The 55446-nt window shown below is 70.6% G+C and carries 55 protein-coding genes and 2 pseudogenes (1 of these 57 only partly in view); 23 read left to right on the forward strand and 34 right to left on the reverse strand.

Features of this window, described 5'->3' with window-relative positions:
- Both AB0N16_RS29530 and AB0N16_RS29535 read left to right on the forward strand, forming a co-directional pair.
- A pseudogene (locus AB0N16_RS29530) lies at positions 1-270 on the forward strand (ATP-dependent helicase); the annotation flags it as partial.
- Positions 271-449: 179 nt separating this feature from the next.
- On the forward strand, positions 450-1346 hold the full coding sequence (locus AB0N16_RS29535; protein ID WP_365801864.1) for an alpha/beta hydrolase: 897 nt from the start codon (positions 450-452) through the stop codon (positions 1344-1346).
- 11 nt (positions 1347-1357) lie between these two features.
- Here the strand turns inward: AB0N16_RS29535 and AB0N16_RS29540 are convergent, their stop codons facing one another.
- Positions 1358-2251 (reverse strand): NYN domain-containing protein, encoded by an 894-nt coding sequence (locus tag AB0N16_RS29540; RefSeq protein WP_365801866.1) that lies wholly within the window; start codon positions 2249-2251, stop codon positions 1358-1360.
- A gap of 170 nt (positions 2252-2421) precedes the next feature.
- On the opposite strand from AB0N16_RS29540, the gene AB0N16_RS29545 reads away from it, so the two are divergent.
- Entirely contained in the window at positions 2422-2574 is a 153-nt protein-coding gene (locus AB0N16_RS29545; RefSeq protein WP_351704745.1) for a hypothetical protein, read from the forward strand.
- 149 nt (positions 2575-2723) lie between these two features.
- On the opposite strand, the gene AB0N16_RS29550 is transcribed toward AB0N16_RS29545, so the two are convergent.
- From AB0N16_RS29550 to AB0N16_RS29560, 3 genes are all read right to left on the reverse strand, one after another.
- Complete coding sequence (locus tag AB0N16_RS29550) at positions 2724-3329, reverse strand: MarC family protein (protein ID WP_365801869.1); 606 nt, start codon at positions 3327-3329, stop codon at positions 2724-2726.
- Between the two features lie 166 nt (positions 3330-3495).
- Positions 3496-4353: a PHP domain-containing protein gene (locus tag AB0N16_RS29555; RefSeq protein WP_365801871.1), complete on the reverse strand. Its 858-nt coding sequence runs from the start codon at positions 4351-4353 to the stop codon at positions 3496-3498.
- Positions 4354-4485: 132 nt separating this feature from the next.
- Positions 4486-5127, reverse strand: coding sequence for a DUF6758 family protein (locus tag AB0N16_RS29560; protein ID WP_365801873.1), 642 nt, complete (start codon positions 5125-5127; stop codon positions 4486-4488).
- 172 nt (positions 5128-5299) lie between these two features.
- Between AB0N16_RS29560 and AB0N16_RS29565 the strand changes: the two genes are divergently transcribed.
- Positions 5300-6535, forward strand: coding sequence for an MFS transporter (locus AB0N16_RS29565; protein WP_365801875.1), 1236 nt, complete (start codon positions 5300-5302; stop codon positions 6533-6535).
- A 43-nt stretch (positions 6536-6578) separates the two neighbouring features.
- Here AB0N16_RS29565 and AB0N16_RS29570 read toward each other — a convergent pair whose 3' ends face one another.
- The gene (locus tag AB0N16_RS29570; protein ID WP_365801877.1) at positions 6579-7175 is read right to left on the reverse strand and encodes a suppressor of fused domain protein; all 597 of its coding nucleotides are present in this window, start codon (positions 7173-7175) and stop codon (positions 6579-6581) included.
- 487 nt (positions 7176-7662) lie between these two features.
- Here AB0N16_RS29570 and AB0N16_RS29575 point away from each other — a divergent pair, with 487 nt between their 5' ends.
- A complete protein-coding gene (locus tag AB0N16_RS29575; protein WP_365801879.1) occupies positions 7663-8793 on the forward strand; it encodes a magnesium and cobalt transport protein CorA in 1131 nt (376 codons plus the stop codon).
- A 10-nt stretch (positions 8794-8803) separates the two neighbouring features.
- Positions 8804-9316 (forward strand): hypothetical protein, encoded by a 513-nt coding sequence (locus AB0N16_RS29580; protein ID WP_365801881.1) that lies wholly within the window; start codon positions 8804-8806, stop codon positions 9314-9316.
- Positions 9317-9448: 132 nt separating this feature from the next.
- Here AB0N16_RS29580 and AB0N16_RS29585 read toward each other — a convergent pair whose 3' ends face one another.
- Entirely contained in the window at positions 9449-10180 is a 732-nt protein-coding gene (locus AB0N16_RS29585) for a hypothetical protein (protein ID WP_365801883.1), read from the reverse strand.
- Positions 10181-10379: 199 nt separating this feature from the next.
- Here AB0N16_RS29585 and AB0N16_RS29590 point away from each other — a divergent pair, with 199 nt between their 5' ends.
- Genes AB0N16_RS29590 through AB0N16_RS29600 form a run of 3 tightly spaced genes read left to right on the forward strand, consistent with a single transcriptional unit; the run spans position 10380 to position 13465 of the window.
- Entirely contained in the window at positions 10380-11711 is a 1332-nt protein-coding gene (locus tag AB0N16_RS29590) for a CBS domain-containing protein (protein ID WP_365801885.1), read from the forward strand.
- On the forward strand, positions 11701-12288 hold the full coding sequence (locus tag AB0N16_RS29595; RefSeq protein WP_365801887.1) for a DUF1003 domain-containing protein: 588 nt from the start codon (positions 11701-11703) through the stop codon (positions 12286-12288). The genes AB0N16_RS29590 and AB0N16_RS29595 overlap by 11 nt, the downstream gene beginning before the upstream one ends.
- A gap of 43 nt (positions 12289-12331) precedes the next feature.
- On the forward strand, positions 12332-13465 hold the full coding sequence (locus AB0N16_RS29600) for an Mrp/NBP35 family ATP-binding protein (RefSeq protein ID WP_365801889.1): 1134 nt from the start codon (positions 12332-12334) through the stop codon (positions 13463-13465).
- Positions 13466-13496: 31 nt separating this feature from the next.
- Here the strand turns inward: AB0N16_RS29600 and AB0N16_RS29605 are convergent, their stop codons facing one another.
- Positions 13497-13973, reverse strand: a complete 477-nt coding sequence (locus AB0N16_RS29605; protein WP_365801891.1) for a hypothetical protein — start codon at positions 13971-13973, stop codon at positions 13497-13499.
- Positions 13974-14078: 105 nt separating this feature from the next.
- Between AB0N16_RS29605 and AB0N16_RS29610 the strand changes: the two genes are divergently transcribed.
- Positions 14079-16673 (forward strand): DUF6185 family protein, encoded by a 2595-nt coding sequence (locus AB0N16_RS29610; RefSeq protein ID WP_365801893.1) that lies wholly within the window; start codon positions 14079-14081, stop codon positions 16671-16673.
- A 67-nt stretch (positions 16674-16740) separates the two neighbouring features.
- Here AB0N16_RS29610 and AB0N16_RS29615 read toward each other — a convergent pair whose 3' ends face one another.
- The 5 genes from AB0N16_RS29615 to sigE form a co-directional block, all read right to left on the reverse strand.
- Positions 16741-17412: a hypothetical protein gene (locus AB0N16_RS29615; protein WP_365801895.1), complete on the reverse strand. Its 672-nt coding sequence runs from the start codon at positions 17410-17412 to the stop codon at positions 16741-16743.
- A gap of 226 nt (positions 17413-17638) precedes the next feature.
- Positions 17639-18082 carry a sec-independent translocase gene (locus tag AB0N16_RS29620; RefSeq protein ID WP_365801897.1) on the reverse strand — a complete coding sequence of 148 codons (444 nt, stop codon included), beginning with the start codon at positions 18080-18082 and terminating at the stop codon, positions 17639-17641.
- A gap of 200 nt (positions 18083-18282) precedes the next feature.
- Complete coding sequence (locus tag AB0N16_RS29625) at positions 18283-18594, reverse strand: hypothetical protein (RefSeq protein ID WP_365801899.1); 312 nt, start codon at positions 18592-18594, stop codon at positions 18283-18285.
- Positions 18595-18741: 147 nt separating this feature from the next.
- On the reverse strand, positions 18742-19701 hold the full coding sequence (locus AB0N16_RS29630; protein ID WP_365801901.1) for a zf-HC2 domain-containing protein: 960 nt from the start codon (positions 19699-19701) through the stop codon (positions 18742-18744).
- Positions 19698-20486 carry an RNA polymerase sigma factor SigE gene (sigE, locus tag AB0N16_RS29635; protein ID WP_365801903.1) on the reverse strand — a complete coding sequence of 263 codons (789 nt, stop codon included), beginning with the start codon at positions 20484-20486 and terminating at the stop codon, positions 19698-19700. Before sigE ends, AB0N16_RS29630 begins: the two co-directional genes overlap by 4 nt.
- A 163-nt stretch (positions 20487-20649) precedes the next feature.
- Between sigE and AB0N16_RS29640 the strand changes: the two genes are divergently transcribed.
- Positions 20650-21348 carry an O-methyltransferase gene (locus AB0N16_RS29640; RefSeq protein ID WP_351745689.1) on the forward strand — a complete coding sequence of 233 codons (699 nt, stop codon included), beginning with the start codon at positions 20650-20652 and terminating at the stop codon, positions 21346-21348.
- A 128-nt stretch (positions 21349-21476) separates the two neighbouring features.
- Here AB0N16_RS29640 and AB0N16_RS29645 read toward each other — a convergent pair whose 3' ends face one another.
- Positions 21477-21644: a DUF3117 domain-containing protein gene (locus AB0N16_RS29645; protein ID WP_004950282.1), complete on the reverse strand. Its 168-nt coding sequence runs from the start codon at positions 21642-21644 to the stop codon at positions 21477-21479.
- A gap of 379 nt (positions 21645-22023) precedes the next feature.
- On the opposite strand from AB0N16_RS29645, the gene AB0N16_RS29650 reads away from it, so the two are divergent.
- Positions 22024-22827: an enoyl-CoA hydratase-related protein gene (locus AB0N16_RS29650; protein WP_365801905.1), complete on the forward strand. Its 804-nt coding sequence runs from the start codon at positions 22024-22026 to the stop codon at positions 22825-22827.
- A gap of 93 nt (positions 22828-22920) precedes the next feature.
- Here AB0N16_RS29650 and AB0N16_RS29655 read toward each other — a convergent pair whose 3' ends face one another.
- Complete coding sequence (locus AB0N16_RS29655) at positions 22921-23508, reverse strand: DNA-3-methyladenine glycosylase I (protein ID WP_365802006.1); 588 nt, start codon at positions 23506-23508, stop codon at positions 22921-22923.
- 14 nt (positions 23509-23522) lie between these two features.
- Entirely contained in the window at positions 23523-23882 is a 360-nt protein-coding gene (locus AB0N16_RS29660) for a DivIVA domain-containing protein (RefSeq protein ID WP_365801907.1), read from the reverse strand.
- Positions 23883-24047: 165 nt separating this feature from the next.
- Between AB0N16_RS29660 and folP the strand changes: the two genes are divergently transcribed.
- Positions 24048-24908, forward strand: coding sequence for a dihydropteroate synthase (gene folP, locus AB0N16_RS29665; RefSeq protein WP_365801909.1), 861 nt, complete (start codon positions 24048-24050; stop codon positions 24906-24908).
- A gap of 167 nt (positions 24909-25075) precedes the next feature.
- Here folP and AB0N16_RS29670 read toward each other — a convergent pair whose 3' ends face one another.
- Positions 25076-25834, reverse strand: a complete 759-nt coding sequence (locus AB0N16_RS29670; protein ID WP_365801911.1) for a TIGR00730 family Rossman fold protein — start codon at positions 25832-25834, stop codon at positions 25076-25078.
- 104 nt (positions 25835-25938) lie between these two features.
- The gene (gene dapE, locus AB0N16_RS29675) at positions 25939-27018 is read right to left on the reverse strand and encodes a succinyl-diaminopimelate desuccinylase (RefSeq protein ID WP_365801912.1); all 1080 of its coding nucleotides are present in this window, start codon (positions 27016-27018) and stop codon (positions 25939-25941) included.
- Between the two features lie 93 nt (positions 27019-27111).
- Between dapE and AB0N16_RS29680 the strand changes: the two genes are divergently transcribed.
- Positions 27112-28113 (forward strand): heavy metal transporter, encoded by a 1002-nt coding sequence (locus AB0N16_RS29680; RefSeq protein ID WP_365801914.1) that lies wholly within the window; start codon positions 27112-27114, stop codon positions 28111-28113.
- 281 nt (positions 28114-28394) lie between these two features.
- Positions 28395-28829, forward strand: a complete 435-nt coding sequence (locus tag AB0N16_RS29685) for an ATP-binding protein (RefSeq protein WP_351745616.1) — start codon at positions 28395-28397, stop codon at positions 28827-28829.
- Between the two features lie 254 nt (positions 28830-29083).
- On the opposite strand, the gene AB0N16_RS29690 is transcribed toward AB0N16_RS29685, so the two are convergent.
- Together AB0N16_RS29690 and fdxA are read right to left on the reverse strand one after the other, a co-directional pair.
- Entirely contained in the window at positions 29084-30193 is a 1110-nt protein-coding gene (locus tag AB0N16_RS29690) for a bifunctional succinyldiaminopimelate transaminase/glutamate-prephenate aminotransferase (protein ID WP_365802008.1), read from the reverse strand.
- A 189-nt stretch (positions 30194-30382) separates the two neighbouring features.
- Positions 30383-30703 (reverse strand): ferredoxin, encoded by a 321-nt coding sequence (gene fdxA / locus AB0N16_RS29695; protein WP_086766880.1) that lies wholly within the window; start codon positions 30701-30703, stop codon positions 30383-30385.
- A 140-nt stretch (positions 30704-30843) separates the two neighbouring features.
- Between fdxA and AB0N16_RS29700 the strand changes: the two genes are divergently transcribed.
- Together AB0N16_RS29700 and AB0N16_RS29705 are read left to right on the forward strand one after the other, a co-directional pair.
- A complete protein-coding gene (locus AB0N16_RS29700) occupies positions 30844-31848 on the forward strand; it encodes a GNAT family N-acetyltransferase (RefSeq protein ID WP_365801917.1) in 1005 nt (334 codons plus the stop codon).
- 43 nt (positions 31849-31891) lie between these two features.
- Positions 31892-32779 (forward strand): transglutaminase-like domain-containing protein, encoded by an 888-nt coding sequence (locus AB0N16_RS29705; RefSeq protein ID WP_365801919.1) that lies wholly within the window; start codon positions 31892-31894, stop codon positions 32777-32779.
- A gap of 40 nt (positions 32780-32819) precedes the next feature.
- Here the strand turns inward: AB0N16_RS29705 and AB0N16_RS29710 are convergent, their stop codons facing one another.
- The 9 genes from AB0N16_RS29710 to AB0N16_RS29750 form a co-directional block, all read right to left on the reverse strand.
- On the reverse strand, positions 32820-33434 hold the full coding sequence (locus AB0N16_RS29710; RefSeq protein WP_365801921.1) for a response regulator transcription factor: 615 nt from the start codon (positions 33432-33434) through the stop codon (positions 32820-32822).
- Entirely contained in the window at positions 33431-34630 is a 1200-nt protein-coding gene (locus tag AB0N16_RS29715; protein WP_365802010.1) for a histidine kinase, read from the reverse strand. Before AB0N16_RS29715 ends, AB0N16_RS29710 begins: the two co-directional genes overlap by 4 nt.
- Positions 34631-34635: 5 nt before the next feature.
- Positions 34636-35376, reverse strand: coding sequence for an ABC transporter permease (locus AB0N16_RS29720; RefSeq protein ID WP_365801923.1), 741 nt, complete (start codon positions 35374-35376; stop codon positions 34636-34638).
- Complete coding sequence (locus tag AB0N16_RS29725) at positions 35373-36341, reverse strand: ABC transporter ATP-binding protein (protein WP_365801925.1); 969 nt, start codon at positions 36339-36341, stop codon at positions 35373-35375. Before AB0N16_RS29725 ends, AB0N16_RS29720 begins: the two co-directional genes overlap by 4 nt.
- A 144-nt stretch (positions 36342-36485) precedes the next feature.
- Positions 36486-38795, reverse strand: coding sequence for a hypothetical protein (locus AB0N16_RS29730; RefSeq protein WP_365801927.1), 2310 nt, complete (start codon positions 38793-38795; stop codon positions 36486-36488).
- Positions 38796-38950: 155 nt separating this feature from the next.
- A complete protein-coding gene (locus AB0N16_RS29735) occupies positions 38951-39367 on the reverse strand; it encodes a DUF6113 family protein (RefSeq protein WP_365801929.1) in 417 nt (138 codons plus the stop codon).
- Positions 39364-40245 carry an N-acetyl-1-D-myo-inositol-2-amino-2-deoxy-alpha-D-glucopyranoside deacetylase gene (gene mshB / locus AB0N16_RS29740; protein ID WP_365801931.1) on the reverse strand — a complete coding sequence of 294 codons (882 nt, stop codon included), beginning with the start codon at positions 40243-40245 and terminating at the stop codon, positions 39364-39366. Before mshB ends, AB0N16_RS29735 begins: the two co-directional genes overlap by 4 nt.
- Before the next feature lie 187 nt (positions 40246-40432).
- Positions 40433-40780: a hypothetical protein gene (locus AB0N16_RS29745; protein WP_365801933.1), complete on the reverse strand. Its 348-nt coding sequence runs from the start codon at positions 40778-40780 to the stop codon at positions 40433-40435.
- 67 nt (positions 40781-40847) lie between these two features.
- Positions 40848-41744: a helix-turn-helix domain-containing protein gene (locus AB0N16_RS29750; protein ID WP_365801935.1), complete on the reverse strand. Its 897-nt coding sequence runs from the start codon at positions 41742-41744 to the stop codon at positions 40848-40850.
- A gap of 327 nt (positions 41745-42071) precedes the next feature.
- Between AB0N16_RS29750 and AB0N16_RS29755 the strand changes: the two are divergent.
- Positions 42072-42317, forward strand: a pseudogene (locus AB0N16_RS29755) (Scr1 family TA system antitoxin-like transcriptional regulator); the annotation flags it as partial.
- Between the two features lie 364 nt (positions 42318-42681).
- Here the strand turns inward: AB0N16_RS29755 and AB0N16_RS29760 are convergent.
- Positions 42682-42876 carry a hypothetical protein gene (locus AB0N16_RS29760; protein ID WP_351745642.1) on the reverse strand — a complete coding sequence of 65 codons (195 nt, stop codon included), beginning with the start codon at positions 42874-42876 and terminating at the stop codon, positions 42682-42684.
- Between the two features lie 189 nt (positions 42877-43065).
- Here AB0N16_RS29760 and AB0N16_RS29765 point away from each other — a divergent pair, with 189 nt between their 5' ends.
- On the forward strand, positions 43066-45192 hold the full coding sequence (locus tag AB0N16_RS29765; protein WP_365801937.1) for a prolyl oligopeptidase family serine peptidase: 2127 nt from the start codon (positions 43066-43068) through the stop codon (positions 45190-45192).
- A 189-nt stretch (positions 45193-45381) separates the two neighbouring features.
- On the opposite strand, the gene AB0N16_RS29770 is transcribed toward AB0N16_RS29765, so the two are convergent.
- From AB0N16_RS29770 to AB0N16_RS29790, 5 genes are read right to left on the reverse strand one after another with little or no spacing between them, the layout of a single operon-like run.
- Positions 45382-46443 carry a dipeptide ABC transporter ATP-binding protein gene (locus tag AB0N16_RS29770; protein ID WP_365801940.1) on the reverse strand — a complete coding sequence of 354 codons (1062 nt, stop codon included), beginning with the start codon at positions 46441-46443 and terminating at the stop codon, positions 45382-45384.
- A 4-nt stretch (positions 46444-46447) separates the two neighbouring features.
- On the reverse strand, positions 46448-47422 hold the full coding sequence (locus AB0N16_RS29775; protein ID WP_365802012.1) for an ABC transporter ATP-binding protein: 975 nt from the start codon (positions 47420-47422) through the stop codon (positions 46448-46450).
- Between the two features lie 8 nt (positions 47423-47430).
- Positions 47431-48438 carry an ABC transporter permease gene (locus tag AB0N16_RS29780; RefSeq protein ID WP_365801942.1) on the reverse strand — a complete coding sequence of 336 codons (1008 nt, stop codon included), beginning with the start codon at positions 48436-48438 and terminating at the stop codon, positions 47431-47433.
- Complete coding sequence (locus AB0N16_RS29785; protein WP_365801944.1) at positions 48431-49354, reverse strand: ABC transporter permease; 924 nt, start codon at positions 49352-49354, stop codon at positions 48431-48433. Before AB0N16_RS29785 ends, AB0N16_RS29780 begins: the two co-directional genes overlap by 8 nt.
- A gap of 6 nt (positions 49355-49360) precedes the next feature.
- Positions 49361-50986 carry an ABC transporter substrate-binding protein gene (locus AB0N16_RS29790; RefSeq protein WP_365801946.1) on the reverse strand — a complete coding sequence of 542 codons (1626 nt, stop codon included), beginning with the start codon at positions 50984-50986 and terminating at the stop codon, positions 49361-49363.
- A gap of 454 nt (positions 50987-51440) precedes the next feature.
- Here AB0N16_RS29790 and AB0N16_RS29795 point away from each other — a divergent pair, with 454 nt between their 5' ends.
- The 4 genes in view from AB0N16_RS29795 to AB0N16_RS29810 are tightly spaced (at most 3 nt apart) and all read left to right on the forward strand, a layout consistent with a single transcriptional unit that may run on beyond the window.
- Positions 51441-53312 (forward strand): peptide ABC transporter substrate-binding protein, encoded by a 1872-nt coding sequence (locus AB0N16_RS29795; RefSeq protein WP_365801948.1) that lies wholly within the window; start codon positions 51441-51443, stop codon positions 53310-53312.
- A gap of 3 nt (positions 53313-53315) precedes the next feature.
- Positions 53316-54392, forward strand: a complete 1077-nt coding sequence (locus AB0N16_RS29800; RefSeq protein ID WP_365801950.1) for an ABC transporter permease — start codon at positions 53316-53318, stop codon at positions 54390-54392.
- Entirely contained in the window at positions 54389-55330 is a 942-nt protein-coding gene (locus tag AB0N16_RS29805; RefSeq protein ID WP_365801952.1) for an ABC transporter permease, read from the forward strand. Before AB0N16_RS29800 ends, AB0N16_RS29805 begins: the two co-directional genes overlap by 4 nt.
- Positions 55327-55446: the 5' end (the start) of an ABC transporter ATP-binding protein gene (locus AB0N16_RS29810; protein WP_365801954.1), read on the forward strand. 879 nt of this gene lie beyond the right edge of the window; the window shows 120 of its 999 coding nt (coding positions 1-120); the start codon lies at positions 55327-55329; its stop codon lies off the right edge, out of view. The genes AB0N16_RS29805 and AB0N16_RS29810 overlap by 4 nt, the downstream gene beginning before the upstream one ends.

Genomic DNA, 55446 nt, shown 5'->3' on the forward strand with positions numbered 1-55446 from the left:
CGCCGCACCCGCAAGACCGCGGCCGCCGCCGAAACGGCCGTCGACACGGCCGAGGCCACCGAGGCCAAGCCCCGCCGGACCCGCAAGACGGCTGCTGCCGTCGGCGCGGAGATCCCGGCGCAGGCCAGCGGCGAGCCGGAGGTCAAGCCGGGGCGTCGTACCACCCGGAAGGCGACCGAGTCCGCCGGGACGGTCGACGCCACCGACGTGGAGGCGAAGCCGAAGGTCCGTCGGACCCGGAAGGCGGCCGCCGCGGCTCCCGAGGCCTGAGCGCGTCGCACGTGACCGAACGGCCCGGCCCACCCTGTGTGGGCCGGGCCGTCGGCGTTCCCCGCCCACACACCAGCCCGCCCACACACCCGCCCGCCCACACACCCGCCCGGCAGCCGGCCGGCGGTATTCATCCGCCGGCTTACGGCCTGTCGCCGTCCGCCGGATAGCCTCTCCCCATGAGCAGGCCTCGTACCTTCGTCCCGCCCGTCGGTGCCCGCGCGTACGCGCTCGCCACCGCGCGTGGTGAGTTCGCCGTCATCGACGCGCCCGTGGCCGCCGGGGCCGAGCCCAAGGGGATCGCGCTACTGCTGCCCGGGTTCACCGGCAGCAAGGAGGACTTCAACCCGCTGCACGAGGCGCTGGGCGCGCGCGGGTACCGGACCGTCGCCGTGGACGGGCGTGGGCAGTTCGAGTCGGACGGCCCGGAGGACGACGAGTCGGCGTACGCCCAGGAGGAGTTGGCGCGGGACGTGCTCGCGCAGGCGGCGGCGGTCGGCGACGGACGGCCCGTGCATCTGCTGGGGCACTCCCTCGGCGGTCAGATCGCGCGCGCGGCCGTGCTCCTCGACCACAAGCCGTTCCGCTCGCTGACGTTGATGTCCTCGGGCCCGGCGCAGATCTCCGTCCCCCAGCAGCAGCGGGTGAAGCTGTTGCGGGACGCGCTCGCGGTGCTGCCGATGGCCGGGGTGTGGGAGGCCATGCAGGCCATGGAGGCGCCGGAGGAGCTGGACGAGGGCGGCCCGCAGGACTTGGCCGGCCAGAACGGCCAGGAGGACCAGGAGGATCTGCGGCGCCGCTGGCTGGGCACCAAGCCGGCCCAGCTCCTCGCCGCCGGACGCCAGTTGTGCACCGAGCCGGACCGCGTCGACGAACTCGCCGCCCTACCGCTGCCGTTCCATGTGCTGTCGGGTGCGCGGGACGACACCTGGCCGTTGCCGCTGCTGGACGACATGGCGCTACGACTGCGGGCCCACCGCACGGTCGTCGAGGGTGCGGAGCACTCCCCCAACACCGAACGCCCGGCCCCCACCGCCGAGGCGATCGCCACCTTCTGGGACAGCGCGAACAGTTAGTCGCAAGCGGCTCAGTACTGGGTCTGGAGGTGCTCCCAGAAGCCCTCCCGGAGGGCTCGGCGCAGGTCGGCCTGGCCGCGCAGGGAGTACTGGAGCAGGCCCTCGGCCTCGACGAGGAGATCCTGGTCGACCGGGCCGGGCAGGTAGGGATGGCCGGGCAGCAACTCGACGAGCGACTCTCTGCCCCGTGAGGACAGCCACTTCGCGGCGATCTGCGCGCCGACGAAGCGGACGTCCTCGCGGGTGGGTCTGGTGGCGCCGGCCTCGTAGGCGTGGGCGGTGCGCCGGGCGACGTACGGCTTGAAGAACTCGAGGTCGAGGGTGCGCTGGCTGTCTACCTCCCAGAGCAGCGGCTCGGCCTGGTTGCGGCCTTCGGGCGCCTCGATGCCCCAGAGGTGGACGCGGGCGCCGTAGCCCTGGGCGGCCTCGACCGCGGAGACCAGGTCCTCGTCCCCGCCGAGCAGGGCCGCGTCACTGATGGCGCGATGCCGGGCGAGTGACTCCAGGTCCGTGCGGATCAGGGAGTCGACGCCCTTCTGCTGGTTGTTGGCGTTGAGGTTGCCGAGCCGGACCTTGACGTCGGGCAGTTCGGCGATGGTCTGCTGCTCGGCGGTGTGGATGCGGCGACGCGCGCCGTCGTACCAGTAGACGCGCAGCAGCCGGCTGTCCGCGAAGATCTGGCGTGCCTTGTCGATGAGCGCCTCGATCAACCCCTCGGCGTCGAGGTCGAAGGCCCGGCGGTCCTCCGTCCCGGCGACGAGCCGACCCGTGGCCGCGTAGAGGTAGCCCGCGTCGACGAAGATCGCATGCGTCGAAGGGGTCTTCGCCACTTCGGCGAGCATGCGGGTGAGCAGCTCGTTCGTACGGTCGATGCGGGCCTGGAGGGCGGCGAGGTCGTCTTTCATCGCCTCCATTGTCCCGGCGGTCACGCTGCGAACACAACCGGTCCCGGTCAGTCTCCTGAAGGTCTCTTACCGGTCGGTAATTAGGCGTTCGAAAAATTTCTTTAGCCAAGGGAATGTTTGTAACACGCAAGCCGTTGACTGAGAGGAACACGAGACGAAGGGAGAGGCAGATGCGCTTCGAAATCAGGCGACTGGACGAAGTCGACGGCACCACCGTGGACTGCACCGTCGTGGACGCCGCCTCCGTCAACAGGATCGTCCAGCAGGCCGCCGCCATCGGGCAGCGGCTGTGGATCCGACCGGCCGAGAACCAGGCCTCGTAACGAGACCCGAGCCACGAGACACGACGAGATACGACGAGATACGACGACGCACACTGACGCACGCAGCACCGCAAAGTCTTCGGAACCCCCGTACGGCACGACGCCGTGCGGGGGTTCCGCGTCTGTCCGCGCCCCCCGGCTACGCGCCCTTACGCGCCCTTGATCACCTGGGTGACGCCGTTGATGATCTGCTGCACGGCGATCGCCGAGAGCATCATGCCCGCGAGCCGCGTCACCAGGACCACGCCACCGTCCTTGATGACCCGGATGATCAGCAGCGAGTACCGCATCACCAGCCAGAGCACGACATGGATGGCGAGGATCGCGGTCCACACCGACACCTGCGCGGAGACGTCGTCCGCCTTCTGCACGGCGAGGATGACCGACACGATCGCGCCGGGTCCCGCCAGCAGCGGCATGCCCAGGGGCACCAGCGCCACGTTGACGTCCTTGGTCTGCTTCGGCTCGTCGTTCTTGCCGGTGAGCAGGTCGAGGGCGATCAGCAGGAGCAGCAGCCCGCCCGCGATCATCAGGGCGGGCACGGAGACGTGCAGATAGTCGAGGATCTGGTGGCCCAGGAGCCCGAAGACGGTGATCACCCCACCCGCCACGCACACGGCCTGGAAGGCCATCCGCTTCTGCACCTTGCCGGGCCGGCCGGAGGTGAGGGCGAGGAAGATCGGGGTGATCCCAGGGGGATCCATGATGACGAACAGGGTCAGGAAGAGAGAGCCGAAGACGGCGACGTCGAACATGCGTGAGCCTTGTGCGTTGGTCTGCGCTGCGGGCGGTCGTGCCGCAGGAAAATGGGGGTCACCGCGCGCGGGCCCGGACGAGCCCGGGAGAGGGTGGGCACGGCCTGCTGTGCGGGGAAACTCGGGAACGGGAACCGGAGAAGGGGAACGGAGACTGGGGCGGCCCTCAGAGTCCGCCAGTCCCCGGGACGGGGAACGCGCCGGTCGCACGGCGCGTGATCTCCCCGTACACCTCGGGGTCGGTCGTGTACTCGCCCAGCGCCACCGTCTTGCGGCTGCCGTGGTAGTCCGAGGAGCCGGTGACCAGCAGCCCCAGCTCCGCGGCCAGTCCGCGCAGCCGGGCCCGGGAGTCGGCGTCGTGGTCCATGTGGTCGACCTCGATGCCGTCGAGGCCGGCCGCGGCCAGCTCGGCGATCGCCGACTCGGGCACCGTACGCCCGCGTTTGGCGGCCGCCGGATGCGCGAACACGCATACCCCGCCAGCCTGCTTGACCAGCCGGATCGCCGCGAAGGGGTCGGTCTCGTGCTTCTCCACGAAGGCCCGGCCGCCGTCGGCCAGCCACTCCTGGGTGAAGGCGTCGCTCACGGTCGGTACGACACCGAGCTCGACCAGCGCGGAGGCGACGTGCGGCCGCCCCACGGAACCGTCGCCGGCGATCCGCCGCACCTGCTCCCAGGTGACCGGCACGCCCAGCGCGTTCAGCTTGGCGACCATGCCCTGGGCCCGCGGCACCCGGTCGTCCCGGACCAGCTCCCGCTCGGCGAGCAGGTCGGGCTCCTCGGGATCGAAGAGATAGGCCAGCATGTGCATGGAGACGCCGTCGACACGACAGGACAGCTCGGCCCCGGTGACCAGGGTGAGCCCCGCGGGCAGCGCGGCGACGGCCTCGGCGTGCCCCCGGGTGGTGTCGTGGTCGGTCAGCGCGACGACGTCCAGCCCGGCAGCGGCGGCGTTCCGGACCAGTTCGGCCGGGCTGTCCGTACCGTCGGACGCGGTGGAGTGGCAGTGCAGATCGATTCGCACGACGCGGACTCCAGGCGGGACGGGACGGAAGGGACGCGTCAAGGATAGCGGCCGGAAGCGGATGCCCTGTCACACCCGAAAGCCGGGGGCGCCCCGTACAGGCAGGTCACAGGCAGCCCCTGCTGCCACGCATTAGGGCTCCAGCAGGCGCGGCGACAGCGCCCCGCAGGGCACCAGGTCCACCTCCGCGCCTGCGTCCCGCAGATCCGTGAGCACCAGCTCGTCGTACATCAGCAAGCCGGTCTGCTCGGGCCACACCACCGCCCAGAGCCACATCCCCCGGGCCTCGCCCGCGAAGACGGCTCTGTCGTCCGGCACTCCCGGTACATGCCACAGCGGCGCCGGCCGGCCTGCCGCGAGTACCTTCGCCTGCGGCGGCTTCTCCACGTCCATCGAGGGCCCGGGATCCGGTCCGTCGATCCCCGCGTACCGGGCGCCGAGGCCGACCCCCAACTCCTCGGCGACCAGGATCATCTCCCCTACGCCGCCGAGCGGCGCGGGTCCGGAGCAGGCGACGGCGGTCGCGCGCCCACCGCTGCGGTCGTCACCGGCGCAGGCCACGCCCGTGAACAGCCAGCCGACCGGCAGCGGCCAGGGCATCCACACCGGCACCTGGGTGCGGTGCACCACGGCATCGAGGGCCTCGACGCTGGGCGGGATCACGGGCTGTACCGGATGCACGGTCCCGTGCACCTCGCACTGCCAGGTGTCGGCGAAGAGGCCGGGAGCCCTGACCCGGCCACCGCACTTCGGGCAACTGGGTTCGCCCCTCATAGGGCCCCACGGTCCTACCCGGAATCCCCCACGTCAAGGACGATCACCCGTCCGGGCGGAACCGGTCACCGGATGGAGTTAGATGTAACTTGCATTAATTAGCCGCCCTAACTTACTCTGTGTATATACCAACCAAATTGGCGTGAGCAGACGAGAGCGGCGGAGGAAGCGCATGGCAGAGTCAGCAGAACCGTTCGACGCGGGGGCGGGCAGCCTCCTGCGACAGCCGAAGGCCGTGTGGGCGACGGCCGGCGCGTCCGTCGTCGCCTTCATGGGCATCGGACTCGTCGACCCGATCCTGCCCTCCATAGCCAAGGGCCTGGACGCCACGACCAGCCAGGTATCCCTGCTCTTCACCTCGTACTTCCTGATCACCGCCGTGGCGATGCTGCTCACCGGCTTCGTCTCCAGCCGGATCGGCGGCCGCAAGACCCTGCTGCTCGGCCTCGCGTTCGTGGTCGTCTTCGCGGGCCTCGCCGGCACCTCCGACACCGTCGGCCAGCTCGTCGGCTTCCGGGCCGGCTGGGGCCTCGGCAACGCCCTGTTCGTCTCGACGGCGCTCGCCGTCATCGTGGGCGCGGCGGCCGGCGGGAGCGCGGCGGCGATCCTGCTCTACGAGTCCGCGCTCGGCCTCGGCATGGCGTGCGGCCCGCTGCTGGGCGCGGTGCTCGGCAACATCAGCTGGCGCTACCCCTTCTTCGGCACGGCCACCCTGATGGCGGTCGGTTTCCTGTGCATCGCCGCGTTCCTGAAGGAACAGCCGAAGCCCGCCCGCAGGACCTCGATTCTCGACCCGATCCGGGCACTCGGCCACGGCGGCCTGGCCTCCGCCGCCGTCTCCGCGTTCTTCTACAACTACACGTTCTTCACCGTGCTGGCCTTCACCCCCTTCGTGCTGGACATGACCCCGTACCGTTCGGGCGCCGTGTTCTTCGCCTGGGGTGTGCTGCTCGCGCTCTTCTCGGTGGTGGTGGCCCCGCGCACGCAGCGGCGCTTCGGCTCGCTGAAGGTGCTGGGCGGCTCACTCGTGCTGCTCGCCGTGGACGTCGTCGTCCTCGGCTACGGCAGCCACACCGCCGCGATCGTCTGCACGATCCTGTCCGGCGCGTTCATCGGTGTGAACAACACCGTCTACACCGAACTGGCCCTCGGCGTGTCGGAGGCGCCACGCCCGGTGGCGAGCGCGGGCTACAACTTCGTCCGCTGGTTCGCCGCCGCGGCCGCTCCCTATTTCGCGCCGAAGATCGAGGAGTGGACCGACATCCACATCCCGTTCGTGGTGGCGGCGGTCACCGCCGTGCTGGGCGCGGTGGTGGTTCTCGTACGGCGGAACGCGCTCACGCACGAGGCGGCGGAGCTGGAGCCGGGGCACGCCACCGAGGACAGCGTCTCCGTCTTTGCCAACTGACGATTTCCGCAGGGCGCTTGGTGAGGTTGCTCACCCTCGTGCATCAGTCCAGCGGGACGGACCCGCGGTGCGGATCCCGGAGGTCCGTCCCGCCCGCGAGCCAGCGCTCCTGGAGGGCCTGGGCGCCGTGCACGCGTTTCCAGGCGGCCTCGTTCGGGGTCATCGGCAGCAGCGGCAGGAACCGTACGGGATCGAGGGGCTCGTCCAGCGTCAGATCCTCGACGAGACCGCCCGGTTCGCCGACCAGGACCGAGGTGAAGGGAGCGCCGGGCCACAGCGGCTCGCCGACGTCCAGCGATGCACCCGGCGTCACGATCACGCCCTCCACCTGCGGAGACGCGGCGAGGACGGCGAGCGCGCGGAGCACCTTGTCGGTCTCCGCGAGCCCGGCGCGGACCGACAGGACCAATTCGGCGCGGGGCCCCTTGACGGGGTCCGCGAGCATCGCGGCGGGGTCGGTCATCGGCTGCGCGGACATGCCGAGCGTGGCATAGCGCAGGACGTTCTCGCCCTGGAGATCCTCCTGGAAACGGAGCACCTCGATGCGGTCCGTACCGAGGAAGGTGACCGCCGCGCGTGCGTCCGGTTCGCCCAGTGCGGTGGTCAACCGGGCCTCGACCAGAGGAAGAACATCAGCCATGTCGTGAGCATAGAACTCGTCAGTACCGGGCAAAGCAGCGCCTTGACACTGAGGGCTACTGCTACTCTGACCGCGGTGGTTCGGGGCAGCACGCAGAGCGTCGCGGTCAGACCCCGACGCCATGAGCACTCCCTTACGAGGGACCGGCTGGAGGAGGTGGGGCTGTCATGGATCGAAGTCACCCGTGCAGTACCACTCGCTCTTCCGCCCGCTGATTTCGTCTCCTGGTCGGCTGCCGCCTTCACGTTCGCGTTGTCGTTCGGAAGAGCACTTCGTTTTCGCTTGCCCGATCCCTCTGGCCGGTCCGTTCCGGATCTGTCTGGATCCGTTCGTCTGATCCGAATCAGTAGCGAAGTCGCCACCGCAACGGTGCGGTGCTCCCCGCTTTGTGGACGTGCTAAACATCCGCAGTCAGGACGTCCCCATTCCGGGTAGTTCCACCCGTTCGCCGGCGGTCACCCGCTGCTTGTCGCGAAGGAGCCTGCCCATGTCGATGATCCGCGACCTCCGTGCCGTGGTCCGCCCGACCCGTCCTTCCCAGCGCAAGAGCCTGCGCGCGGAGACCGGCGCGTACGACACCACCCGCGACCCCGGTACGCCGTCGGCCGTCGTCGACTGCGCCGTCTACCGCAACGGCGCCCGCGTGGAGACGCCGAAGCCGCTGACCCCGCAGGAGGCGATGCGCCAGGTGCGCCGGGACGGCGGGTTCGTGTGGATCGGCCTGCACGAGCCGACCGAGGCCGAATTCGCCGGTATCGCGGGTGAGTTCGGGCTACACCCGCTGGCGGTGGAGGACGCCGTGCAGGCCCACCAGCGCCCCAAGCTCGAACGCTACGACGACTCCCTCTTCACCGTCTTCAAGACCATCCACTACGTCGAGCACGACCAGCTCACCGCCAACAGCGAGGTCGTGGAGACCGGCGAGGTGATGTGCTTCACCGGCCGGGACTTCTTCATCACCGTCCGGCACGGCGGGCAGGGCTCGCTGCGGGCGCTGCGGCACCGGCTCCAGGACGACCCAGAACTGCTCGCCAAGGGCCCCTCGGCCGTCCTGCACGCCATCGCCGACCATGTCGTCGACGGCTATGTCGCGGTCGCCGACGCCGTGCAGGACGACATCGACGAGGTGGAGACCGAGGTCTTCTCACCCGGCCGCAAGGGCGGCGTCTCGCGCGGTGTGGACTCGGCGCGCATCTACCAACTGAAGCGCGAGGTGCTGGAGTTCAAGCGCGCGGTGTCACCGCTGCTGCGTCCGATGCAGCTGCTCAGCGAGCGCCCGATGCGGCTGGTCGACCCCGACATCCAGAAGTACTTCCGGGACGTCGCCGACCACCTCGCCCGCGTCCACGAGCAGGTCGTCGGCTTCGACGAACTCCTCAACTCCATCCTGCAGGCCAACCTCGCGCAGGCGTCCGTCGCGCAGAACGAGGACATGCGCAAGATCACGGCGTGGGCCGCGATCATCGCCGTACCGACGATGGTGTGCGGTGTGTACGGCATGAACTTCAAGTACATGCCGGAGCTGCACTGGAAGTACGGCTACCCGGTGATCATGGGCATCACGGTCTGCATCTGTCTCGGCATCCACCGCACCCTGAAGCGCAACGGCTGGCTCTAGGCTGGACGCCATGACACGTCAGCTGCTCGACCGGGCCCTCGTCGAGGAGGCCACGAAGAAGTCCGGCCTCATCTGGGTCCGGGGTGCCGGGGCGCCGGCCGCGCGTGCGGTGTGGCACGCCTGGGCCGACGGGGGCGTGTGCCTGGTCGGCGACGGAACCGAGCAGCCGCTGACCGGGCTGGCCGACGGCGGGTCGGCCGAGGTGACCGTCCGCAGCAAGGACAAGGGCGGCCGGCTGGTCACCTGGACGGCGACCGTGACGGAGCTGTCCGCCGGCTCCCCCGAGTGGGACGCGGCGGTGGCGGAGCTGAAGGGCAAGCGCCTCAACGCACCCGACGGCGAGGCCATGACGGACCGCTGGGCGAGGGAGTGCAGGGTGCTGCGCCTGTGCCCGACGGGAGCGACGGCACCCCTGCCGACGGGCAGCCTGGCAGAGCCGCCCGTACCGTCACCGGCCACCACCCGCCATCCGATCCCGGCGGCCCTGCCCAAACTCCTCGCGAGGCGCAGAAAGCCCAAGTAGCCGAGGGCCGAGCCAGGTTCGGCACGGCCGGACGGCACCGTCGCGGCCGAGCACCGCCGCCGCGGACCCCCGCACCGGCAGGTTCGTTCCCCGACAACTCGGCGTCTTCTCGGATCCGCCGCAACGGCGCCGCTACGACGTGGGCAGTTGCCTGCCGTAGTCCACGGTTTCGGACTTCTCCGGCTCGGTGACGCTGAAGGACTTGCCCCAGTCCGTGAAGGTGAGGGTGCCGGCGCCGCCCGCGCGCTCCAGGCGGAGCGGATACGGCTTCCCCTTCAGCGAGACGTCCAGCGTGCCGCCGGAGCCGCCGTCGCCGGCGATACGGATGGTGGGGGTTCCCGACTGTTCGTGGTGACCGTCGGCCGAGAGCGAACCATGCAGGGTCAGCAGGCCCGAGAGAAGGAGGTCCTTGTCCGTGAAGCCGCTGAACTTCTTGTACGAGGGGTCGCCCTGCGGGACCTTCACGTACTTGCCGTCGAGCTTGCCGGCCGCGCTGGTGTCGCTCCCGTCGGCATGGGTCCAGAAGTCCGCGTCGGCCTGCAGATACAGCGTGTCGCCCACCCGGAGCAGGTGGAAGGTCGACCCCTTCGACGTGACCGACCCGGTCCCGCCGTCCGCGTTCAGGCGCATGTCCAGCTGGTACGTACGCCCCCTCGTCACCACGGTCCCCGCCATCCGGACCGTAGCCACCGACGTCGCCGCCGCCCGGGTCTTCGACTGGATGACGTCCGGGGCCAGCTTTCCCACCCCGTTGGTGCCCGCGTCCGGATCCTCACTGCACGCGGTGAGGAGGGCCAGCGCGCACATCGCGGTCACCACTGCGGCGCGGCGAGTACGGGTACGGCCCGGAGCAATCGCGGTCAAGGACAGGGCCACCTCTCTGACGGGTCCGGCACGGCGTACCGCAGCGTACCGGTGCCTCGGCCGCCCGGCGGAGCCAGTCCGTCCGGACCGCCCACCAGGGCGTATCCGATCGGTACGGGCTAGCCTGAAGCCCACCGAGCAGGCGAACAGGACAGGAAAGTCACCAAGCGGTACTTCGGTAGAAAAAGGAAGCGGACCCATGGCAGCCGGCGCTCCCCGGATCTTCGTCTCGCACCTCGCCGGTATCGCCGTCTTCGATCCCAACGGCGACCAGGTGGGACGCGTCAGGGACCTCGTCGTCATGCTGCGCGTCGGCCGCAAGCCCCCGCGACTGCTCGGCCTGGTCGTCGAACTGTCCACCCGGCGCCGCATCTTCCTGCCCATGACGCGGGTGACGAGCATCGAGTCCGGCCAGGTCATCAGCACCGGCGTGCTGAACGTCCGCCGCTTCGAGCAGCGGCCCACCGAGCGCCTGGTCTTCGGCGAACTCCTCGACCGCCGCGTCCAGCTGGTCGAGACCGGCGAGGAGGTCACCGTCCTGGACCTGGGCGCACACCAGCGGCAGGCCCGCCGGGAGTGGGAGGTCGACCGCGTCTTCGTCCGCAAGGGCCGCACCGGCACCTTCCGGCGGACCAGAGGCGAGTCCCTCACCGTCGAGTGGTCGCAGGTCACCGGCTTCTCCCTGGAGGAGCACGGCCAGGGCGCCGAGAGCCTGCTCGCCACCTTCGAGCAGCTGCACCCCGCCGACCTCGCCAACGTGCTGCACCACCTCTCCGCCAAGCGCCGGGCCGAGGTGGCCGCCGCTCTGGACGACGACCGCCTGGCCGACGTACTCGAGGAGCTTCCCGAGGACGACCAGATCGAGATCCTCGGCAAGCTGAAGGAGGAGCGGGCGGCGGACGTCCTGGAGGCCATGGACCCGGACGACGCGGCCGACCTGCTCGCCGAACTCCCCGAGGGGGACAAGGAGCGGCTGCTGAGCCTGATGCAGCCGGCGGACGCGGCCGAGATGCGGCGGCTGATGTCGTACGAGGAGCACACGGCCGGCGGTCTGATGACGACCGAGCCGATCGTGGTGCGGCCCGACTCCACCGTCGCCGACGCCCTGGCCCGGGTCCGCAACCCCGACCTCTCCCCGGCCCTCGCCGCCCAGGTCTACGTCTGCCGCCCGCCCGACGAGACCCCGACCGGCAAGTACCTGGGCACCGTCCACTTCCAGCGCCTGCTGCGCGACCCCCCGTACACCCTGGTCAGCGCGCTCCTCGACGACGACCTGCAACCGCTCGACCCCGAGGCCACACTGCCGATCATCGCCGGGTTCTTCGCCACGTACGACATGGTCGCGGCGCCCGTGGTGGACGAGACCGGGTCGCTGCTGGGCGCGGTGACCGTGGATGACGTCCTGGACCACATGCTGCCGGAGGACTGGCGGGAGACCGAGTTCCACCTGGACGAGGACGCACAGGAACAGGAAAGGGAGCAGGAGAAGGAAAAGGAGCAGGGGAAGGGGGTGGGGGATCGTGGCGCCTGAACGTGAGAGCACCCGGGAGCGCACGCCGTCCGGCGCGACCGCCGCGACCCGGCCGCGCGGACCCCGCCTGGACCAGCCGCGCCCGCCACGGCGCAGGCTCCTGCCCGAGTGGGACCCGGAGGCCTTCGGCCGGCTGTCCGAGCGCATCGCCCGTTTCCTGGGCACCGGACGGTTCATCGTCTGGATGACCGTCGTGGTCATCGTCTGGGTGGTGTGGAACATCGCGGCGCCCGGCGGGCTGCGCTTTGACCAGTACCCGTTCATCTTCCTGACCCTGGCCCTGTCCCTCCAGGCCTCCTACGCGGCCCCGCTGATCCTGCTCGCGCAGAACAGGCAGGACGACCGCGACCGGGTCAACCTCGAACAGGACCGCAAGCAGAACGAGCGGTCCATCGCCGACACCGAGTACCTGACCCGGGAGATCGCCGCGCTGCGCATGGGCCTGGGCGAGGTCGCGACCCGGGACTGGATCCGTTCCGAGCTCCAGGACCTCCTCAAGGAGATGGACGAGCGGCGGGACGGGCATGGCGTATTCCCGGCGGAACGGTCGGCACGGCGTGACGTAGACGACCGGTGAGGGGCGTTATAGCGGCGCCGCGCATCGCCGTACCATCGTGTGTATGGCTAGCGAAGACGCGGTGCGCGAGGCACTGGCGACGGTGAACGACCCCGAGATCAACCGACCCATCACCGAACTGGGGATGGTCAAATCGGTGGAGATCGGCGAGGACGGCGCGGTCGCGGTCACCGTGTACCTGACGGTCTCCGGATGCCCCATGCGCGACACGATCACCCAGCGCGTCACCGAGGCGGTCTCCCGGGTCGACGGGGTCACCCGCGTCGACGTCACCCTGGACGTGATGAGCGACGAGCAGCGCAAGGAGCTGGCGTCCGCGCTGCGCGGCGGCCAGACCGAGCGCGAGGTGCCCTTCGCCAAACCGGGCAACCTCACCCGGGTCTACGCGGTCGCCTCCGGCAAGGGCGGCGTCGGCAAGTCCTCGGTCACGGTCAACCTCGCCGCCGCGATGGCCGCCGACGGCCTCAAGGTCGGTGTCGTCGACGCCGACATCTACGGCCACTCGGTCCCGCGCATGCTCGGCGCGGACGGCCGCCCCACCCAGGTCGAGAACATGATCATGCCGCCGTCGGCGCACGGCGTGAAGGTCATCTCGATCGGCATGTTCACCCCGGGCAACGCCCCGGTGGTCTGGCGCGGCCCGATGCTGCACCGAGCCCTCCAGCAGTTCCTCGCGGACGTCTACTGGGGCGACCTCGACGTCCTCCTCCTCGACCTCCCGCCCGGCACCGGCGACATCGCCATCTCGGTCGCCCAGCTGGTCCCGAACGCCGAGATCCTGGTCGTGACGACGCCTCAGCAGGCGGCGGCGGAGGTCGCCGAGCGGGCCGGCTCCATCGCGGTCCAGACCCACCAGAAGATCGTCGGCGTGGTCGAGAACATGTCCGGCCTGCCCTGCCCGCACTGCGGCGAGATGGTCGACGTCTTCGGCACGGGCGGCGGCCAGGTGGTCGCCGACGGCCTGACCCGCACGACGGGTGCGAACGTCCCGGTCCTCGGCAACATCCCCATCGACGTCCGCCTCCGCGAGGGCGGCGACGAGGGCAAGCCGGTCGTCCTGTCGGACCCTGACAGCCCGGCGGGTGCGGCACTGCGCGGAATCGCCGACAAGCTGGGAGGCAGGCAGCGGGGCCTGTCGGGCATGTCCCTGGGCATCACACCCCGCAACAAGTTCTAGCCGCCTGTGCCACGTAGGGGGCGCCGGGCTCTCATGGGCGCGGCGGCCCCTTCGGCCGCTGGTCGCTCCCTGGGCACAGGTCCTGCGTGAGGCACAGCATGAGCACCTGGAAGGAGCCTCCCTCGGGCTCCCCGCCTTGACCTTCCCGGGCGTGCGACAGGAAGCGCCACTGCGAGGCCTTGGTGTGCTGGGTGCCGTCTGCCTTCTCCACGTGCGCGTGCAGCGTGCGGGCCGCGGAGTCGTTCGTCTCCACCAGCACCTCATCGGCGGCGATCGGGAAATGATCGTGCAACAGACAGAGGCCGAAACGGTTCAGGTTGCCGTGTTTGGCCAACACCGCCGCCAGATCCCGGACGAACTCCGCGTCCTCGGGACCCAGTGGCTCGGCTTCTTCGAAGTGCGGAAGTGAAGCTCTCGCAGCGGAAACGTTTATGTCGGTCATAATGCCTCCGTCAACCACCTGACGGTCATCGGATTCCATTATCAGCCCCGGACTGTTTTCCTTCAATTCCGCAGACTGGGGCGAAGGGGTGGGCGCACCTCGTCCTCTGCGTGTCCGTGCAGGTCACCCGCGACGCCGTCACTAGGTTCCTCGGCGGGAGGTGGCTGCGCGATGAGGAGTATCCGGTGGTGGCGACTGCTGTCGCTGCTGGTCCTGGCATTCATGTGGTGGGGGTGCGGCTCCGCGGAGGCACAGCGGATCAGTCACGACGACTGCCAGGAGGATCGGCTCAACGGCGGCACGGTGGACGCCGCCATCCGCTTTCGCCAGCACGGCAGAAATTTCGTAGAGGTGTCCTCGGACATGACGGTCGAGGTTCCTGTGCGGGAATGGAGTATGGCAAACCAGCTGACATTCAGCGTAAATTCCGCCGACTACCAGAAAGCAATGCGCTGCCTGCTGCGCGGGCCGGACCACGCACTGCGCACGACTGAATGGCGACCCACCGATCCTGTCGCCACCTCAAGCGGCGACATGGTCAAGGTGGATTACAAGTCCATCACCTGGATCCGGGCAGCTCAGGATTACCGGCTCGGCCCCTGGGAGATCAGAAAGCCCAGGGGGAAAGACAAAAAATGGGAGATTGACCTCCGGCCGACGACGCTGCGCGGAGCCCAATGGAGTGTCGAGGCCGAGCTGGGTGACCTCAACTTCGAGCACTACGGCCAAACGTCGTCTGTCGACAAGGCCAAGGTAATGTGGGCGCCGCAGAAACCCGAGGGCATCTGTCCCGGGAAATGCATCGCAGTAGATCTGCCGTGGCAGCGGTCCTTCCCGCTGCTGTGGGACCAGTCGATCTGGAAACCGGCAGGCATCGCCATCTGGTGGGTGTGCGCCTCCGGCGTGCTCGCCCTGGCCGCCCAGCGCGCCCGACGTCCGTACGGGTCTCCCGCCGTCGTGGGGCCGGGGCCCGTCCGGCGGGTCGGCATGTTCGGAGGAGAGCAGGGCGTCGCACAACCGGTTCTGCAGTGGGCACTGCTCAGCGGTGCGGTCGCCCTGACACTGCTGCTGTTCCTTCGTGAGCCGGCACCCGACAACCCGCGGTCCCACATGCTCGTGTGCATCGCCGTCGGCCTGACCCTGATCCTTGTCGCCCGCCCCTGGCACCGCCCCGCGACCCCGAGAGCCCTGTCGCCCGACGACTCCGCACGCCGCCGGCGCCGCCAGGCGTACACCGTCATCGGGTTCGCCTCGGTCATGGCGACAGCGGGCATCCTGGTGGTCCTCGGCCACGGACTTTTCGACCTGCCCGAAAGCCTGGTTCTCAAGAAGCCAAGAGCGCCGGACGTCGCGGGCGAGGTCGGGTACATCCTCATGGGCCTGACGACGGTGTGGCTGTGGCTTGCCGCCATGGCCGCCTGGACCTGGCGCTTCGCCCGCGAAGGAGGACTGGTCCCCGCCGGCTGGTCCCGCAAGTGGGACGAAAAGCCGGTCCTCTGCGTCACCGTCGTCTCAGCCCTGCTGGCGCTGGTCGCCGGAAGCCTGCTCTGGAGTGTCCTCTGGGCAAGTGAAAACCAATGGAAACGCGTAACCTGGCTCATCGACCAGAGCAGCTCCACGGAGCGCGGAAACTACATCGGAAAAAATCTGGCGAATTTCTCCTCCACGGAACTCACCTGGATCTTCGCCTACAGCTGGTTCCTGGCCGGTATCGCACTCCTCGCCCTGCTGAAACTTCACTTCACCGCCCAGCGGGCTCGGGTGAGCAGCAAAATAGAATACATCCCCTTCGGGCCCGACAGGCCCGACCTCCTGCTGATGGCCGCACTGTTCTCCCTGACCGTGGGCATGAGGGGAGCGAAATTCGCCAGCTACAACGCGCAGTACGGCATCTGGTTCCTACTGAACATCCTCTCGCTCTTCGCCGTCCTTGCCGCAGGGCGACGCTGGTCGGTGCTGAGCAGGACGGGATACCTCTTTCACATGCACAGACCAGGAGCCCACAGCCGAGGCGAACTGATGGAAAAGGTTCACCAGTATCGCAATCTCAACCATCAACTGAAACTGGCGGATCAGGGGCGCGCCAACGGCGTGACATGCGAGCAACTGGAGGAGCAGCTTCGCGGGCTGCGCCGCTGGCTGGTGGAGCGATGCCTCAAGAAGAGTCCGCCGTGCCAGATTTCCATTCTCGACGTCGCTCTGGCCTGGGGGCCGGAAACCCACTGGTGGCCCAATGCGGTGCGGGGCGCACGTCTGGCGTTCTGCTTCGGGATTCCGGCCAGTTTCACCCTGCTTTACGTCGAGTCACACGACCGGTACAACGGGCAGCAACTCCCATTCGAGCCCACGGCGGTTCCGAACCTCGTCGCCGGGCTCATCACCTTTCAGACGGCGTGGGCCGGCGCCGGATTCGTCCTCGGTGCTCTCTGGCGTCTGCTCCCGGGCCGTCAGAGCGCCGTCCGGGCATGGAGCCTTACGTTCGCCTACATCATGCCAGCCGTACTGGCCGCTCTGTTCACCAAATTCATCGACTCGAACCCCACCATGCTGCTCCTGTACTCCCTTGTCATGCTGTTCATCCTCACCCTCACCGGCCTATGGATGGACACATTGACATTGAAGGAGGAACGCCAGTACTGGCCCGGCCGTTTCGCCCTCCTGGTCTCGATCCACCGGCTGCGGGGCCTGTCCGGACAGGTCGCCTACCTCCTCGCCCAGCTCGCGGCGGTCGCGGCGATCCTGAAGGGATTCATCAAGGTCCCCTGAGGGGCCGGGAAAGCGGACCCTGTTGCCGCCCCGCCTCCTCGGAGCGCGGGGCGGTGACCGGCAACCGTCAGGCGTACGACGTGATGTCCTTGATCATCGCGAACCCCAGCCCGTACGCGGACATCCCCCTGCCGTACGCCCCCACATGCACCCCCTGCGACGTGGACCCGGCGAGCACCCACCCGAACTCCGACTCCCGGTAGTGGAACGGCGTGGCCACCCCGTCCACCGGCAGCGACAGCGTGGACCACTCCGGCCCGCTCAACTCGTCGGCCAGCTCCCACGCCGTCTCGGTCTGCTGCTCCAGCCAGTCGTCCCGCAGGCTGTGGTCCATCTGCCCGGGCCAGGTGAAGGACAGCAGCCCGACCCCCGCCAGCCACGCGGCCGACGACACGGAGGTGGCCTCCAGCAGCCCCGTCCCGTCGGCGCTCCTGCGGGACGGGTTCGCCGCGACGGTCACGACCACCGCGAACTTCTCCCTCGGCTCACCGACGGACGCGGCCAGATGCTCGTTGCGCACCGACGGCTCGTCCCCGTGCCCGATCGACCCGTGCTCCACCGCACCGTCGGCCGCCGCACCCACCTGCATCAGCCAGCGCGGCCCTGTGAACGCCTCGTCGAGGCCGTACCAGGGGAAGGGCGCCTCCAGGTAGCCGTCGACCGTGCGACGGGCGGAGAGGACCGGCTGTCCGTTCTCCGCGACCGGCGTATGTTCGCCCACCCGACTTGTCGTCTCCATCTGCCCGGACGCCTCCTAGCTCCAGTCGGTCCGGGGCGGCCCGCCCCCCTTCGGGCGCACTCGTCCGGTCCGCACAACAACTCGGCAGCATATCCACACCGCTGGGACCAGCAGCGAAACCGCCCGGCGCGTGGGTCGCGCGGGCGGCTGGATCAAGCCGTGAGCGGCGCAGACGCGGTATGAAACGCGTCACGTGCGCCGCTCGGGCAAGGGTGTCCGGTACAGCTCAGGTGGCGTCCGCGTCGAACGGCGGACGGTCGTCCTTGCCGGGGTCCTCCGGCTTCTTGCTCATGTCGATCCGGCCGCCCGTCGAACCCGTGGTCCCCGTGGAGGGAGAGGAGTCGGTCTCGCGGCTGTGCACCGCGTCGGTGACCTCGGCCATCTCCTTCTTCAGGTCGAAGCCGTTGCGGATCTCCTTCAGCCCCAGCTCGTCGCTGTCCAGGTGCTTGCGGACGAAGTTCTTGGGGTTGAGGTCCTCGAACTCGAAGTCCTTGAACTCCGGGCCGAGTTCCTGGCGGATGTCCGCCTTGGCGCTCTCCGAGAACTCCCGGATCTTGCGGATGGTCCGCATCACGTCCTGAATGACCTTCGGGAGCTTGTCCGGACCGAAGACGAGCACGGCGAGCACAATGATGGTCACCAGCTCGAGTGGTCCTATGTCATTGAACACCTGAAGCTCCTTGCGATGTCCTCGGTCCTCGGCCCTCCGGTCGCTGTTGCGGTGTTCCGTGGTCCGGGCCGGGTCCACGGTACCCGGCGGACCTGTCCGACCGGTACCGTCCCGAGGTGTCCGGCTCCGTGTGTACGACCGGTTTTCCGGGTTGTTTGCCTAGTCGGGGCACGAGTGGAGTCCCGCCTGTGAGGTTTCTGTCAGTTCCTGTCCGAGGAACCGAGGACGGGGGCCCACGGGCCCGGGCGGCCGTAGGGCGGGGTGCTGCAGGGGTCGGGGACGTGCCGGGGCCGCTGGGGCCCTTGGGGGCGGTCGGCGGCCGGGTCGGGCGGCACCAGCGCGAGGTCAGCCTCGGCATCGGCCTCGGGGGCCTCCCGAACCCGCTGGGCCTTCTCCGGCTCCTCGCCGGGCGTCCCGCTCGGCGCGGCCGGAGTCATCTCCTCGGCCCGCTTCCCCGCGGCGAGCACCGCATCGCCGGGTGCCTCCGGTGACGTCGGTAGCCCCTCGTCCATGGTCTGCTCGCGGGCGAACCACGGCCCGCGCTTCGACGGCGGGCCGGAAAGGTCGAATCCGTGCCCGGGGCAGTCGCCGCGGGCACGGTCTGTTCACAGGATTCAACCAGGTTCGCGGGTCACCGCGCAGGGGCCTTTCGGCAGGTGTCAGCGGGCCGCGCGCGAGGAAGGGGAGGGAGGAGCGGAGGTCGTGTCGGGGACGGGTGCGGCGAGCAGTGCGGCGCCGGTCGTCTCGGGGGTGTTGGTCCACGAGGTGAGGGCGAACGGCGGGTTGGCGGTCAGCGGTCGTATCAGCGGGGAGACGGCGGCGGCGCCGGCCAGCACGGGTGCGGTCAGTTCCCGCAGCGCCCTCTCTCCGGCGGCCGGGGAGGGGACCCCGGGCAGCAGCGGCGCGGAGACCGAGGTGGGAGCCGCGGTCGTGGCACCGCCGAGCAGGGTGCCGGAGGACAGCAGCGGAGAGAGCGAGCGGCGGCGCTGCGCGTCGGCGGCGTTCGCGATGCCCGTGCCCGTCGTACCGGCCGGGGCGATACTGCCGCCGCCGGTGCCGCTGCGGGTGTCGGCGGCCGGGGAGCCGGGCAGTCCCGCGGTGACCCCGCCGAGGGCGACGGCGGCCAGCGAGACCGCGCCGGCGGCGACGAACGCGAACCGCATGCCGCGCGAGGCGGAGCGGTCGCCGTCCGGACGGCCGACGGGGTGGATACGGAAGCCCCGGCCCGCGGCCACGGCCGGGTCGTGCGGGTGGGCCGGGACGTAGCCGAACTCGAAGCGGTCCTCGTGGCTCACGCCGAAGACCCCGCTGTCGGACCGGCGTCCCGAGGGGCTTCCGCCGCCGAACGGCGAGCCGTCCGTGTCACCGCCCCCGGGCAGCCCCTGGAGGCGGGCCAGGAAACTCTCGGAGGGCGGGGGCGGGGCGGCCTCCGCGAAGACGTTCTTCAGCGCGCGCTGGGCATCGGCCTCCGCCTTGCACCTGGCGCAGGTCGCCAGATGGGCCAGGACGCGGTCACGCGACTCATGACCGAGCTCTCCGTCCACCAGGGCGGAGAGTCGGTCTCCCAGATGCTGCTCGGCGAGCTGCCGCTCGGCCGGTTTCGGTCGTGAACCACTCACGCGGACGCGCCCCCTCCTCCCAGTGCGGGAACACGGGGCACAAAGGAGCGGCGCTCCGACTTGCGGGCTTCCGGGGACCGGTGCGCGAGGGCCTTGCGCAGCTGGGAGCGGCCGCGGTGGATACGGGAGCGGACCGTGCCGAGCTTGACGCCGAGGGTCGCGGCGATCTCCTCGTAGGACAGGCCCTCGATGTCGCACAGGACGACGGCGGCGCGGAACTCGGGCGCCAGGGTGTCCAGGGCCTGCTGGACGTCGGCGTCGAAGTGCGCGTCGTTGAAGGCCTGGGACGGCGTGGGCTCGCGGCTGGGCAGGCGCTCGGCCGCGTCGTCGCCGAGGGCGTCGAAGCGGATGCGCTGCTTGCGCCGGACCATGTCGAGGAACAGGTTGGTCGTGATCCGGTGCAGCCAGCCCTCGAAAGTGCCCGGCGAGTAGGTCGACAGAGAGCGGAAGACGCGGACGAAGACCTCCTGGGTGAGGTCCTCGGCGTCGTGCTGGTTGCCGGTGAGGCGGTAGGCCAGGCGATAGACGCGGCCGCTGTGCGTGCTGACGATCTCCTCCCACGTGGGCGGAGTCCATGCCTGCCCGTCCGCGTCGGTGGAGAAGGTCGCGGTCCGGTCCTCGCCCATGGCGAGCGCGTCGGCGTGGCTGGGGTCAGCAGCGGTGTCGTTCACGGATTTCGGCCTGCCCGCCGATCCGAGGAAGCGCCGTAGCGCTCCTCCCCGATCCCCAGGTGCGGCCGCACCTCCCCTGTCGGCTCTGGTGGTGTCCACTGGAGCCCCTACCATAGCCACCTCGCCCGTTAGCACCGGATAAGCGGTTTTACAAGAATTTGATCTCTGCTGATACGGCTCGTCCTGCAGCATCGGCGGTTGCTCGACCGCCGTCTCGGCATCGTGATCCATTCGTGTCCCCCCGCCTCGTCTTCCATCCCTCTAAACGCCTGGTCCCATCTGCGGGTTCCCGGCGCCAACGGATACAGTCACGCCCAGGCAACCACGGGGACAGGAGAGGGTCATTACCGGCAACCGGCAGACGAGCTGGGCGTTCGCCGACGCCTTTGTCGCCGAGGACGAAGCGCTGCGGTGGGCCCGTGACCGGGCCCGCGACGCAGGGCTGCGCTCGGTGTCGCCCGGCACGGGTGCCGCGCTGCGTCTGCTCGCCGCCTCCGTGGACGCCAAGGCGGTCGCCGAGATCGGTACCGGGTGCGGGGTGTCCGGGATGCATCTGCTGCACGGCATGCGCGCGGACGGTGTCCTGACGACCGTCGACCCCGAGCCGGAGCACCAGCAGTTCGCCCGGCAGGCCTTCCGTGCCTGCGGCTTCGCCAGCAACCGGGCCCGCTTCATCCCCGGCCGCGCCCTCGACGTCCTGCCCCGTCTCGCGGACGCCGGCTACGACCTGGTCTTCTGCGACGGCGACCGGCAGGAGTACTCCGACTATCTCGCTGAATCGTTGCGCCTGCTGCGGCCGGGAGGCCTGGTGGTCTTCGAGGGCGTCTTCGCCAACGGCCGTACGGTCGACTCCGGGCCGCAGCCCACCGAGGTGCTGCGGCTGCGCGAGCTGCTGCGCACGGTCCGGGAGAGCCCGGAGCTGGTGCCGTCCCTGCTGCCGGTGGGCGACGGACTGCTCTGCGCCGTCAAGCGCTGACCCCGTCGAGACGGCGGCGGGACGCCGAGACCCCGGGGGGACCGCGGCGGTGAAGGGCCGGGGGCACGGCAGCGCCCCGGCACCGCATATGGTACCGGGGCGGCCGAAAGGGTGTGGTCGCTGCCGCCTCAGACGACGACGTTCTTGAGGGCGTCGGCGAGCGCCGCGGCCTCGTCAGGGGTCAGCTCGACGACGAGCCGACCGCCGCCTTCGAGCGGAACGCGCATGACGATGCCCCGCCCCTCCTTGGTCACCTCGAGCGGGCCATCACCCGTCCGCGGCTTCATGGCCGCCATGCTGGTTCCCCTTCCTGAAAACAGCTCATCGTCTGCCGACGGCCCACGAGGGCACGCGCGATCCTGGCGGGACACGCGGCACCGGCATCGAACACATTGCTTCCAGGCCATTATCCCGCATCTCAGGACCCGATGACCAACATCAGTCGGCATCGCTTGGGCAACGCGCGCGAGCAAAACCACTCAATTCGGCGATGTGACTGCGATACTGCGCCGCCCCGCGTCCTTACGCCGACCGAGTCGGCTGCGGATTTCTTTGACGCAGGTCACACGACGGCTCCGGTCCCCGGACGGTGAACTCCGCCATGCTGTCCTTCGGACATCGACGTACTGAGCGGTACGTCAGCCGCGACGACGGAGACGACGGAGGGGACGCACCATGACCGACACCGTGCTCTACGAGGTGAGCGACGGACTCGCGACGATCACGCTGAACCGCCCCGAGGCGATGAACGCGCTGAACATCGCGACGAAGGTCGCGCTTCGGGAGGTCGCGCGGGAAGCGGCGGCCGACACGGCCGTCCGGGCGATCCTGCTGACCGCCGCGGGAGACCGGGCCTTCTGCGTGGGCCAGGACCTCAAGGAACACATCACGCTGCTCGCCTCCGACCGGGAGACGGGGGCGGGGCACACGATGACGACGGTCCGGGAGCACTACAACCCGATCGTGCGGGCACTGGCGGGAGCGCCGAAGCCGGTGGTGGCCGCGGTGAACGGCGTCGCCGCCGGCGCCGGGCTCGGCTTCGCGCTGGCCGCGGACTATCGCGTGGTCGCCGACACGGCCGCCTTCAACACGTCGTTCGCGGGGGTCGCGCTGACCGCGGACTCCGGGGTGTCCTGGACCCTGCCGCGGGTCGTGGGGCCGGGGCGCGCCGCCGACCTGCTGCTCTTTCCCCGGAGCATCAGCGCGCAGGACGCGTACGAGCTGGGCATCGCGAACAAGGTCGTGCCCTCCGCCGACCTGCGAGCCGAGGGCGAGAAGATCGCACGGAAGCTGGCCGAGGGGCCGACGGTGGCGTACGCGGCGCTGAAGGAGGCCGTGGCCTACGGACTCACGCACTCCCTCGACGAGACGCTGGACAAGGAGGACGAGTTGCAGACCCGGGCCGGGGCCTCCGAGGATCACGGGATCGCCGTCCAGGCGTTCGTGAACAAGGAGAAGCCCAAGTATCTGGGGCGGTGAGAGAGGGGCAGGGGGCACCGTCGCGGACCGCGCGTGCGTGCCGGCTGATCGCGCCCGCGCGGCGGTAGCCCGCATCGACACAGCCCCGCGCCCCTAACCGGCGTTTCGGGCCGCGCATGTTTCCAAGTGGTCGTTCACCAACCCGCACGCCTGCATCAGGGCGTACGCCGTCGTCGGGCCGATGAAGCGCAGGCCCCGCTTCTTCAGGGCCTTGGACAGGGCCGTCGACTCCGGAGTGACCGCCGCGACGTCGGCGATGGTCTTCGGGGCCGGGTACGTACCCGGCCCCGGGGCGAACGACCAGATCAGCTCGTCCAGCTCGCCCGGTTCCCACTCCGCCAGTACCTGCGCGTTGGCGATCGTCGCGTCGATCTTCAAGCGGTTGCGGATGATGCCCGGGTCCGCCAGCAGCCGCTCCCGGTCCTCGTCCGTGAAGGTGGCGACCTTCTCGATGCGGAAGCCGGCGAAGGCGGCCCGGAAGCCGGGGCGGCGGCGGAGGATCGTGATCCAGGAGAGGCCCGACTGGAAGGCCTCCAGGCTGAGGCGTTCGTAGAGGGCGTCGTCGCCGTGGACCGGGCGGCCCCACTCCTCGTCGTGGTACGCCACATAGTCCTCGGTGGACAGGGCCCAGGGGCAGCGCAGCCTGCCGTCCGGCCCGGCCACGGCCGCGCCGGCGGTCAGGTCGGTCAGGTCGGTCACGGCCGGTCCTCCGGCTCGGGCTTGTCCAGCGAGGTGTGCCTGGCGTGCGGTGCGGCCTGGGCGCCGGCCAGCGTGGACTCCAGGTCGGCGATCCGGGCGTCGCGCTCGGCGAGTTCGGCGCCGAGGCGGCTGAGCGCGTCGTCCACGTCCGCCATGCGGTAGCCGCGCGGGGCGAGCGGAAAGCGGAGGCTCTCCACGTCCGCGCGGTTCACCGGCCGGTCCGGGGGCAGCGGGTCCTGGAAGCGCTCGGGCGCCACCTCGGGCAGCGGGCCGCTCTCGCCGCCGCTCACCACGGAGAGCGTGACCGCGGCGACCACGACCGCGAGCGCGACGACCAGGAACAGGAACATAACCATCGCGGTGGCCCCCAGGCTCGATGAAGCTCGGTGCGCACTCATGGTGCGGAGTGCGCCCAGTGTGCTCGGTGTCGAATGTGTCTGTGTCCGATCGTGCCATGCGAGTCTGACAGTTAGGGTCGCAGGCGGTCGTACCCAGGGACTTACTACGAGAGGTCACAGGCGATGCTCAGGCTGGGCAAGCGGGAATTCGCACCGCACGAACCGGTGATCATGGCCATCGTGAACCGGACACCGGACTCCTTCTACGACCAGGGAGCGACCTTCCACGACGAACCCGCCCTCGCGCGCGTGGAGCAGGTGATCGCCGAGGGGGCCGCGATCATCGACGTCGGCGGGGTGAAGGCGGGGCCGGGCGAGGAGGTCACGGCCGAGGAGGAGGCCCGGCGGATCGTCGGGTTCGTCGCGGAGGTGCGCCGGCGGTTCCCGGAGGTCGTGATCAGCGTGGACACCTGGCGGGCCTCGGTCGCGGAGGCCGTCTGCGAGGCCGGGGCGGATCTGCTGAACGACGCGTGGGGCGGGGTCGATCCGGGGCTGGCGGAGGTCGCGGCGCGGTACCGGGTGGGGCTGGTGTGCACGCACGCGGGTGAGGCGGAGCCGCGGACACGGCCGCACCGGGTGACGTACGACGACGTGATGGCCGACATTCTGCGGGTGACCCTGGGGCTGGCCGAGCGGGCCGTGGCGCTGGGGGTGCCCCGGGAGTCGGTGATGATCGATCCCGGGCACGACTTCGCGAAGAACACCCGGCACAGCCTGGAGGCGACGCGGCGGCTGGGCGAGATGGTCGAGACAGGGTGGCCGGTGCTGGTCTCCCTGTCCAACAAGGACTTCGTGGGCGAGACGCTGGACCGGCCGCTGAAGGACCGGGTGATCGGCACGTTGGCGACGACGGCGGTGTCGGCGTGGCTGGGGGCGCAGGTGTACCGCGTCCACGAGGTGGCGGAGACGCGGCAGGTCCTGGACATGGTGGCGTCGATCGCGGGCCACCGGCCTCCGGCCGTCGCCCGGCGGGGGCTGGCGTAGCGGCCGGGGGCGACGGCCCCGGACCCCGAAACCCTCCCCCGCCCGACTCGGTGGGTCGGGAGCCGCACGAACCGACCCGGTCACCCGGAACGATCACGAAAACCCTCGGGCCCCGACTTCTCAGCAGGGCGAGTGGGGTGGGCGCGGTGGGCGGGAAACGACCGGTCCTAGCGGCCCGCCTCCTTCGAGACCAGGGCCACCGCCTCCGCCACGTCGTCCGTGACGTGGAACAGGAGGAGGTCCTTCTCCGAGGCCTTGCCCTGGGCCACCGGGGTGGTGCGGAGCCAGTCGACCAGGCCGCCCCAGTACGCGCTGCCGAACAGCACGATCGGGAAGCGGGTGACCTTCTGCGTCTGGACGAGGGTGAGCGCCTCGAAGAGTTCGTCGAGGGTGCCGAGCCCGCCGGGCAGCACCACGAAGCCCTGCGCGTACTTGACGAACATCATCTTCCGCACGAAGAAGTAGCGGAAGTTCAGGCCGATGTCGACGTAGGCGTTCAGGCCCTGCTCGAAGGGCAGTTCGATACCGAGGCCGACCGAGACGCCGCCCGCCTCCAGGGCGCCCTTGTTGGCCGCCTCCATCGCACCGGGGCCGCCGCCCGTGATGACCGCCCAGCCGGCCTCGACCAGGCCCCGGCCCAGCTGCACCCCCGCGTCGTACTCCGGCGAGTCCACCGGCGTCCGCGCCGAACCGAACACACTGATCGCGGCTGGGAGTTCGGCGAGCGTGCCGAAGCCCTCGATGAACTCCGACTGGATGCGCAGCACCCGCCAGGGATCCGTGTGGACCCAGTCGGAGGGTCCGCCCGCGTCCAGCAGACGCTGGTCCGTCGTGCTCGCGGTCACCTGACCGCGCCGTCGGAGGACCGGTCCCAGGCGCTGCTCGTCCGGCGGCACCTTCTTCCCCTCGGGGTTCCCGGTAGGCATATGTGCGCTCCCTCCGCTTGCAGGTGTATCCGCCCCAGCGTAGATCCACCCGGGTTACGGGCGCGGGACGTCGGCATGTCCGGTGCGAAGCGCCGCCGGGTGGCTCAGCCGGCCAGCCAGGCGCGCAGCCGCTCCTCACCCGCCAGGATCTTCCCGGTTTCGACCCGTTCATCCCGTTTGTGCGCCAAGTGCGGGTTGCCGGGCCCGTAGTTGACCGCCGGAACGCCGAGGGCGGAGAAACGGGAGACGTCGGTCCAGCCGTACTTGGGCATCGGGGTACCGCCGACCGCCTCGATGAAGGCGGCCGCGGCCGGGTGGGAGAGGCCGGGCAGCGCACCGGGGCTGTGGTCGTCGACCACGAACTCCTCGACCCCGCAGTCGGCGAAGACGTCGCGGACGTGCGCGATCGCCTCCTCCTCGGAACGGTCCGGGGCGTATCGGAAGTTGACGGTGACCACGCACTCGTCGGGGATGACGTTGCCGGCCACCCCGCCGGAGATGCCGACCGCGTTGAGGCCCTCGCGGTACTCCAGGCCGTCGATGACCGGGTAGCGCGGCTCGTAGGCGGCGAGCCGGGCGAGGATCGGGGCGGCCGCGTGGATCGCGTTGGAGCCCATCCAGGAGCGCGCGGAGTGGGCCCGCTCGCCGGTGGTCTTCAGCAGGACGCGCAGGGTGCCCTGGCAGCCGCCCTCGACCTCGCCGTTCGACGGTTCGAGGAGGACCGCGAAATCGCCCGTCAGCCACTCCGGGTGCGCCTCGGCGACGTGCCGGAGGCCGTTGAGATGGGCGGCGACCTCCTCGTTGTCGTAGAAGACGAAGGTCAGGTCGCGGTTCGGGGCGGGGACGGTGGCCGCGATGCGCAGCTGGACCGCCACGCCGGACTTCATGTCGCAGGTGCCGCAGCCCCACAGCACGCCGTCCTCGTCCAGCCGGGACGGCACGTTGTCCGCGATCGGGACGGTGTCGATGTGGCCGGCCAGGATCACGCGCTCGGCGCGGCCGAGGTTCGTGCGGGCGATCACGTTGTTGCCGTGCCGGTCGACCGTCAGGTGCGGCAGGGCGCGCAGCGCGGCCTCGATCGCGTCCGCGAGCGGCTTCTCGGTGCCGCTCTCCGAGGGGAAGTCCACGAGTCGCGCGGTCAGCGCGGCGGCGTCCAGCGTGAGGTCAAGCGAGGTGTCGGCCATGGCCCCGACCCTAACGCGGAGCACCGGGCGGGCGGTTTCACAGGCTTTCGCACCCGGGGTTGAGCCGCTCGTACTCTCCAGTATGTTGTACGCGTGCCAGAGCCGTCCCCCACCCGCCCCACGCGTCGCCGCCGTGCCCTGCGTTTCGTGTCGGGTTTGATCATTCTGTGCGCCGTCGCGGCCTATCTGGTCGTCCAGTACGTCACCGGCGGCGGTGGCGCCGAGGGCTGCAAGGTCGTCTCGGGCCGCAGCGACAGCGAGTCGTACGAGTTCACGCCCGAACAGGCGGTGAACGCGGCGACGATCGCCGCCGTCGGCACCGGGCGCGGTATGCCCGAGCGGGCGGTGGCCATCGCCCTGGCGACCGCGCTCCAGGAGTCGGGGCTGCGCAACATCGAGCACGGCGACCGGGATTCGCTGGGCCTGTTCCAGCAGCGGCCCTCGCAGGGCTGGGGCACCGAGAAGCAGATCCTGGACCCGGCGTACGCGGCAGGCATGTTCTACGCCCACCTGGCCAAGGTGCGCGACTACGCGACCCTGCCGCTGACGGTGGCCGCGCAGCGCGTGCAGCGCAGCGGCTACCCGGAGGCGTACGCCAAGCACGAGACGGACGCCACGCTGCTCGCGGCGGCTCTGACCGGGCAGGCGGCGGCCACGCTGACCTGCGACGGGCGCCCGGCGGCCACCACCGAGGCGGCGGCGACGGGTCCGGACGCGGTACGGACCGCGCTGGTACGGGACTTCGGGCGGGACGCGGTCGAGGAGGCCGGCGCGGAGGTGAACGGCTCGTCCGCGAGTTCGCCGACACCGACGCCGAGCGTGACCGCCACGGCGCACGGGCGGACCGTGACCGTGCCGGTGCCGGAGGGCGGGAAGACCGACAAGTCCGGGCGCACCGAGCGCGAGCGCGGCTGGCAGCTGGCGCACTGGGCGGTCGCCAACTCCTCGGCGCTGCACATCCAGCGGGTGTCGTACGCCGGCCGGGAGTGGTCCGCCGGGAGCACGGAAAGCCAGTGGCAGGCGGCCGCCGGTTCGCAGGGGACGGGCGGGGCGGAGAAGTCCGCGGGGTCCGTGCGGATCGTGACCGGGCAGTAGTTCGGCCCGTCACTCCTGCGGGTCGGCCCCGGCGGGTCGCGCGCATGGTGTGCGCAGGTTTTCGTACAGCCACGCGCGCGTGCGCGAAATCCCTTGGGAACACGAGGCCGTAAGGATTCTGCAGGTCTCGGCGAGGTCTCGACCCGGGCACTCTTTGCCCGTTTTTATCCACACCCGATAATGCGATGCGTTATCAACTCTTTACCTTGGGCCTCCGCAACCTTCGCGGGCTTCGAGCGGTAGTCACGGCGATCACGTTCCCTCCCGTCGAATGGAGCATCATGTCCCTCCCTCTGACCCGCCGCATCGCCCGTGCCGCGCTGCTCGTCGCAGCGGGAGCGGCTGCCGGGGTCGGTGCGGCCGGCTCCGCCAGCGCGGCCCCGAGTCTGCCGGCCACCCCGAACCTGGGTGGTATGACCGCCCTGGACGGAGCGAGCGTCGGCAACACCGCCGACGCCGCGGCGCAGAACGTCACCGGGGCCGTCGGCCACACCGGTGGCAAGGCGGTCGAGTCGGCGCTGCCGGCCGCGGGCAAGACCGGCGGCAAGGCCGTCAAGGTGGCGGCGCCGGTGGTGCAGCACGCCGCGGGCGACGCGGCCGGCTCCGCCGGTGGGCTGCTGGGTGAGACGGCGGCCACGGCGACGAAGGGCGGGCTGCCGACGGACGGGCTCGCCAAGGGCGGGCTGCCGGTGAAGGGGCTCCCCATCGGGGGCTGACTCCGTTACGCCGGCGATCGCAGGCCGGTGATTTCAGAAGGGACCCGGGATTTTCCCGGGTCCCTTCTCGTCGTGTTCCAGCCACGGGCCGCTGGGGGTTGTTCGCGTCCGCGCGGCGGAGCCGCACGTGAGCACAGCCCCGCGCCCCCGACCGGGACGTCGGGCGCGGGCCGGTGAGGGCTCGCGCCCGCGCGGCGGAGCCGCACATCGATGCGGCCCGCGCCCCCGAGGGGGCGCGTCGGCCTGCGGGCGTCTCAGGAAAGCCGCTCCACGGCCGCCCGTACGCGCTCGTCCGTCGCCGTCAGGGCCACGCGTACGAAGTTCTCGCCCGCCTCGCCGTAGAAGTCGCCCGGTGCCACCAGGATGCCGCGGTCGGCAAGGTGGGACACCGTCTGCCAGCAGGACTCGTCCCGCGTCGCCCACAGGTAGAGACTCGCCTCGCTGTGTTCGATGCGGAAACCGTGGGCCACCAGCGCTTCGCGGAGGAGGGCGCGGCGGGACGCGTAGCGCTCGCGCTGTTCCTGGACGTGGGTGTCGTCGGAGAGGGCCGCCACGACCGCCGCCTGCGTCGGTGCCGACGTCATCATGCCGCCGTGCTTGCGGATCTCCAGCAGGGGGCCGAGCACCGCCGGGTCGCCGGCCAGGAAGGCCGCGCGGTAGCCCGCCAGGTTGGACCGCTTGGAGAGGGAGTGCACGGCCACGATGCCGTCGTACGAGCCGCCGTTCACGTCCGGGTGCAGGACCGAGACCGGGTCGGCCTCCCAGCCCAGTTCGAGGTAGCACTCGTCGGAGAAGACCAGGACGCCGTGGGCGCGGGCCCAGGCGACGATCTCGGTGAGTTCCTGCTTGCTCAGCACCTTGCCCGTCGGGTTGGACGGGGAGTTCAGCCAGAGGAGCTTCAGGTTCGTCGGGTCCAGGTCGCGCGGGTCGTCGTAGACCACGTAGTCGGCGCGGGCCAGGCGGGCGCCGACCTCGTACGTGGGGTACGCGAGGCGGGGGTAGGCGACCACGTCTTTGGATGTCGCCGTGCCGGGTCCGAGGCCCAGCTGGGTGGGGAGCCAGGCGACGAGTTCCTTGGAGCCGACGATCGGCAGGACATGGCGGTGGGTGACGTCGCGGGCACCCAGGCGGCGCCCGACCCAGCCGGTGATCGCGTCGCGCAGCGCCGGGGTGCCCCAGACCGTGGGGTAGCCGGGCGAGTCGGCCGCGTCGATCAGGGCCTTCTGGATCAGGTCGGGGACCGGGTCCACCGGGGTGCCGACCGAGAGGTCGACGATGCCGTCCGGGTGCGCCGCTGCCGTCTTTTTGTACGGCTCCAGCTTGTCCCAGGGGAAGGTGGGCAGACGCTCGGAGACTGCGGACACGGTCACTGGCTCACTTTCTTCGGTACGACCGGTACGACCGTACAACCGGTACGGCCGTATAGCCGGTACAGCCGGTACGACCGGCAGGACCGGCACGGCAAACGCCTCGGTCCCGCAGGCGCCGATCGGGTGCGATCAGGCCGTACGGGACCGAGGCGGCACGGTGGTGCGGCGGGCCGCCTGTGCGGGTTACCCGGCCTGCGGGGGCAGCGCGGCGACGAAGGGGTGGTCGCGCTCGATCAGGCCCAGCTTGCTGGCGCCGCCGGGAGAGCCGAGCTCGTCGAAGAACTCGACGTTGGCCTTGTAGTAGTCCTTCCACTCCTCCGGAGTGTCGTCCTCGTAGAAGATCGCCTCGACCGGGCAGACCGGCTCACAGGCACCACAGTCAACGCATTCGTCCGGGTGGATGTACAAGGACCGCTGGCCCTCGTAGATGCAGTCGACCGGGCACTCCTCGATGCACGCCTTGTCCTTCACGTCGACACAAGGCTGCGCGATGACGTAGGTCACGCTGTCGTTCCTCCTCGATTGGGCGCTGGCGGGCCTCCGTAGGCTCCGCCGCCTGGCGCGCGGGAGCGCGGCGTCGTCGATGCCCGCCCCTAGTATCTCCGTTCTCGGGCATGATCCGAACAGGAGGGGTGAACTGACCAGTGGAAATCTCGGCCGCAGGACGCTTCGAGGTCCGTGTCACCGCTGCTGACGTGGGTAAACGGGTCTCCGTACGCCGTTTGACCGGAAATGACCTCACCGAGGAGAAGTTCACCGACACGGTGGGTGTTCTCACATCATGGGACGACGACGGCATGTTGACGATCACACGGCGGGACGGGGAGATCGTCCGGATACCGGAGGCCGCGCTGGTGGCGGCCAAGATCGTGCCGGCCGCTCCGGCGCGCCGCCGGGGACCGGCGGCGACCTATCGGGAACTGGCGCGTGTCGCCTCGCGCGGCTGGCGGCCGGTGGAGAGCGAGCGGCTCGGCGAGTGGGAGCTGCGGGCCTCGGGAGGGTTCACCCGGCGGGCCAACAGCGTCCTGCCGCTCGGCGATCCGGGGCTGCCGCTCGACGCGGCCCTGGATGCGGTACGGCGCTGGTACGGCGAGCGCGGGCTGCCCGCGTACGTGCAGACGGCGACCGGCGCCGAGGGCACCCAGGAGCTGCTCAGCGCGGAGCTGGAGCGGCGGGGCTGGGTGCGTGAGGTGAGTGCCGAGCTGTGGACCGGTGCGCTGGCGCCGGTGGCGGACCGGGCGGAGGGGGCCTGTGTGGTGCTCTCCCGGACGGCCGACGAGGCCTGGCTGACGCGCTACCAGCGCAAGGGGGTCAGCGAGGTCGCCCTGCGGGTGCTGGGCGGAGGGCCGTCCGTGTGGTTCGCGACCGTTCCCGGCGAGGGTGCCCCGGCGGCCATCGGGCGGTTGGTGGTGGACGGCCGGTGGGCCGGGTTCGCCGCTGTCGAGGTGGATCCGGCGCTACGGCGCCGGGGGCTGGCCACCGAGGTCATGGCCGCGCTCGCCCGGCGGGCGCTGGAGGAGGGCGCGTCGGCGGCCTGGCTCCAGGTGGAGGCGGAGAACACGGGGGCGCGGGCGATGTACACCGGGCTGGGGTTCGGGGCGCACCACGCCTACCACCACTACAGGGCGCCGGGAGCGGACGGCCGCTGAGGCCGCCGCGGTACGGATCGTTCCGGAAGGGCACCGAACAGCTATGCATCCTCCGTATCCAGATCCCGATCCGGGTCCACGTCCGCAGCTGCGTCCGCCACCGCCGGAACGGGCCGCCGAGGTGAGGGAGCGGTTCGCCGAGGAGGCGCGGTCCGAGCGGCCCGATCTGGCGACGCTGTGTCTGCTGTTGGGCGCGGCGGCCGACGGCTCGCTCGACGAGGCCGGGATCGACGCGGCGCAGATGGAGCTGGACCGGCTGGCCGGGCAGCTGCCGTACCGGCCGGGCGGGCCGCTCGCCTGGGCCACGGCGGCGCACCGGGTGCTGGGCGAACGGTTCGGCTTCCACGGCGCCGCCGCGGACTACCGCCGACTGGGGTCCTCCCTGCTGCACGAGGTGCTGCGCCGGCGGCGCGGGCTGCCGATCCTGCTGTCCGTGGTGTGGCTGGAGGTGACCCGGCGGGCGGGGGCTCCGGTGTACGGGGTCGCGCTGCCGGGGCACTTCGTGGTGGGGTTCGGACCGGCCGAGGAGCAGGTGCTGGCCGATCCGTTCGACGGGGGGCGGGTACTGAGCGGGGCGGACGCGCAGTCGCTGGTGGTGGGGGCGGCGGGAGTGCCGCTGGAGCCGGCGATGCTGGAGCCGGCGGATCCGCTGGACGTCGTACGGCGGATCCTCAACAACGTACGGGCATGGGCGGCGGCCCGGCCGGAGCGGTCGGACGTGGGCCTGTGGGCCGTGGACCTGTCGCTGCGGATGCCCGCGCACCCGGCCCGGCTGCGGTACGACCGGGCGCGGCTGCTGGTGGAGCGGGGTGACTTCGTCGACGGCGCCGAGGAGTTGGAGGAGTACGCCGAGTTGATCGACGTGGTGGACGAGGGAGCGGCGGAGAAGGTCCGGGGCGAGGCCCGGGCGGCACGGGCCCGGCTGAACTGAGCGGCGCCGGAGGTCTCTCCGTAGCGGGCGCCCCGGTCCGCTACAGCCAGCCCTTCTCCCGTGCGATGCGGACCGCTTCCGCCCGGTTCCGTACCGCCAGCTTCTGGATGGCCGTGGAGAGGTAGTTCCGTACCGTCCCCTGCGAAAGGTGCAGTGCCGCCGCCAGTTCCGCGTTCGTGGAGCCGTCGGCCGCCGCGCGGAGGACCTCCCGCTCGCGGTCGGTCAGGGGGTTGGCGCCCTCCGCCAGGGCCGCCGCGGCCAGGGTGGGGTCGATGACGCGCTCGCCGGCCAGGACCTTGCGGACGGCCTCGGCGAGTTGGGCGGCAGGGGCGTCCTTGACCAGGAACGCGTCGGCGCCCGCCTCCATGGCGCTGCGCAGATAGCCGGGCCGCCCGAAGGTGGTGAGGACGACCAGCTTCACGGCGGGCAGCGTCCTGTGCAGCTGGGCCGCAGCCTCGATGCCCGTGCAGCCCGGCATCTCGATGTCGAGCAGGGCCACGTCGATGCCGTGCGCCCGCGCCGCCGCCAGCACCTCGTCGCCGCGCGCTACCTGGGCCACGACCTCGATGTCGTCCTCGAGGCCCAGCAGGGCGGCCAGCGCCTCGCGGACCATCGACTGGTCCTCGGCGAGGAGGACCTTGATCGTGCTGCTCATGCCCCGGATCCTACGGCGCCGCCGACGCCGAGCGGGACCCGGGCGACCAGCCGGAAACCGCGCTTCAGGCGCCCCGCCTCCAGCGTGCCGCCGGCCTTCTCCAGCCGCTCGGTGAGACCGGTGAGGCCGTTGCCGGGGCCCTTGCCGGAACCGCCCGAGCCGTTGTCCTCGACGGCGAGTTCGAGGACCGGGCCGTCCAGGGTCTGGCGGCGCAGCAGTTCCACCGTGCAGGCGCTCGCGCCGCTGTGCCGGACGACGTTGGTGATCGCCTCGCGCAGCGCCCAGGCGAGCGCCGCCTCGCCGTCCTCGGGTACGCCGGCGAGGTCGGGGTCGGCCGGGACCTCGGCGGTGACCGCGGCGGCGGTCAGCGCGACCTGGGCGCCCGCGAGTTCGTCGGCGAGCCGGCGCCGCCGGTAGCCGGTGACCGCCTCGCGGACGTCCACCAGGGCCTGGCGGCTGACCTGTTCGATGTCGGAGACCTGCTGGGCCGCCTTGTCGGGGTGGTCGGGGAGCATCCGGCCGGCCAGTTCGCTCTTCAGCGTGATCAGGGAGAGCGAGTGGCCGAGCAGGTCGTGCAGGTCGCGGGCGAGGCGCAACCGCTCCTCGTTGGCGGCCAGTTGGGCGACGGTGGCACGGGCCTTGCGCAACTCGATGGTGGTGGCGACGAGTTGCCGTACGCCGGTCATGGAGAAGCCGACCAGCAGCACCACCAGGAACAGGCCCCAGGCCTCGTCCATGTCGTGGACGTACCAGCCCGCCAGCATCATGGCGGCGGTGGTCAGCGGGATCGTCCAGTAGGCGACCCGCAGCGGGAAGGTCACTCCGCACATCACGGAGACGTACACGAACAGGCCGAACCAGGATCCGCCGAGGGTGAAGGCCAGGGTGACCGCGAGCGTCCATTCCACGGCGATCGCGGTGGTGACGATCCAGCCGCGGAAGGGCCGGCCCATGGAGCGGAAGACGATGGACAGGTAGATCCCGACGAAGGCCGTCAGGCCCGCCCAGCCGGTCACCGTGACCTGGGTGGTGTGGTGGCCGGAGGCCAGGTCGTCCGCCGGGGAGGCGAGGAAGACCAGCCACGGCAGGACCCACACCATCTTGCGCATCGCCTCGCCCCGGCTGCGGGGCGGCCGGCCGATCCGTACCAGCCGGTCCGCCCGGGCTTCGTCCTCGGAACGCAGGTCTTCCGTCATCGTGCTCACGCCTTCAGCGTGTCCTTCCGGTACAGCCAGGCCGCGCCGCCGACGAAGAGGGCGAAGAAGACGACGAGGATGGCGATGTCCTGGGCCTGCGGGGCCTGGCTCTGCTCGATGGCCCGTCCCAGAGCAGCGTACGCGTGCGTGGGCAGCCACTTCGCGATGTCCTGGAGCCAGGTCGGGAAGGAGGAGGACGGCCACCACAGGCCGCCGAGGATCGACAGGCCGAAGTAGGTGATCATCGTGATCGGGCGGACCGCGTCGCCGCTCGCCAGATACCCGATGGCGACGCCGAGCGCGGCGAAGACCAGGCTGCCGGCCCAGATGGCGCCGGTGAGGGCGAGCCACTGCCAGGCATCGAGCCGTACGTCCTTCACCGTGGCGGCGACCACGAAGACGACCACGATGGAGGGCAGGCTCACCACGGCGGCGCCGGCGGTCTTGGCGAGGACGTAGCCGCGTCCGGGCAGGGTGGTCAGCCGCAGCTGCCGTACCCAGCCGCTCTCGCGCTCCTTGGCGATGCGCTCGCTGTTGCCCATCAGGACGGCGGTCAGGGCGCCGAAGGAGGCCATGGAGACCATGACGTAGGCCGCCAGGGAGAGCCCTGAGTCGTCGACGGTCTGGGTGGTGTCGCCCTGGCTGGCGACCAGCAGGAAGATGATCGACGGGTAGATCACCGAGAAGAACAGGAACTTGCGGTTGCGCAGGGCGCGGGCGAGTTCCAGCTTGATCAGGGCGTTCACGACTGCGTGGCCTCCTTGGCCTCTTCGGCCTCCGTGATGGCGACGAACGCCTGCTCCAGGCCGAGCCCGGCGACTTCGAGGTTGCGGGGGTAGACGCCCAGTCCGTAGAGGGCGTGGACGGTGGCGTCGGCGTCGGACGACTGGATGCGGACGGTCTGGCCGCTCCCCGCGGCGAAGCCGCTTTTTGACACGGTGACGGCGGTGAGGAACGGCAGCGCCCGCAGCGACGCCTCGTCGATCTCGCCCTCCAGGTCGAAGGAGACCCGGCGCGCGCCCGCCTTGGCCTTGATCTCTGCTGCCGTTCCGTCGGCGAGCAGCCGGCCCCGGTGCAGCACCAGCACCCGGTCGGCGATGGCGTCGGCCTCTTCGAGGTAGTGCGTGGCGAACAGGACCGTCCGTCCCTGGTCGGCCTGTTCCCGCATGGTGGCCCAGAAGGCCTGGCGGGCGGAGACGTCCATGCCGGTGGTCGGCTCGTCCAGGACGACCAGGTCGCTGTCGCCGGCGGTCGCGAGCGCGAAGCGGACGCGCTGGGACTGGCCGCCGGAGAGCTTGTTGACCTTGCGGTCGGCGATCCCAGAGATGCCCGCGCGGGCGAGGACGTCGCTGACCTTGTAGGGCTTCGGGTGCAGCTCGCAGGCGAGCTTGACCAGCTCGCGCACGGTGACCTCGTCCATCAGGCCGCCGCTCTGCAGCATCGCGCCCACCCGGCCGGCGACGATGGCCTCGCGCGGGGTCATGCCGAAGACGCTCACCGAGCCGGTGTCGGCCTGCTTGAGGCCGAGCAGCAGGTCGAGCGTGGTCGACTTGCCCGCGCCGTTGGGCCCGAGCAGGGCCACGGTCTCCCCCGGGTGCAGCCGCAGCGAGAGCCCGTCGACGGCCCGCACCTTCCCGTAGGTCTTGCTCACCTGGTCGAACCCGACCACCACCGGGGCACCGGTGGCGGTCGTCGCCGCTGTCGTTGTCATGCCGTCCATGCTCGCGGCGACCCCCTGGCCGGGGGCAGTGCCGACCGTCCGGAGTGCCGTATGACAGATGTCATGAGCAGCACGTGACAAGAACGAGAGAGGGCACCCGGTGATCACCGGGTGCCCTCTCTCGTTCTTGTTCGACTAGCTCGGGTTCGTCTTGATGACACCCACCCGGTTCGTCTTGCTCAGCAACGCCTGGCGCAGGGCGACGTAGACGTCCTGCGGGGTGACGGCCGTCTTCTCGCCGCTGGCGCGGGTGATCTTGACGCTGTCGAAGGTGCGGCCGTAGAGCTCCTTGAGCGCGTTCAGGTCGGGGCTGTCGACGAGCTTGCCGTTGACAGCTTTGACCCGGAGGAACTTCCACAGGGAGTTCTGCGGGCTCATCGGCAGCGGGACGCCGGTGTCCGTCTTGACCGTGACCAGGCCCGACATCGCCGGCTCCGCGAACGCCTTCATCTCGCGGTCGACCTCCGCGTTGGAGACCGTCGGCTGCACGGTGGTCGTCGGCACGTTCACCGCGGACGTGGTGCCCGTCTCCACCATCGACTCGTACGCCTGCTCGACCGCCTTCATGGAGGCGGCCGCGTCGATGCCCTTGCCCGCCTTGCCGTAGACCGCGACGGCCTTGCCGGAGGTGAAATTGATCGTGCCCTCGGTGGCCGAGCCGGAGCCGCCGCCGAGGCCCTTGAGGGCGGCCTGCAGCTTCTCCTCGTCGACCGGCATGGCGGGGTCGACGACCCGCTTCTGGCCGAACAGGGCCCCGATCACGGAGACCGGGTTGTAGTCGCTCTTGGCGGCCTCCTCGACCGTGGACTGCATGTCGAACTGCAGGCCCGCCTGGTCCGGCGGCAGCGACACGGCCTTGCCGTCGACCGACAGCTTCAGCGGCTTGTTCACCCGCGAGCCGAACGCGTCGTCGAGCTTCTTGACGGCGTCGTCGCGGGTGCCGCCGCCGATGTCGACGCCGAGCACCGTGGTGCCCTTGGGCACGTCCGAGTGGTTCATCAGAAGCCCGGCGCCGTAGACACCGAGGCCTGCGACCACCACGACGCCGACGAGCAGCGGCAGCTTGCCGCGCTTCTTCTTCGCCTTGGCCTTGCCCTTGGACTCGGCCGGAGGCGGCGAGACCGGTTCGGGCAGCTTCGGGGGCGTGTGCGGCAGCGGGCCGTCGGCGGGCGTGCCCGGCGCGAACGGGGAGTTCGCGCCCGGCGGTACGACCGGCATGCCGCTGGTGACGGTGTGTCCGGAGACGTTGTCCGCCGGGGATCCGTAGCCGGGCGTGCCCGGTTGGGGGGCGGGCTTCTGCGGGGTGAGGATCGCGGTGTCGTCGCTCAGGCCGCCGCCGGGGCCGAGGCCGGGACCGGCGGGGGCGGTGCGCGCGCCGGGTCCGGCCTGGGCGTGACGGCCGACGGGGCCGGCACCGCGGCCGGCGGGGCCGCCCGGACCGGCATTGCGGCCGGCGGGTCCGCCGGGGGCGCCGAAGGGCTCGCCGCCGTTGACCGGCGGGATGAACGGGCCGTCGCCGGTGACCGGGCCGCCGGTGGGGCCCGCCGGGCCCTGCGGGCCGCCGGGGCCGCCGGGCAGGCCGGGGCCGTTGAAGCCGCTGGGGCCGCCCGGACCGGCCGGGCCGCCGCCGGGCGCACCGGGGCCGGGCTGGGCTCCGTTCTGGCCGCCGTTCTCGGTGAAGTACGGCAGTTCGTCGCGGCGGGGCTCGCCGGGGCCCTTGGCGCCGCCCCGGGGTCCGCCGAGCGGGCCCGCGGCGAGTGCCTCGGTCACGTCGAACGAGCCGGTGCCGCCGCCGTGCCCGGGAGCCACCGGGCCGCCGGTCGCGCCCGTGGGCAGCCCCGCGCCGTTGGTCGCACCGGGCCGGGAGGCGCCGGGCACGCTCATGGAGCCGACGACACCGCCGGGGCGGCCGCCGTTCGGACGCGGGGCACCAGGGGCGCCCTGTCCGGCCGGGCCGTTCGGCGCCGCGGCGGGCGAACCGCCGGGCGTGCCGGCACCGTTGGTGGCGCCGCCGCGCTGACCGCCCTTGGCAGGCCCGGACTTGCGCGGCGCGAACCAGTCGCTGGACTTTTCCCCGGTGCCGGGCCCGGGCGCGGTCTCGGCGGGCGGCTCGACGGTGCCGGTGGACCCGGTGGACCCGGTGGAGATGGTGGCGCCCGTCGGCTGCGCGTGCGTGCCCGTCTCCTCGCCGGCGCCGCTCTCGGCGTCCGTGACAGGGGTACGGACGACCACCGGCGGAATCGGCCGGGATCCGGGGATGTTGATCCGGATCCGGGTCGTCAGCGTGGTCTCGGTCTTGCGTTCCTCCGGCTGCGCGGCCGAACGGCGCGCGCCCTTGCCGTCGTCGGAAGCCATGGGGGTCCCGTACGGCGGTGTGCCCGAGGGGTATGCGGCTCCCCCGTGCCCGTCGGGCCCGGAGGAAGGAGTGTCAGTTTCACGACTCAAGGCAGGTTCTCCCGGTTGGCTCCGCCGCCCGTTCGACCTTGCTCGGGCGGCTCGGCGGCGCGCACCACCATACTGGCCACTTCTGGCGCTTATCCCATGACCGCTGGGGAAACCCACACCGGACTCGCACGCGCGCCCCACGGCGAAGTGGTACGTCACTTGCCAAGTCGGGCACCGTCCGTGTCAGGTTGCCGCCCCAAACCTATAGTGGCGCAGATCACAGCCAGCGCCATGCCCCCGAGCAGGAAGAGATAGGAACCGCCTCCCGCACCGAACAGGAAGTCACCCTCGGGTCTGCTGGCGGTGAGCAGGATGACGGCGACGACCCAGCCGAACGCGGGCGCCGCGGCCCCGGACCGGCTGCCCAGCGCCCGCGCCCCGCCGAGGAAGAGCCCGGCGGCGCCGGCCAGGGCGAGCAGCAGCCCACCGGGGAACCAGGCGGCCTGGACGAGGGCCCCGGCGACGCCGACCAGGGCGCCGAGCACGGCCAGCCCGAACAGGGCGGCGATCCGCCCGGCGGGGGGCCGTTGCAACGGTTGCGCGAGCATCGAGCCGCGTCCGGCGGAACTCATGACGCCTCCCTGATACCGGCGAAGAGATCGGTCTCGCGCGCCGCGCCCGGCTCACCGACCGCCAACTCGTAGTACTCGGTGATGAATACGGGCTGCGCCAACTCATTGCTCAGCGCGAAGCAGGGGGCGCCGTGCGACGCCACCTCGACCTGGGTGGCGTGCGCGGCCATCGCGGCGGTCTTCGCGGTGGCGTACGCGGCGCCGTCGATCTCGGTGGTGATCCGGTGGTCGTCGACCACGCCCGGTACGTCGTCGACGGCGGCGGCCTTGGCGAACGGCAGTCCCGGCAGATCGTCCCGGAGCCGGGCGAAGGCGGCCGCGGCGACCGTGCGCGGGACGCGGTTCCAGTAGACCTTGGGGACGCGGTGGCCGGCCTCGGCGGCCAGCTCGACGGCTCGCACGGCCACTCGGTGGGCCTGGATGTGGTCCGGGTGGCCGTACCCGCCGTTGTCGTCGTAGGTGACCAGGACCTGGGGGCGGACCTCCAGGATCACCTCGACCAGGTGCCCGGCGGCCTCGTCGACGTCGGCCTGCCAGAAGCAGTGCGGGTCCTCGTTGTCGGCGGTGCCCATCATGCCGGAGTCCCGGTAGCGGCCGGGGCCGCCGAGCAGCCGGAAGTCCCCGACGCCCAGCTCGCGCATGGCGGCGGCCAACTCGCCCCGCCGGTACTCGCCCAGCGCGGGACCGGTCAGATGCCGCAGCTCGGGCGGGATGACCTCGCCGCCCTCGCCGAGCGTGCAGGTGACCAGCGTCACGTGGACGCCCTGGTCCGCGTAGCGGGCCATGGTGGCGCCGTTGTTGATCGACTCGTCGTCCGGGTGCGCGTGCACGAGCAGCAGACGCCGGGCGGGCAGCGGCCGGGCGGGCGGTTCCGTCATGTGTCCACCCTACGAAACGCCACCGACAGCCGTACCGCCTCCCCGCCCGGCCGTCACCCTTCTTCGTCGAGCACATGGGCGATGGCCAGCGCGATGCGCTCGATCCAGTCGATGGCGTCGTTCACGAAGTCCGCTGGAACGGTGCGGGCGACCTCTTCGGCCCCGAAGGCCTACTCCCATTTCCAGCTCACTCGCGTACAGCCTTCAGCGCCTCTTCGAGGACCGCGCTCAGCTCGCGAAGGGCTTCTCCCGCGATGGTCGGATCCTCGTGCTCCAGATCTCTCTCCGCCCGGGCGTAGCGGACCGACAGGTCCGGTCGGCGGGCGATCTCGATCTCCTTGGCCCAGATCGGAACCCAACTCTGCACCGGCCTGAGAGACCGCCATTCGACGGCTTTGGCGAAGGCCTCGTCCTTCATGGCCTGCATCTCGTCAAGGCGCCCCGGAGCGACGACGGCGAGGGCTGCGCGGAGGGCATCCGGTATCAGCTCGGGCCGGGGGATCAGCTCGTTTCCGTGGTCGTCCTGAGTGCCCATAGTGTCCTCCAGAGGGTGCCCTGGCCAGAGTATCCGGGCCGGGTCCGGGGAACCGGGCAGAGCGGCGTCACGCGGCGGTGGCGACGGGAGTGCGGCAGTCATGGCAGCGTCCTGGGGTCGGAGAGCGGAAGGCGCGGTCGCAGCCGTCGCAGTTCCGCAGCGGAGCCGGGATGCTCGGCGGCTGGGCCGGAGCCCGGAACGGCGGCGGAGGCGGCAACTGGACGGCGAGCCGATGGGCGAGCAGGGCCGCCGGCCGACGCAGTTGCCCCTCTGGCGGCAGATCCACGGTGAGCGCGTGCCGTACGGCGACGGCACTGACATCCCGCTCCAGCCATGCGGCCACGCCGGGAGCGAGATGGGCGGTGTCGCAGGCGGAGAGAAGCAGGCGCGGGTCGTCGCGGCGGAGCGCGGCGAGGAGGTCGGTGGCCGCCTCGATGAGCTTCGGGTGGGGGCGCGAGGGCTGCGGTACGGCGGCGAGAGGCTTGCGGGGTGCCTTCGGCCGAGGTGCCTTCGGTGTCGGCACTGCCGCCGATGGCTGTGGGGGCGGGCAGGCGTCGGACCGGGTCTCCCCGCGTGTGGCCGTCGGCCGGTTGCAGGAGATCGTCCGGGTGACGATACGGCCGCCGGGCACGCGTTCGCGCTCGCGGCGCAGGTACCCGTGGGCCTCCAGCTCGCGCAGCGCTGCGGCGATCCGGGTCGCGCCCTCCTGGAATCGAGCGGTGAGGGACTTGATGTCGACTTGGGCGCCCTTGGGCAGCGACTGGATGTGACAGCCCAGTCCGATCGCGAGCAGGGACAGGTCCGGGTGCTGGGTGAGGTGGTTGCCGATCACCGTGAAGCGGTCGGTGTGGCGGGTGTTCTCGTGGATGAGCCCGCCACAGGAATGGGGCCGCCGGTTCGGGTGGTTGTCGGCGGCAATCCGGGACTGGGCGCGCGGGGGCGCGCTAGGGTGCTGCGTATCCATCGGGAAGTCCTTGTCTTCCTCGGTGGTCAGGCCCTCGCACTGGGATTGCCGTCCCGGCGGGGGCCGTCGCATGTCTGCGGTTGTGTTGCGCCGAGCGTAGGGCAGGCAAGGGGCCGCGAATCCAGCCGAGTCGGCGATGTTCACCCGCCCGGGTGAGAGTGCGCCGCGGGCGGGAGGGGTGGGGCTTGGCAGGGTCCTTTTTCGCCGTCGTGGTTCTTGGAAAGAGAGCGCCCCTGTCACCGGAACACGGGACTGCGGGTTCCGGTGGTGACGGGCTGGAGGAATCCCACCCCCTGCAATCACTGGATTCGGCCACACAAGGCGGGGGTGATGCCGATGGACCGCCGGGAGCACCCTGGGACCGCAGGGCGCATCCAGGTTCTGAAGTTCGGGGATGGCACGGCGGTTGGGCGCATGGACGACGAGTTCAACGGGCGTCCAGTCTCCGACCTGAGGCAACTCCGGATCCTCGAACTGCGCTATGGCATCATCCGGGCGGAGGCTCTGACTGCACGGGAGTCAGCGACCTTCATCGAGCAACTGGTTGTCCCAGGGAACAGGCGATGGCCGTGAATTCGTTCAGGGCGGCCTGGAGGTCGCGGACGATCTCCTCGGCGATGGCCTCGGGCGGCAGACCGCTGTCGGCGTCGTCGAGGGTGGGGTCCGCGCGGCGTCGTTGCGGCCCCGGCGGAGCTTGTCGAACGCCTAGCGGCTCCAGCCGACGAGTGACGCCTTCGCCGCCTGCCGAAGCCGGTCGTCAGCGTTTCCGTTCCGCCCGTCCATGCCCTGCCCGTCCACGCGCCCCCGCCTCAGCCTTCGCTTGTCCCAGGACGGTCAAGCTTACGGAGGAGGACAGCGGGAAGCAGCGGAACGGGACAACGGCGCAAGGGCGTCTCCGGTCGCCCGTGTGCGCCGGAGACACACCCCGCACCGCGCGTCAGAACTTGATGCTGCCGATCATGCTGGCGACGTTGGTCGTCAGATCGCTGATCGTCGGCGCGATGGTCGAGGATGCCAGATAGAAACCGAGCAGCACGCAGACGACGGCATGCCCGCCCTTCAAACCCGACTTCTTGATCAGCAAGAAGACGATGATCGCCAGCAGCACCACCGCCGAAATCGAGAGTGCCACGGCGGCTCACCTCCAAAGATCCCAGGGACGCGGGGGGTTCGGGTATGGGGGTTGTAGATCGGTACGGCAAATCCATGCGCAAGCCAGCAGGTTCATACCCACTCAGCGGTAGTGATCATAACTATGCGTGCTCGCGCATCGCTCGGCGCACGGCCGCACAAGGGGGCGCATGGCCAATATGGTCGGGGCATGAAGACCGAGGCTGTCTCATTCCCCCGCCGGCACGCCCGCACCCAGCGTTTCACGCTCGGCGCGCCGCGCGCGTTCACCGTGGCCCCCGACGGCTCCCGCGTGGCGTTTCTGCGCTCCGGTTCCGGTACGGACCGGGCCAATTCCCTGTGGATTCTCGATGTGCCGAGCGGCGAGGAGCGCCTCGCGGCCGATCCCCGCACCCTGCTCGGCGGCGCCGACGAACACCTCTCGGCACAGGAGCGGGCCCGTCGCGAACGCAGCCGTGAGGGCGGTGCCGGCATCGTCGGCTACGCCACCGACGCGACCCTGGAGCTGGCGTCTTTCGCCTTGTCAGGGCGGCTTTTCACGGCGGAGCTCAGGGTCGGCACGACACGCGAACTCGCGGTCCCCGCACCGGTGATCGACCCGCGCCCGTCCCCCGACGGCCGCCATGTCGCGTACGTCGTGGAGGGCGCCCTGCGGGTCGTGGGCGCCGACGGCGCGGGCGACCGGGCACTGGCGGAGCCCGAGTCGGAACAGGTCACCTATGGACTTGCCGAGTTCATCGCGGCCGAGGAGATGGGGCGTTCGCGCGGCTTCTGGTGGTCGCCGGGGTCCGACCGGCTGCTCGTGGCCCGGGTGGACGACACGCCGGTACAGCGGTGGTGGATCGCCGACCCCGCCCACCCCGAGCGTGAGCCACATCATGTCGCCTACCCGGCGGCGGGCACCGAGAACGCGGACGTACGGCTGTTCGCCTACGACCTCGAAGGGGGGCGCGTGGAGGTCTCCTGGGACCGGACACGCTACCCCTACCTGGCGCGTGTGCACTGGTCAGAGGCGGGTGCACCACTACTGCTCGTACAGGCGCGCGACCAGCGCAGCCAGCTGTTCCTCGCGGTGGACCCGGGGTCGGGGGCGACCCGGATGGTGCACGCCGACGAAGATCCAACATGGCTTGAACTGTTCGGTGGAGTGCCCTGCTGGAGCCCCTCCGGACAGCTGGTCCGGATCGCCGACGAGGGCGGCGCCCGGGTGCTCGCGGTGGGTGAACGGCCACTCACGGGTGCCCAGTTGCACATCCGTGCGGTTCTCGACGTGACCGCCGATGACGTGCTGGTTTCCGCGTCCGCCGGCGAGGAGGCCGAGTCCCCCGAAACCGGCGAGGTACACGTCTACCGCGTCAACGAACTCGGCGTGGAGCGCGTGTCGCAGGAGCCCGGCGTGCACACGGCCGTGCGCGCCGGGGGCGTGACCGTATTGATGTCCGCCGCGCTGGACCGGCCAGGCGCCCACGTCCAGGTGCTGCGTGACGGAAAACATCTGGCAACTGTCACGTCGTACGCCGAAGATCCTGGTTTGTCCCCGCGCGTGACACTCACCGAGGGGGGCGCACGCCGAATTCCGTGCGCCGTGCTTATGCCACGGGACTACCACGGGGACACTCCCCTTCCGGTTCTGCTCGACCCCTACGGGGGTCCGCACGGACAGCGCGTGGTCGCCGCGCACAACGCCCACCTGACCTCGCAGTGGTTCGCCGACCAGGGCTTCGCGGTGATCGTCGCCGACGGCCGGGGCACGCCGGGCCGCTCCCCCGCCTGGGAGAAGTGCATCAAGGACGACATCGCGGCGATCGTCCTCCAGGACCAGGTCGACGCGCTCCAGGCGCTCGCCGCCGACTTCCCCCTCGACCTCACCAAGGTCGCGATCCGCGGCTGGTCCTTCGGCGGCTACCTCGCCGCCCTCGCGGCCCTGCGCCGCCCGGACGTCTTCCACGCGGCGGTGGTGGGCGCCCCGGTGACCGACCTGCGCCTGTACGACACCCACTACCAGGAGCGCTACATCGGCCACCCGGGCGAGCAGCCGGAGGTCTACCGCCGCAACTCGGTGATCGACGACGCCGGCCTGGTCGACGCGGCCGAACCGCACCGCCCGACGATGATCATCCACGGCCTGGCGGACGACAACGTGGTGGTGGCCCACTCACTGCGCCTGTCGAGCGCCCTGCTGGCGGCGGGCCGCCCGCACGAGGTCCTGCCACTGTCGGGCGTGACCCACATGACCCCCCAGGAACAGGTGGCGGAGAACCTGCTGCTGCTCCAGCTGGACTTCTTGAAGAGGACGTTGGGCCTAGCGCCCCGTTAGGGGCGCGGGGAACTGCGCGATCAGCCCGCACGCACCCGCACACGGCAACGGGCCGGAGCGACATGGCGCGCTCCGGCCCGTTTACGGCACCCGCACGGCCGTACGTTGATTACAGTGCCGCGTCCGTATATCGGGACCGGGTCGCCGAAGTTGCCTGTGTGTTAACGCGATTGACCCCGGTTCATAGCCTTATGCACCCCCGTCGGCAAGATCGTCCGGCGGCCCCTCCGGCGGCACCACCCGCTTCTCCTCCGCGAAGTGACACGCCGAGTCATGGGCCGCCGGCCCCGGCACCAGCCGGAACACGTCGGGCACCGCGAGCATGGGCACCTCGATCGCGCAGCGCTCCCGCGCCTTCCAGCACCGCGTGCGGAACCGGCACCCCGACGGAACATTCGTCGGCGACGGGACGTCCCCGCTCAGGATGATCCGCTCCCGGTGCTCCCGCGCCTCCGGGTCCGGTACCGGCACCGCGGAGAGCAGCGCCTGGGTGTAGGGGTGGGTCGGGTGCTCGTAGATCTCCTCGTCCTTGCCGATCTCCACGATCCGCCCGAGGTACATCACCCCGACCCGGTCCGAGATGTGCCGCACGATCGACAGGTCGTGGGCGATGAAGACGTACGACAGGTCGAAGTCGTTCTGGAGCCGGTCGAGCAGGTTGATCACCTGGGCCTGGACGGAGACGTCCAGCGCGGACACCGGTTCGTCCGCGACGATCACCTCGGGGCGGAGCGCCAACCCCCGTGCGATGCCGATGCGTTGCCGCTGTCCGCCGGAGAACTGGTGCGGGTAGCGGTTGATGTACTCGGGGTTGAGACCCACGACGTCCAGCAGTTCCCGGACCCGCTTGCGACGGTCGCCCTTGGGGGCCACCTCGGGGTGGATCTCGTACGGCTCCCCGATGATGTCGCCGACCGTCATCCGGGGGTTGAGCGAGGTGTACGGGTCCTGGAAGACCATCTGGATGTTGCGGCGGACGGCCTTCAGCGCCCGTCCGCCCAACCTGGTGATGTCCTCGCCCTTGTACTTGATCGACCCCGCCGTCGGCCGCTCGAGATTGACCAGCATCTTGGCCACTGTCGACTTGCCGCAGCCGGACTCCCCGACGATGCCGAGGGTCTCTCCTTTGTTGAGCACGAAGTCGACACCGTCAACGGCCTTGACGGCACCGATCTGCTTCTTGATCAAGATGCCCTGCGTCAAGGGGTAGTACTTGACCAGTCCACTCACTTCCAGGATCGGCTCAACCATCGCGTCAACCATTGAGGCACTCCCTCCAGAAGTGACAGGCACTGCCCCGGTGTCGAGCCACCTCGTACAGCGGTGGCTCGTCGGTGCGGCACACGTCCTGTGCCAGGGGGCAGCGCGGGTTGAAGGCGCACCCCGGAGGGATGTGCATGAGGTTGGGCGGCAGGCCCTTGATGGCGTAGAGCTCCTGCCCCTTCTGGTCCAGGCGCGGGATGGAGTCGAGGAGCCCGCGCGTGTACGGATGCGCCGGCGCCTTGTAGATGTCGTGCACCGGCGCGGACTCGACGATCCGCCCCGCGTACATGACCGCGATCCGGTCGGCGACGTCCGCGACCACGCCCAGGTCGTGGGTGATCAGGATCAGCCCCATGCGGTACTCGCGCTGCAGCTCCGCGAGCAGGTCCATGACCTGGGCCTGGACGGTGACGTCCAGCGCCGTGGTCGGCTCGTCGGCGATGATGAGCGCCGGTTCCAGGGCCAGCGCCATGGCGATCATGATGCGCTGGCGCATGCCCCCGGAGAACTGGTGCGGATAGTCCCGCACCCGCTGGGCGGCGCCCGGGATCCGCACCCGGTCCATCAGCTCGACCGCCTTGGCCCGCGCGGCCTTCCTGGACATCCCCCGGTGCACGACGAACATCTCGCCGAGCTGGTCGCCCACGCTCAGCACCGGGTTCAGCGCCGACAGCGCGTCCTGGAAGATCATGGCCATCTCGGCGCCCCGGATCTTCCGCCGCTCCTCTTCTCTGAGCTTCAGCAGATCCCGCCCCCGGAAGAGGATCTCGCCCCCGCCGATCCGCCCCGGCGGCATGTCCAGGATCCCCATCACCGCCTGGGCCGTGACCGACTTCCCTGATCCGGACTCCCCGAGCACGGCCAGCGTCTCCCCGGCGTCGACGGCGTAGGAGACCCCGTTGACCGCCTTCGCGATCCCGTCCCGGGTCCGGAACTCCACGTGCAGGTCGCGCACTTCGAGCAGCACGGCGGCGCTCACCTCAGCTTCGGGTCGAGGGCGTCGCGCACCGCGTCGCCGAGCATGATGAAGGCCAGGACGGTGAGCGCGAGGGCCCCGGAGGGCCAGAGCAGGGCGTGCGGGGCGTTGCGGATGTAGGGCGAGGCCGCGGAGATGTCGATGCCCCAGGAGACGCTGGGCGGTTTCAGGCCGACGCCGAGGTACGACAGGGTCGCCTCCAGCGCGATGTAGGTGCCGAGCGCGATGGTGGCCACGACGATCACGGGGGCCACCGCGTTGGGCGCGATGTGCCGCAGCAGGATGCGGGAGTTGGAGGCGCCGAGCGCGCGGGCGGCCTGGACGTAGTCGTTCTGTTTGGCGGTGATCACCGAGCCGCGGGCGATCCGGGAGATCTGGGGCCAGCCGAGCAGCACCATGAACCCGATGACCGGCCAGACCGTGTTGCTGGTCACCACGGAGAGAAGGACGAGACCGCCGAGGACCACCGGGATGGCGAAGAAGACGTCGGTGATCCGGGACAGCACCGAGTCCCAGAACCCGCCGAAGAACCCGGCGAGACCGCCGAGCACCGACCCGAGCAGCGCGACCCCGAGCGTGGCGCAGACGCCCACCGTGACGGACGTACGGGCCCCGTAGACGGTCCGCGTGTAGACGTTGCAGCCCTGTCCGTCGTAACCGAACGGAGCGGCCGCCTGGGAGCCCTCCTGGGCCTTGGCGAGGTCGCATGTGAGGGGGGAGCCGGAGGCGATCAGGGACGGCCACAGGGAGATGACGACGAGGAAGAGGATGACGAGGGCGGAGACGAGGAAGACCGGGTTGCGGCGCAGGTCCCGCCAGGCGTCGGACCACAGCGAGCGCGGCTTGTCGGCCGGCCCGGTGCCGAGCGGCCCGCCCGGTGCCCGTCCGCCGGAGGCGGCTGATGGATGCTGCTCCAGCGTCTCCGCCTCGCTCGCCGCCAGGTCCATCGCCCCGCCCATGCCCGTCCCGGCGATGGCCCGGTCCGGCTCGAACGGCTGCTCAGGCATAGCGGATCCTCGGGTCGAGTACGGCGTAGAGCAGGTCCACCAGCAGGTTGGCCACCAGGAACACCAGGACCAGCACCGTCACGAAGCCCACGACCGTCTGGGTGTTCTGGCGCAGGATCCCCTGGTAGAGCTGGTAGCCCACGCCGTGGACGTTGAAGATCCGCTCGGTGACGATGGCGCCGCCCATGAGGGCGCCGATGTCAGTGCCGATGAAGGTGACGACGGGGATGAGGGAGTTGCGCAGCAGGTGCCGGGTGATGACCCGGTGCCGGGGCAGACCCTTGGCGACGGCCGTACGGACGTAGTCGCTCCGTCTGTTCTCGGCGATGGAGGTACGGGTCAGCCGGGTGACGTAGGCGAGCGACACGGAGGCGAGGACCAGCCCCGGCACGATCAGCTCGCCGAAGGTGGCGTCCGGGGAGACGGAGGGTTTGATCCAGCCCCACTCCACGCCGAGCAGGAGCTGGAGCAGCAGGCCGGTGACGAAGGTCGGTACGGAGATGACGACCAGGGTCGCCAGCAGCACCCCGGTGTCGACGGGCCGCCCGCGCCGCAGACCGGTCAGGACGCCGAGGGTGATGCCGATGACGACCTCGAAGACGATGGCCACGATCGTCAGCCGGATGGTGACGGGGAAGGCGGTGGACATCAGCTCGGTGACGGGCTGTCCGTTGAACGCCGTACCGAAGTCCCCGGTGAAGACGTTCCCCATGTAGGTGAGGTATTGCTGCCACACCGGCTTGTCGAGTCCGAACTCCTTCTTCAGCTGGGCGGCGGTCGCCGGATCGCAGGCCCGTTCTCCGCACAGCCCGGCGATCGGGTCGCCCATGACGTTGACCATGAGGAAGATCAGCAGCGTGGCCCCGACGAACACCGGGATCATCTGGAGCAGCCGCCGGACGACATAGCGCCCCATGCCGCGTCAGCTGACCTTGATCTCGTTGTACACGGGGACGCTGAACGGATTGAGGGCCACGTTCGAGAGCCGCTCGGAGTAGCCGGCGCTGCCGTTCTGGTACCAGAGCGGAATGGCGGCCATGTTGTCGCGGACGACTTCCTCGGCCTTCTGGAAGGTACCGACGGCCTTGCCCGTGTCGGTCTCGGCGTTGGCCTGGTCGACGAGCTTGTCGAAGTCCTGGTTGGACCACTTGCCGTCGTTGGAGGAGGCGTTGGTGTAGTAGAGCGGCTGGAGGAAGTTCTGGATGAGCGGGTAGTCCATCTGCCAGCCCGCCCGGAACGGCCCGGTCAACTTGTGCTGGCCGATCTGGTTGCGGAAGTCGGCGAAGGTGCCCACCGGGTTCCCGACGCACGCCTTGTCGTTGCCGAGTGCGTTGTTGATGGAGTTGCACACGGCGTCCACCCACATCCTGTGCGAGCCGGTGTCGGCGTTGTACGTGATCTTGAGCTGTCCGCCGGGCAGTCCCCCGCCCTCCTGGACGAGCTTCTTGGCCTGTGCCGGGTCGTAGTCACAGGCGCTCCCGCACAGCCCCTCCTTGAAGCCGCCCACCAGGCCGAGCACCGGCGAGGTCCAGTCGGTGGCGGGGGTGCGGGTGTTCCGGAAGATGGTGTCGGTGATCTGCTTCCGGTTGATGGCCATGGAGAGTCCGGTGCGGACCTTCTCCGATCCGCTCTTGTTCCAGGCGCTGTCGTAGTAGGGGAAGGCGATCGTCTGGATGATGCCGGCCGGGGTGTTGATGTACCGGTCACCGAGATCGTTCTTGACGTTCTTCAGCTGCGAGGCGGGAACGTCGTCGACGAGGTCGAGGTTGCCGGCGATGAGGTCGGTGTAGGCGGTGTCGCTGTCCGTGTAGACCTTGAGGGTCACGCCACCGTTCTGCGCCTTGTCGGGACCGGGATAGCCGTCCCACTTCTTCAGGGACATCTGCGACCCCTTGGTGTACGACTCGATGCTGTACGGCCCGTCGCCGACCGGCTGCTTCAGCCAGCCGGCGTGGTCGGTGAAGAAGGACCGGGGCAGCGGGGCGAAGGCCGCGTAGCCGAGGGTGTCGGGGAAACTGGAGAACTTCTGGTGCAGCTTCACCGTGAAGGTCTGGTCGTCGACGACCTTCAGGCCGGAGAGCGCCTCGGTGCTCTGGCTGCCGCTGTCGGGGTGGACCTTGTCGTATCCCTCGATGTACTGGAAGAAGTAGGCGTTCTTCTGGTTGTTCCTGAGGCTCGCCCCGTAGTTCCAGGCGTCGACGAAGGAGTGGGCGGTCACCTTCTCCCCGTTGGAGAAGGTCCAGCCGTCCTTGACGGTGATCGTGTAGTTCTGCGAATCGCTCGTGTCGATCTTCTGGGCGAGCATGTCCTGGGCCTTGCCGGTCTTCGGGTCGTACTTCTTCAGGCCCCGGAAGATCATGTCGAGGACCTTGCCGCCCTGGACCTCGTTGGTGTTGGCGGGCTCCAGGGGGTTCTGCGGGTCGCCCCAGGAGGAACTGAGCACGGCGCTGTCGCCGCCGCCCCCGCCGCTGCCGCCCCCGCAGGCCGTGGCGGCGAGCGCCGTCACCGCAGCCCAGGCCGCCCATCGGGCGTGCGTGGCTGAACGCATGGCGTGCCTCCTCCGTGAAGGGTGATCCGTGAGTGATGCGCTACCGGTCAATATCATCAGAAATGGCGCATAACACATATTCACTGCACCCATCCGCAGGACAACCCACCCGGAGGCCCACCCGGAGGCCCACCCGGAGGAGTGGTGCCATCCGGGTGGCGGCGCCTCCGCCGGGTGTTCACCCGCGACGACGAGGCGCGCTTCACCGCGGCCGCATCCGGCACAGGCGGCGCCAGCGTCCCACCAGGCCCCTTTTACCGGTCTAGACCAATAATGATCCGATGGGGCGTCAACTCGCCTTTTCCGCAGGCCACAGTGGATCCACGCGCCGTTGACGCACCCAGACAGCCGCTGATAGACACACTCATCACCCCACTGGCGTCACCAGGCGAGAACCCGGCCCTGAAGTCCGAGCAAGCGTCCCTGTGCGAGCGATGACGCGAGGTCACGATCCATGAGCCCACAAGCCCAGCACAGCGCAAGTCGTTCCCACCCGAGAAGCCCACGCCCCCGTACGCCCCGGCTCGTGGCAGCCGCCGGCGCCCTCACCCTGACGGTCTCGGCGCTCCTCGCGACCCCGCTCAACCCGGCGCCCCAACAGGCCGAGGCCGCGCAGGGCGACAAGGTGCTCACCGTCGCGGTCGCCCAGAGCGTCGACTCGCTGAGCCCCTTCCTGGCGGTGCGTCTGCTCAGCACCAGCCTCCAGCGGCTGATGTACGAGTACCTCACCGACTACGACCCCGGGGACGCCCACCCGATTCCCGGTCTGGCCACCAAGTGGTCCGCGTCCGCCGACAAGCTCACCTGGACGTACACGATCCGCTCCGACGCGAAGTGGTCGGACGGGCAGAAGGTGACCGCCGAAGACGCGGCCTGGACGTTCGACAAGCTGATGACGGACCAGGCGGCCGCCACCGCGAACGGCAACTTCGTCACCAACTTCCGCCGGGTGACGGCCCCGAGCCCCACCAAGCTGGTCATCGAACTGAAGAAGCCGCAGGCCACGATGACCGCCCTCGACGTGCCGATCGTGCCCGAGCACATCTGGAAGGACGTCTCGGACTTCTCGAAGTTCAACAACGACGGCAAGTTCCCCGTCGTCGGCGACGGACCGTTCGTCCTCACCGACTACAAGGCGGACAGCTACGTCCGGCTCAAGGCCAACAAGGACTTCTGGCGCGGCGCCCCCAAGTTCGACGAGCTGGTCTTCAAGTACTACAAGGACCAGGACGCCGCCGTGGCCGCCCTGCGCAAGGGCGAGGTCTCCTTCGTCGCGGGCGCCCCGGCCCTGACGCCCGCTCAGGCGTCCTCCCTCCAGGGGCAGAAGGACATCCGCGTCAACGACGCCCCCGGCCGCCGCTTCTACGCCCTCGCCACCAACCCGGGCGCACAGGCGAAGAACGGCCAGAAGTTCGGCGACGGCGACCCCTCCCTGCTCGACGAGCGGGTGCGGCACGCCCTGTTCCTGGCCGTCGACCGGAAGACCATCGTCGACAAGGTGTTCCAGGGACACGCGGTCGAAGGCCAGGGCTACATCCCGCCGCGCTTCTCCACGTACTTCTGGAAGCCCTCGGCGAGCCAGGAACTCGCCTACGACCCCGCGAAGGCCGCCCAGCTCCTCGACCAGGCCGGCTACCGGAAGAACGCCGACGGCAAACGGGTCGGCAAGGACGGCAAACCACTGAACTACCGCGTCCTGTGCCACGCCACCGACCCCAACGACAAGGCCGTGGGCCAGTACCTCAAGGAGTGGTGGGCCAAGCTCGGCATCGGCGCGACCCTCGACTGCCTCGACAACGTCACCGACCCCTGGCTCGCGGGCAAGTACGACCTGGCCTTCGACGGCTGGTCCGTCAACCCCGACCCGGACTACGTGCTGTCCATCCACACCTGCGCCGCCCTGCCCGCCACCCCGAAGGACACCGGCCTGACCGACAACTTCGTCTGCGACAGGACGTACGACGACCTGTACGCCAAGCAGCTAGCCGAGTACGACTCCGCCGGACGGGCCACTCTCGTCAAGCAGATGGAGTCGCGGCTGTACGACCTGGGGTACATGAACGTCATGGCCTACCCGAACGCCGTCGAGGCCTACCGCACCGACCAGATCAAGTCGATCGAGACGATGCCCAAGGCCGCCGGCAACATCTACGGCCAGGACGGTTACTGGAGCTGGTGGTCGGCGGTGCCGGCGGGCTCCGGCAGCTCCTCCGGGGGCAGTTCGACCGGGGTCGTCATCGGTATCGTCGCCGGTGTCGTGGTCCTGGCCGGCGCCGGGGTGTTCTTCGCGCGGCGCCGCCGCGCCACCGCCGACGACCGCGAGTAGCCCATGCAGCCGACCGCTCGCGACGCGGTGTCCGCGTCGCCCGACACGGACGCCGTACCGGTTCCGGACGGTCCGGCGGCCCGCGGACCTCGGGCGCGCACGGCCGCCGGGTATCTGCGCTACGGGGCGGCCAAGGCGGGCGGTGCCGCCGTCTCGCTGCTCGCCGTCCTGGTCACCGGCTTCTTCCTGTTCCGGCTGATCCCCGGCGACCCGGTCAAGACCATGACGGGCGGCCGGCCGGTCTCGGCCGCGCAACTGGCCGAGTACCGCAGGGAGTTCGGGCTCGACCTGCCGGTGTGGGAGCAGTTCACGGACTACTGCCGCAAGGCGCTCACCGGCGACCTGGGCACGTCGTACCAGTTCCGTACCCCGGTCGTCGACAAGATCGGCGAGGCGCTGCCGAACACGCTGCTGCTGACCGGCACGGCCTTCGTGCTCTACACCGCGCTCGGCATGTTCCTCGGCACCCGTTCGGCATGGCGGCACGGCCGGCTCGGCGACCGGCTCAACACCGGCCTGGCGCTGGTCCTGTACTCCGTGCCGTCGTTCTGGCTCGGCCTGCTGGCGATCATCGTGTTCGGCGTGGGCCTCGGCCCCGTCCCCGGGCTGTTCCCGACCGGCGGCATGGAGACGGGCGGCAAGGAGGGCTTCGCCTACGTCCTGGACGTCGCCCACCATCTCGTCCTGCCGGTGCTCACCCTCGTCGCGGTCGAGTACGGGCAGACGCTGCTGGTCACCCGCTCGGCACTGCTCGACGAGATGGGCAGCGACTACCTCACGACCGCCCGCGCCAAGGGCCTGCGGGACGACCTGGTGCGCCGCCGGCACGCGGTACCGAACGCGCTGCTGCCCACGGTCACCCTGGTCTTCGTCAACCTCGGCCGGACCGTCGCGGGCGTCATCCTGGTGGAGACCGTCTTCTCCTGGCCGGGCCTCGGCGGACTCTTCTACCAGGCCCTGAGCGTGCCCGACCTGCCCCTGGTGCAGGGGCTGTTCCTCTTCTTCGCCTCGGCGGTGATCATCATGAACACTCTGGCCGACCTGGTATATCCGCTGCTCGACCCCCGGGTGGGCCGATGACGGCCGAGACCCGCCCGCCGGCGCCGGAGGCCGGGGTTCCCGAGGCCGCCGGACCGCGGGCGCTGGCCTGGCAGCGTCGCCGCCGCTCCGCCCTACGGTTCTGGCGGCAGTACCGCACCCACCGCGCCGGACTGGTCGGCCTGACCGCGCTCGTCCTGTTCGCCCTGGTGGCGCTGACCGCGCCGCTGACCGTCGGCTCCGGCGTGGCCGGGGTGACCACCGCGCCGGGCGGTCCGCTGGAGGCGCCGAGCGGCCGGTTCCCGCTGGGCACCGACCGGTTCGGGCGTGATCTGCTGGGCCTGGTGGTGTGGGGGTCGCGGATCTCGCTCCTGGTCGGGCTGCTGGCGGCGGTGCTGTCGGTGGTGATCGGTACGGTCGTCGGCGTCACCTCCGGGCACTTCCGGGGGGCGTACGCGACCGTGCTGATGCGGATCACGGACTGGTTCCTGGTGATGCCGGCGCTGGTGCTCGCCATCGCGCTGGCCACCGTGATGTCCCGGTCGCTGGGCACGGTGATCCTCGCCATCGGCGTCACCTCCTGGCCGACGACGGCCCGGCTGGTGCGCGCGCAGACGCTCGCGGTGGAGTCCCGGCCGTACATCGAACGGGCCAGGGCGCTCGGCGGCGGCCACTGGCATGTGATGACCCGGCATGTGCTGCCCAACGTGATGCCGCTCGTCCTCGCCCAGACCACCCTGATGATCTCCTCGTCCGTCCTCGCCGAGGCGACGCTGGCCTTCCTCGGCCTCGGTGATCCGACGGTCATCTCGTGGGGCGGGCTGTTGCAGGACGCGCGGGAGGCGGGGGCGGTCAGCGCCGGGGACTGGTGGTATCTGGTGCCGCCGGGCATCGCGATCGCCGCGGTCGCACTGGCGTTCACGCTGTGCGGACGCGCGGTGGAGTCCGTCCTCAACCCCAGGCTGGGGGTGGCCCGTTGACGCTGCTGGAGGTCCGGAACCTGGAGGTGACCTACCCCGGCGGAGCGGACGCGGTGCGGGGCGTGGACCTGTCGCTGGCGGCGGGGCGCAAGCTCGGTATCGCGGGTGAGTCGGGC

It is taken from the genome of Streptomyces sp. NPDC051105 (assembly GCF_040682795.1).
Classification (GTDB): Bacteria; Actinomycetota; Actinomycetes; order Streptomycetales; family Streptomycetaceae; genus Streptomyces.

Coding starts and splice junctions, on each gene's coding strand:
- AB0N16_RS29565 (WP_365801875.1), top strand. CDS start 5,300: ATGGCAGAGTCAGCAGAACCGTTCGACGCGGGGGCGGGCAGCCTCCTG.
- AB0N16_RS29560 (WP_365801873.1), bottom strand. CDS start 5,127: ATGAGGGGCGAACCCAGTTGCCCGAAGTGCGGTGGCCGGGTCAGGGCT.
- AB0N16_RS29570 (WP_365801877.1), bottom strand. CDS start 7,175: ATGGCTGATGTTCTTCCTCTGGTCGAGGCCCGGTTGACCACCGCACTG.
- AB0N16_RS29610 (WP_365801893.1), top strand. CDS start 14,079: ATGAGGAGTATCCGGTGGTGGCGACTGCTGTCGCTGCTGGTCCTGGCA.
- AB0N16_RS29795 (WP_365801948.1), top strand. CDS start 51,441: ATGAGCCCACAAGCCCAGCACAGCGCAAGTCGTTCCCACCCGAGAAGC.
- AB0N16_RS29645 (WP_004950282.1), bottom strand. CDS start 21,644: ATGGCGGCCATGAAGCCGCGGACGGGTGATGGCCCGCTCGAGGTGACC.
- AB0N16_RS29660 (WP_365801907.1), bottom strand. CDS start 23,882: ATGGTTATGTTCCTGTTCCTGGTCGTCGCGCTCGCGGTCGTGGTCGCC.
- AB0N16_RS29715 (WP_365802010.1), bottom strand. CDS start 34,630: ATGACGGAAGACCTGCGTTCCGAGGACGAAGCCCGGGCGGACCGGCTG.
- AB0N16_RS29750 (WP_365801935.1), bottom strand. CDS start 41,744: ATGGATACGCAGCACCCTAGCGCGCCCCCGCGCGCCCAGTCCCGGATT.
- AB0N16_RS29710 (WP_365801921.1), bottom strand. CDS start 33,434: ATGAGCAGCACGATCAAGGTCCTCCTCGCCGAGGACCAGTCGATGGTC.
- AB0N16_RS29780 (WP_365801942.1), bottom strand. CDS start 48,438: ATGCCTGAGCAGCCGTTCGAGCCGGACCGGGCCATCGCCGGGACGGGC.
- AB0N16_RS29800 (WP_365801950.1), top strand. CDS start 53,316: ATGCAGCCGACCGCTCGCGACGCGGTGTCCGCGTCGCCCGACACGGAC.
- AB0N16_RS29735 (WP_365801929.1), bottom strand. CDS start 39,367: ATGAGTTCCGCCGGACGCGGCTCGATGCTCGCGCAACCGTTGCAACGG.
- AB0N16_RS29770 (WP_365801940.1), bottom strand. CDS start 46,443: ATGGTTGAGCCGATCCTGGAAGTGAGTGGACTGGTCAAGTACTACCCC.
- AB0N16_RS29685 (WP_351745616.1), top strand. CDS start 28,395: ATGTCCCTCCCTCTGACCCGCCGCATCGCCCGTGCCGCGCTGCTCGTC.
- AB0N16_RS29650 (WP_365801905.1), top strand. CDS start 22,024: ATGACCGACACCGTGCTCTACGAGGTGAGCGACGGACTCGCGACGATC.
- AB0N16_RS29725 (WP_365801925.1), bottom strand. CDS start 36,341: ATGACAACGACAGCGGCGACGACCGCCACCGGTGCCCCGGTGGTGGTC.
- AB0N16_RS29705 (WP_365801919.1), top strand. CDS start 31,892: ATGCATCCTCCGTATCCAGATCCCGATCCGGGTCCACGTCCGCAGCTG.
- folP (WP_365801909.1), top strand. CDS start 24,048: ATGCTCAGGCTGGGCAAGCGGGAATTCGCACCGCACGAACCGGTGATC.
- AB0N16_RS29575 (WP_365801879.1), top strand. CDS start 7,663: ATGTCGATGATCCGCGACCTCCGTGCCGTGGTCCGCCCGACCCGTCCT.
- AB0N16_RS29765 (WP_365801937.1), top strand. CDS start 43,066: ATGAAGACCGAGGCTGTCTCATTCCCCCGCCGGCACGCCCGCACCCAG.
- AB0N16_RS29745 (WP_365801933.1), bottom strand. CDS start 40,780: ATGGGCACTCAGGACGACCACGGAAACGAGCTGATCCCCCGGCCCGAG.
- AB0N16_RS29580 (WP_365801881.1), top strand. CDS start 8,804: ATGACACGTCAGCTGCTCGACCGGGCCCTCGTCGAGGAGGCCACGAAG.
- AB0N16_RS29790 (WP_365801946.1), bottom strand. CDS start 50,986: ATGCGTTCAGCCACGCACGCCCGATGGGCGGCCTGGGCTGCGGTGACG.
- AB0N16_RS29805 (WP_365801952.1), top strand. CDS start 54,389: ATGACGGCCGAGACCCGCCCGCCGGCGCCGGAGGCCGGGGTTCCCGAG.
- AB0N16_RS29600 (WP_365801889.1), top strand. CDS start 12,332: ATGGCTAGCGAAGACGCGGTGCGCGAGGCACTGGCGACGGTGAACGAC.
- sigE (WP_365801903.1), bottom strand. CDS start 20,486: ATGGTAGGGGCTCCAGTGGACACCACCAGAGCCGACAGGGGAGGTGCG.
- AB0N16_RS29625 (WP_365801899.1), bottom strand. CDS start 18,594: ATGGACGAGGGGCTACCGACGTCACCGGAGGCACCCGGCGATGCGGTG.
- mshB (WP_365801931.1), bottom strand. CDS start 40,245: ATGACGGAACCGCCCGCCCGGCCGCTGCCCGCCCGGCGTCTGCTGCTC.
- AB0N16_RS29785 (WP_365801944.1), bottom strand. CDS start 49,354: ATGGGGCGCTATGTCGTCCGGCGGCTGCTCCAGATGATCCCGGTGTTC.
- dapE (WP_365801912.1), bottom strand. CDS start 27,018: ATGGCCGACACCTCGCTTGACCTCACGCTGGACGCCGCCGCGCTGACC.
- AB0N16_RS29535 (WP_365801864.1), top strand. CDS start 450: ATGAGCAGGCCTCGTACCTTCGTCCCGCCCGTCGGTGCCCGCGCGTAC.
- AB0N16_RS29540 (WP_365801866.1), bottom strand. CDS start 2,251: ATGAAAGACGACCTCGCCGCCCTCCAGGCCCGCATCGACCGTACGAAC.
- AB0N16_RS29670 (WP_365801911.1), bottom strand. CDS start 25,834: ATGCCTACCGGGAACCCCGAGGGGAAGAAGGTGCCGCCGGACGAGCAG.
- AB0N16_RS29550 (WP_365801869.1), bottom strand. CDS start 3,329: ATGTTCGACGTCGCCGTCTTCGGCTCTCTCTTCCTGACCCTGTTCGTC.
- AB0N16_RS29590 (WP_365801885.1), top strand. CDS start 10,380: ATGGCAGCCGGCGCTCCCCGGATCTTCGTCTCGCACCTCGCCGGTATC.
- AB0N16_RS29615 (WP_365801895.1), bottom strand. CDS start 17,412: ATGGAGACGACAAGTCGGGTGGGCGAACATACGCCGGTCGCGGAGAAC.
- AB0N16_RS29545 (WP_351704745.1), top strand. CDS start 2,422: ATGCGCTTCGAAATCAGGCGACTGGACGAAGTCGACGGCACCACCGTG.